Genomic DNA, 57,671 nt, shown 5'->3' on the forward strand with positions numbered 1-57,671 from the left:
ATCTAACTCATTGAAACTCAAGGAGTTTTCCGTTTCGACTGCGCCGGAAGTGGGGCGAATTATAGAGACTCAGAATCTGCCGTCAACACCTATTTGCAGTCTTATTCGGATTTCAGCGTGATACGCGCAAAAGCCTTCTTACCGGCTTGGCATACATGGGTAGAACCCAGCTCATATATATAGGTGCGATCCACAATCTCGCCATCTATACGAACCCCACCCGAACCCAGGAGATCTCGCGCCACTGCCGCGTTCTTGACCAACCCCGCCTTGTTAAGGACTGCGGCAATCGGCATAGACTCCGTAACGGACAGCTCGATCTCCGGCAAATCATCCGGAAGCTCGCCATCCTTCATCCGATTACCCGCCGCACGATGAGCATTGGCCGCAGCCTCTTCACCATGGAAGCGAGCAACAATTTCCTCAGCCAACTTGATTTTGATATCGCGTGGGTTAGCCCCCGCCTCGACATCTGCGCGGAACGCATTGATCTCGTCCATGGAGCGGAAGCTCAACAGCTCGAAATAACGCCACATCAACGCATCAGGAATGGAAACCAGCTTGCCGTACATGACGCCCGGCGCTTCCTGGATGCCAACGTAGTTGCCCAGCGACTTGGACATCTTCTTCACACCATCCAGACCTTCCAGCAACGGCATCGTCAGGATGCACTGAGCTTCCTGACCATAACCACGCTGCAGCTCACGCCCCATCAACAGGTTGAATTTCTGATCCGTACCGCCGAGCTCGACGTCCGCGCGCAACGCGACCGAGTCATAGCCCTGCACAAGCGGATAGAGAAATTCATGGATGGCGATCGGCTGATTGGTTGTATAGCGCTTATCGAAGTCATCGCGCTCGAGCATGCGAGCCACAGTGTACTGGGACGTCAGGCGGATGAAATCCGCCGGCCCCATCTGATCCATCCAGGTGGAGTTGAAAGCCACTTCGGTCTTGGCCGGATCGAGAATTTTGAATACCTGAGCCTTGTAGGTCTCGGCATTATCGAGCACCTGCTCGCGGGTCAGTGGCGGACGCGTTGCGCTCTTCCCGCTCGGATCACCGATCATCCCGGTGAAGTCACCTATGAGGAAGATGACCTGATGCCCCAGATCCTGGAACTGGCGCAACTTGTTAATAAGCACGGTATGGCCCAAGTGCAGATCGGGCGCCGTCGGATCGAAACCAGCCTTGATACGCAGCGGCTGCCCGCGCTTGAGCTTCTCGATCAGCTCGGACTCGACCAACAGTTCTTCCGCACCACGTTTGATCAGCGCTAGCTGCTCTTCAACCGACTTCATAACAGACCCGCAAGGCTCAGATTCAAAGGGCCCCAACCATACAAGATCGCACACCAAATACAAGGTTTGCCCGGCGCGCGGACACCAATCCGCGAGCAGAGCGCGTGCGGGCTTGCTTCGCAGGGGATTTGGTTATATTTTATACAGTTATTTCATCTTCATCATGTCATTCATCTTTTCCAATTCATATTTTCAAAAGCCAAATTACTTATGACCACAGAACCGTCTAAAGCGCCGCCGCTTTACCCGAAGACCCACCTGCTTGCCGCAAGCGGCATCGCAGCCCTCCTTAGCCTGGCGCTCCTGGTGTTTCCTTCCAGCGATGTTGAAGCCAAAAAGACGACTCTGAGTCTTGAACTGGAAAGCCCTGCTGAACAACTGACACAAGAACAAGACGCTGCCGAAGCCATTCAAGCCACAAACGAACCGACTGCCTCTCCTTTCGCGCAGATAGATGATAGCGCCGAAGACACCACCGAGGCCGCCCAGGCACAGGCTCCGGCCGTGGAAGAGAAGAAAGAGCCGGGACACCGCGAGGTGATCGTGGCCAAGGGCGACACCCTGTCCACCCTCTTCGAGAAGGTTGGCCTGCCCGCCGCCTCCGTCCATGAAGTGCTGGATAGCGACAAGCAAGCTAAACAGTTCACCCAGTTGAAACACGGCCAGAAGCTCGAATTCGAACTCAACCCGCAAGGGCAGCTGACCAACCTGCACACCAAGCTGAGCGACCTGGAAAGCATCACCCTGACCAAGAATGACAAGGGTTATGTATTCAACCGCGTAACTGCCAAGCCAACCGTACGCTCAGCGTACGTCCATGGCGTGATCAACAGTTCGCTGTCGCAATCGGCCGCACGTGCCGGCCTTTCCCATAGCCTGACAATGGACATGGCCAGTGTTTTTGGCTACGACATCGACTTCGCCCAGGATATTCGCCAGGGCGACGAGTTCGATGTCATCTACGAGCAGAAAGTGGTCAATGGAAAGAGCGTTGGCAACGGTCCGATCCTTTCCGCGCGCTTCACCAATCGTGGCAAGACCTACACGGCAGTGCGCTATACCAATAAACAAGGCAACAGCAGTTACTACACCGCCGACGGCAACAGCATGCGCAAGGCCTTCATCCGTACACCGGTTGACTTCGCCCGCATCAGCTCGAAGTTTTCCGCAGGCCGTAAGCACCCGATCCTGAACAAGATCCGCGCCCATAAAGGCGTCGACTATGCCGCCCCACGAGGCACGCCCATCAAGGCCGCCGGTGACGGCAAGGTATTGTTGGCCGGACGTCGTGGCGGTTATGGCAACACGGTGATCATCCAGCACGGCAATACCTATCGCACCTTGTACGGCCATATGCAGGGCTTCGCCAAAGGTGTGAAGACGGGCGGCACCGTCAAGCAAGGCCAGGTGATCGGCTATATCGGTACCACCGGCCTGTCCACCGGTCCGCACCTGCACTATGAATTCCAGGTCAACGGCGTTCATGTCGACCCACTCGGCCAGAAACTGCCAATGGCCGACCCAATCGCCAAATCCGAACGCGCGCGCTTCCTCGCTCAAAGCCAGCCCCTGATGGCTCGCATGGATCAAGAGAAAGCCACGCTGCTCGCCTCGAGCAAGCGCTAAGCCATGGCGCTCTACATTGGTGTGATGTCCGGAACCAGCCTGGATGGCCTGGACATCGCGCTGGTAGAACTGACCCCGGCGATCAGCCTGGTCGCCACGCACTACATTCCCATGCCAGACGCGCTGCGCACCGAGCTATTTGGCTTGTGCAGCAGCGGGCCCGACGAAATCGCCCGCTCCGCCATTGCCCAGCAGAACTGGGTATGCCTGGCGGCACAAGGCATTCATGCCCTGCTCGACAGCCAGAAGCTCAAGCCGGAGGACGTGAGGGCGATTGGCAGCCATGGCCAGACCATCCGTCACGAGCCAGCACGCGGTTTTACCGTGCAGATCGGCAATCCCGCACTGCTGAGTGAGCTGACCGGCATTACCGTCGTCAGCGACTTCCGCAGCCGCGATGTCGCCGCCGGCGGACAAGGTGCACCGTTGGTTCCCGCCTTTCACGAAGCCCTGTTTGAGGGGCGGACCGGCCACCGTGCCGTGTTGAATGTCGGCGGCTTCAGCAATCTCAGCCTGATAGAACCTGAAAAACCCGTGGCCGGTTTCGATTGCGGCCCAGGCAACGTATTGCTGGATGCCTGGATTCATCAACAGCGCCATGAGCATTTCGATCGCGACGGCCAGTGGGCAGCGAGCGGCAAGGTGGAACCAACGCTGCTCAGGGCCCTGCTCAGCGACCCTTTCTTCCTGACCAAGGGCCCCAAAAGCACCGGACGGGAAGTGTTCAACCTGCCCTGGTTGACCCGACATCTGTCGCATTTGCCCGTTTTTGCTGCCGAGGACGTGCAGGCTACGTTGCTCGAACTGACGGCGTTGACCATCGTCGAATCACTGCAAAGCGCCCAACCGGATACGGACGAATTGCTGGTCTGCGGCGGCGGCGTGCATAACCGCACACTGATGAAGCGCCTGGCCGATCTCCTGCCGGACACCAAAGTCAGCAGCACGGCTGTTTACGGCGTAGACCCGGATTGGGTCGAAGCCATGGCCTTCGCGTGGCTTGCGCATTGCTGCCTGGAAAACATTCCCGCAAATCGCCCAAGCGTTACGGGCGCGCGCGGCTTACGTGTACTCGGCGCCATTTACCCCGCTTGATCCCGCAGGTCGATCTCTGGACAGCAAAACGCCGCAGAGCCCCAAGGCACTGCGGCGTTTTGCTGAAGCTGTCAGCAGATCAGATCGAGAACGAAGAACCGCAACCACAAGTGGTAGTAGCGTTCGGATTCTTGATCACGAAACGCGAACCTTCCAGACCTTCCTGGTAGTCCACTTCGGCACCGGCCAGGTACTGGAAGCTCATTGGATCGACCACCAGGCTGACCCCTTCGCGCTCGACGATGGTGTCATCTTCGGCCACTTCTTCATCGAACGTGAAGCCGTACTGAAAACCCGAACAACCGCCGCCCGTCACGAAGACGCGCAGCTTCAAACGATCATTTCCCTCTTCATCGACGAGGCTCTTCACCTTGTGCGCGGCACCGTGGGTGAATTGCAAAGCTGTGGGAGTGAAGGTTTCGACGCTCATGCTGAATATCTCCCGGCGCTGACGCCGCCATAATGCCTAATGGCGGGCATTATCCGCTTCTCCTAGAAAATTGGTCAACTATTACAAGAGCAGCGGCAAGCTTGACGCTTGCCGCCCATGACCGTTGTCAAGGCAACATCCCCGCATGGGACAAGCCCAGCCGCTCATCCAGGCCGAACAGGATGTTCAGGTTCTGCACCGCCTGACCGGACGCGCCCTTGACCAGGTTATCAATCACCGACAGCACCACGACCAGATCGCCGTCCTGTGGACGATGTACCGCAATCCGGCAGACATTTGCTCCCCGCACACTGCGCGTTTCCGGGTGGCTGCCAGCGGGCATCACGTCGACGAACGGTTCGTCGGCATAACGCTTCTCGAACAGCGCCTGCAGGTCCACGGAGCGATCTGCAACGGTTGCGTACAGCGTGGAGTGGATGCCGCGGATCATGGGCGTCAGGTGCGGCACGAACGTCAGGCCGACGTCCTTGCCCGCTGCCCGGCGCAGGCCCTGGCGAATTTCTGGCAGATGACGGTGACCTTTGACGGCGTAGGCCTTCATGCTTTCCGATGTTTCGGAGTACAACGAACCGACGCTGGCACCGCGACCGGCACCACTGACACCGGATTTGCAATCGGCGATCAGCCGCGAGGCATCGGCAAGGCCGGCCTCGAGCAACGGCAGGAAGCCCAATTGCGTAGCGGTTGGATAACAACCCGGTACCGCGATCAGCCGTGCCTGTCTGATTTTCTCGCGATTGACTTCCGGCAGCCCATAGACCGCCTCGTCCAGCAGTTCTGGGGCACCGTGAGGTTGCCCATACCATTTGGCCCATTCATCCGCGTCCTGCAGACGGAAGTCCGCCGACAGGTCGATGACCTTGGTCCCGGCGGCCAGCAGTTCACCCGCCAGGGCGTGGGCGACACCATGCGGCGTAGCAAAGAACACCACATCGCAGGCGCCCAAGGTTTTGATGTCCGGAACGCTGAACGCCAGGCCATCGTAATGGCCTCGCAGGTTCGGATACATGTCGGCAACAGCCAGACCGGCCTCGGATCGGGAAGTAATGACCACCACCTCAGCTTGCGGATGCTGTGCCAACAGACGCAGCAGTTCGACACCGGTATAACCCGTGCCGCCGACGATACCGACCTTGACCATAGACCTGCCCTCAACGAACCCACTGGAAAACCGTCGATGATAGGGGCCGCGCGGCTTGCCGACAACCGCCAAGGTGACGTGTGGCCGCATGAATGACTACTATCGAACTACCGTAAATTGGGAATCACCAAAAATGCTCTATCTGTGGCTTAAAGCACTTCACATTGTCAGCATGGTCTGCTGGTTCGCCGGCCTGTTCTATCTGCCTCGCCTGTTCGTCTATCACGCTCAAAGCGAGGACAGCGTCAGCAAGGAACGCTTCAGCATCATGGAACGCAAGTTGTATCGCGGCATCATGGGGCCGGCGATGATTGCCACCCTGGTGTTTGGCATCTGGCTGCTCAGTCTCAATGCCGGGGCCTACTTCGGCCAAGGCGCCTGGATGCACGCAAAGCTGACCCTGGTGGTGCTGCTGATCGGTTATCACCACATGTGCGGAGCCCAGGTGAAACGCTTCGCTCGCGGTGAAAACACCCGCAGCCATGTCTTTTATCGCTGGTTCAACGAAGTACCGGTGTTGATATTGCTGGCTATCGTCATCCTGGTGGTCGTCCGGCCGTTCTAACCTCCAATCGGCACTCTTCATCCGGGGCAATTCCAATGTCGCTACCTGCATTGCTTGAACAACGCTTGCGCCTGCCCGTCGTGGCGGCACCGATGTTCCTGATCTCCAATCCACAGTTGGTGCTGGCTTGCTGTCGTAACGGCATCGTCGGCAGTTTCCCTGCTCTGAACCAGCGCGAAAGCAGCGGTTTCAAGGCTTGGCTGGAAGAAATCGAAGCGGGCCTGGCGAGCATGGAGAACCCGGCGCCCTATGCCGTCAACCTGATCGTTCATCAAAGCAATCCGAGGCTCCAGGCCGACCTGGCCATCTGCATCGAACACAAGGTGCCGATCGTCATCACCAGCCTCGGCGCCGTCAAGGAGCTGGTCGATGCCGTCCATGGCTACGGAGGCCTGGTCTTCCACGACGTGACCACACGTCGTCATGCCGAGAAAGCCGCCGAAGCCGGTGTCGACGGTCTGATCGCCGTGGCCGCCGGTGCAGGCGGGCATGCCGGGACCTGGAGCCCTTTTTCGCTGGTCGCCGAAATCCGCCAGTTCTTCGACAAGACAGTGCTGCTTGCGGGATGCCTGAACCACGGCCATCAGATTCTGGCTGCGCAGATGCTCGGCGCCGATTTGGCCTACCTGGGAACACGCTTTATCGGTACGACTGAAAGTCACGCGCCTGACGCCTATAAAGAGATGTTGCTCACATCCCGAGCCGCAGACATCGTGCATACTCCTGCCGTGTCCGGCGTGCCGGCCAGCTTCATGCGCCAGAGCCTGGAAAACGCAGGTTTTGACCTGGCCGCCCTGCAAGGCAAAAGTGACGCGGCTTCCGCTTCGAAACTCAAACCATTGAACGATGAAGCCAAAGCCTGGAAAACCGTCTGGTCCGCAGGTCAGGGTGTTGGGGAAATCAGTGATTTGCCAAGCGTCGATCAGTTGGTGGCGCGCCTGGATGAAGAATACCGCGGGGCCCAGGCCCGAGCGGTACAGCTTGCCGGCCGATGGCCCCACTGACACTGGCCCGATCAACAACAAATATCAAACTTTCAATGACAAGGATGCCCGTCATGAGCGAAACCCGTTTCAACATCGTATTCGACGGAACCCTGTTACCGGGCGTCGATGCGGCCACCGCCAAACTCAACCTCGCCAATCTGTTCCGGAGCGACATCAGCGCTATCGAACGACTGTTCGGCGGCCACAAGGTGGCCCTGAAAAGCAACCTGTCCCAGACCGAGGCGCAGAAGTATCTGGAAGCCCTCAACCAGAGCGGGATCGATGCACGCATCGAAGCCGAGCCAGCCCTCCAGCTGAATCTCGACGAAGTGCAGCAGTCGTCACCGTCAATGACCGCGCGTCATCCTGAATCGCTCATTGAGCCGGCCTCCCCGTATGCGCCACCCCGGGCCCATGTCGGCGACGCCGTTGCCGAATACGCCACGCTCAAGCCGTTCAGCTTCGATGGTCGCATCGGACGCCTGCGATACCTTGCATGGACCATGGCCCTGACCCTGGTCATGATGCTGGTGGTCGGCGCGGCTTTCGCACTCGGGGCGGCATGGATTTTCACCTCGGGCTCGATAGCGGCGATGATCGTCGGCGGTTTGCTGGCAGCGGTCGTATTCCTTGGTTTCGCCTATGTCAGCATTCAGTTCAACGTCCAGCGTCTGCATGACCTTGGCTGGTCCGGCTGGCTGTGGCTACTGAACCTCATCCCGTTCGTGGGCAGTGTCTTTCCGTTCGTGCTCATTTTCGCTCCCGGCAATGAAGGCGCCAATCGCTATGGCCCTCCTCCGCCGCGTAACAACACCGGGGTCAAGGTACTCGCGTCGCTCTGGCTCGTCATGATCGTATTGATCATCTTCGCTACAGTGGCTGGCGTCTTCAGTGCCATCGAAGAGGATTACGGCACCAGCTCGCTGAGCAGCTATGAAAGCAGCGAGTCCACGGATGAAGATGTCGCGGAACCTGCCGAAGAACCTGCCGAGGCAGAGGCACCTTCGGTAGACTCCGAGGAACAGTAAGCACCCTTCGTTCCGGTGACAGTAAAGTCTACGGGCGACGGGACCGTTGCGATGGAGAACTGCATGACCCGTTACGCCCTGATCACCGGTGCCTCCAGCGGCATCGGCCTGGCCATGGCCGAAGCCCTGGCCAGGCGCGGCCGCAATCTACTGCTGGTGGCCCGACAGCGCGATCGGTTGGAAAGTATTGCAATAGAACTGACCCAGCGGTTTGGCGTTGAAGTACTTTTCCGGGCCTGCGACCTGGGGGAGCCGCTACGGCTTTCAGGTTTCCTGCTGGAACTGGAGGAAAGCGAGCGCCAGATCGATCTGCTGGTCAACTGCGCCGGGATGGGTACCTGCGGCCCGTTCCTGGGCCAGGACTGGATGACCGAGCAGGATCTGATCGAAGTCAACATTCTCGCCCTGACACGTCTTTGTCACGCCGTAGGCAATAGCATGGCACTGTATGGCGGCGGGCAGATCCTGAACGTCGCCTCGATTGCCGCTTTCCAACCGGGCCCCTGGATGAGTACCTATTACGCCAGCAAGGCCTATGTGCTGCACTTCTCCGAAGCACTGCGAGTCGAGCTGAAGAAATGCGCGATCAAGGTGTCGGTCCTTTGCCCGGGTCCGACCCAGACCGGTTTTTTCGCCAAGGCCCATCTCGACGAACAGAAACTCAAGGACGATAACCTGCTGATGAGCCCGGAAGAAGTGGCTCTGTATACCGTGCGCGCGCTCGACAGAAACCGAGCGATCATCATCCCCGGACGCCGCAATCGCTGGCTCGCAGCCCTGCCGCGGCTAGGTTCGCGCTGGATGGTGCGAAGCATCGCCGGCCTGATCAACAAGGCGTATTGCCCACGCTGAATGAAATTTGTATGGAAACCCGGGCCCACCCATCGAACCTTCAGTACACTCGACTTCCACAAACCAAAGGGAGAAACAGCTGTGGATACTTTGTTTACCAAGATCATCAACCGGGAAATCCCGGCAAAGATCATCTACGAGGATGACCAGGTCCTGGCATTCCACGACATCGCCCCACAGGCGCCAGTGCATTTCCTGGTCATTCCGAAAAAACCGATTCGCACCCTCAATGACCTGACCGAAGAAGACAAGGGACTGGCCGGACATATTCTGTTCACAGCCCAGCGCCTCGCCAAGGAACAAGGCTGCGAGGACGGTTTCCGGGTGGTGATGAACTGCAATGAACTCGGTGGACAGACCGTCTATCACATTCATATGCACGTACTTGGGCAGCGCCAGATGAACTGGCCGCCGGGTTGATACCCTGACCCAACGCAAATCCTGAGCGGCCGATTGGGTTAAACTGGCCACCATGATTTTTTCCGGAGGTAAGCATGACTACCCAACGTCACTACTCGCCGATTGACCGCCTGCTGTTACAGGCCGATGCCGCGATGCGCACGCTGTTGCCCTTCAGTGGCCAACCGTATCGCCCATCACCGGCCATCGTGCAGCCGGACGCGCAACTGAGTGACGAGCAGACCCGCCATGTTGCCGGGCTGATGCGTATCAACCATACCGGCGAAGTCTGCGCCCAGGCGCTCTATCAAGGCCAGGCGCTGACAGCAAAGCTGCCGAAGGTACGCGAGGCGATGGAACATGCCGCCGAGGAAGAAGTCGACCATCTGGTCTGGTGCGAACAACGCATTCACCAACTGGGCAGCCATACCAGCGTGTTGAATCCGCTGTTTTACGGGATGTCATTCGGAATCGGCGCAGTGGCCGGATTGATCAGCGATAAAGTCAGCCTCGGCTTCGTTGCGGCGACCGAACACCAGGTGTGTAAACACCTGAATGAACACCTGGATCAATTGCCAGCAGAGGACGAAAAGTCGCGGGCGATCCTGGAGCAGATGCGCGAGGATGAAGAACACCATGCAGAAAGTGCGCTGGAGGCCGGTGGCTTCCGCTTTCCGGCACCGGTGAAATTCGGCATGAGCCTGCTGGCGAAAGTCATGACCAAGAGTACTTATCGGATCTGACAGAAACACCCTGTGCTTCAGGGAACGAAAAAAGGCGACTTACGTCGCCTTTTTTGTACCCGAAATTTCAGCGCGGCATGTTGCGCGCGTAAAAAATTTCCAGCATTTCATGCTTCACACGCTCTTCCACCTGGTCGCGCTGTTCAGCAGACAGATTGCTGGTGGCATCGCCGAACAGGTAGTTGTCCAGTTCGAAGTCCTTGAGCAGCATCTTGGTGTGGAACAGGTTTTCCTGATACACGTTCACATCGGTCATCTGATACGCGTCACGGGTGTCTTCGGACAGGTAGTTCTGAATCGAATTGATCTCGTGGTCGATGAAGTGCTTGTGACCTTCCACGTCGCGGGTGAAACCACGCACGCGGTAATCCACGGTCACGATGTCCGAGTCGAACTGATGGATCAGGAAGTTGAGTGCCTTGAGCGGTGAAATGACGCCACAGGTCGAAACATCGATGTCCACACGGAACGTCGCGATACCGTCCACCGGGTGTATTTCCGGGTAGGTATGTACCGTGATATGACTCTTGTCGAGGTGGGCCAGGATGATTTCGGGCAATGGGCCCGGGGACTCTTCGATCTGGCTGTCGGTCGGTGTCACCGGCTCCTCCGAGATCAGAATGGTCACGCTGGCGCCCTGGGGTTCATAGTCCTGACTGGCGATGTTCAGGATGTTGGCACCAATGATATCGACAACTTCCGTGAGGATCTGCGTGAGGCGCTTGGCGTTGTACTCTTTATTGATGTACTCGACGTAGGCCTGCTGGTCTTGCGGGGTTTCCGCATAGCAGATGTCATAGATGTTGAAGCTCAAGGTCTTTGTCAGGTTGTTGAAACCATGGAGCTTGAGTTTGCTTTTCACCGTTTGAAAACTCTCTGTGTATTGCGGCCCGGCCGCGTGATCAAGCATGCCCGTCAGATGCGAACGACGCATCTGCGTAGGACGGTTAACACCTCTTCGCGATGGCGATTTTGGTTGTCTGTCCAGACAAGCGACCGATCAGGAGACCGGCCACTGCCCTGAAAAAAGTGGCGCATTATGCAGACGTCGGCTTCTGACCGCCAGAGCTTGCACCGCTTTTATGATGGTTGAATGTCGATTCAACCTAATTCGATGATTTCATAATCGTGGGTGATTTCAACACCGGCTGCGCCGAGCATGATCGAAGCCGAGCAATATTTCTCGGCGGACAGCTCGATGGCACGCTTGACCTGGGCTTCCTTCAGGGCCCGGCCTTTTACCACGAAGTGCATATGGATCTTGGTGAACACTTTCGGGTCTTCGGTGGCGCGCTCCGCTTCCAGGAAGGCCTCGCAACTTTCGACCGCCTGGCGCGACTTCTTGAGAATGCTGACAACGTCGAAGTTACTGCAGCCTCCTACGCCCAGCAGGAGCATTTCCATCGGCCGAACACCCAGGTTTCGACCACCGGCTTCCGGTGGGCCGTCCATGACGACCACATGACCGCTGCCCGACTCACCGAGGAACATGGCTTCGCCAGCCCATTGGATGCGTGCCTTCATCGCCAAGACTCCACTGTCTAAAAAAAGGGTCGTCAGCTTAGCACAGGCCCCCGGCATGACAGCCCTTGCCGTAAGTCGCCTGGGCCATCTCCATCCAGGTAAATTCTCGAATCAATTGAGAATGCCTCTGTTAAGCTGGCGGCCAACCACTGGCTTATCGCCAGCTCGTAGCGATTTGCCACTCGCTCCCATAAAAAAACCAGACCAACACACCGCGCAGTATTTCGGGACACAACCATGGTTGCCATTACTCCCACATTCAAGATCAAGAATCTCGACAAGCTCTTGATGCATTGCCAGCGTCGTCGTTATCCAGCCAAACACAACATCATTTGCGCAGGCGACCGTTCCGAAACGCTGTTTTTCATCATCAAGGGATCGGTCACCATCCTGATCGAAGATGACGACGGTCGAGAAATGATCATCGCGTATCTCAACTCCGGAGATTTCTTTGGTGAGTTGGGGTTGTTCGAACAGGCGGGCAAAGAGCAGGAGCGCAGCGCCTGGGTACGGAGCAAGATCGAATGTGAAGTCGCGGAAATCAGCTACAGCAAGTTCAGAGAGCTCTCTCTGCAAGATCCCGACATTCTCTACGTCCTTAGCGGACAGATCGCACAGCGCCTGCGTAATACCACCCGCAAGGTGGGCGACCTCGCCTTCTTCGATGTGACCGGTCGCGTCGCCCGTTGTCTGCTGGAACTGTGCAAACAGCCCGATGCTATGACGCACCCCGACGGCATGCAGATCAAGGTCACCCGGCAGGAAATCGGTCGGATTGTCGGTTGCTCGAGAGAAATGGTGGGACGTGTACTCAAGGATCTGGAGGAACGCAACCTGGTCAATGTCAAAGGCAAGACCATGGTGGTGTTCGGAACGCGCTAGATCAGCGCGCCGAGTAGATCCTGATAAAGCCCCTCGAGCCGCTCCAGCGCGTGGGGGGCCGGGAACCTTTCATGCAGGGCGATGTGGCTCTCGGCACGCACGCGTTGTTCCAGGCCGCAGGCCTCATTGAAGCGGTTGACCGCGGCGACCATCGAGTCCCGTTCGTTTTCCAGCAACAACGCTCCATGTACCAGCCCCACCGGGCGTTGCCCGCCTTTGCTCTGGCGCCAACGCTGAGCAGTGCCGACCATTTTCCGGCCGTCCAGGTTGACATTGAATCGCCCGTCGCAGAACGCTCCGTCCACCTCTCCCAGCGAAGCCGCACCGCCCAATTCCTCCAGCAACTGGCAGATCGGGCCGCACAACCGGTGATACGCCGTTTCGATCCGGCCGTGATCGCCTTCGCTGCGGGGTGGCGCATAGACCAGCGCGATATTGACGGTCGCCGCCGATTGCGGCACCGGTTCGCCACCGGTTTCGCGCAGCAGCACAGGCCAGCCGTTGGCAGCCGAAACCTCGCAGGCGCGTTCGAACCGTGGCAGGCGACTCAAACGACGCGGCATCACCAGGGCACGGTCATCGGGCTGCCAGAACAGCAGACCAAACTCGGCATCGCCAGCGCAGACGCTGGCCAACAAATCCTGTTCGGCTTGCAGGCCAGCTTCGACGCGAAGAGAAATCACCGATGACATCCGATCAATCCAGCGCCGAACCTGTCACCGGAGTGCCACGTTCGGGGAAGAACAGGCGTTGCAGTTCAGTTCCCGGACTTTCAGCCCGCATGAACGCCTCGCCCACCAGGAACGAGTACACATCGCTGACTTCCATCAGTTCGACATCGGCCCGATTGAGGATGCCACTTTCGGTGATGACCAGGCGATCACGCGGGATACGCGGCAACAGATCCAGGGTGGTTTCCAGGCTGACCTCAAAGGTGTGCAGGTTGCGGTTGTTCACGCCGACCAGCTTGGTATCGAGGGTTTTCAGGGCTCGCTCCAGCTCGTCGCCATCATGCACTTCCACCAACACATCCAGTCCTACATCCTTGGCGACGGAGGCCAGTTCGGCCATTTTCACGTCATCCAGCGCGGAAACGATCAACAACACGCAGTCGGCGCCCAGGGCGCGAGCTTCCACGATCTGATACGGATCGACCATGAAATCCTTACGGATCACCGGCAGCTTGCAAGCCGCACGTGCCTGCTTCAGATAGTCGTCGTGGCCTTGGAAAAAATCGATGTCGGTAAGCACCGAAAGGCAAGTCGCACCGCCCTTCTCATAGCTGCGAGCGATATCGGCCGGTACGAAATGCTCACGGATCACACCCTTGCTGGGAGAAGCCTTCTTGATCTCGGCAATCACCGCCGGTTGCTTTTTCTTCGCCTGATTGATCAGTGCATTGGCGAAGCCACGGGGAGCGTCCGCCGCACGCGCCAGGTTTTCCAACTCGGCCAGACCGATCCGAGCCTTGCGTTCAGCCACTTCCTCGGCCTTGCGAGCCAGAATTTTTTCCAGAACCGTTGGCACGCTCATCCTTCGTTCTCCACTTTGAATACGGCAGTAAAGGCACCCAGCTCCTCAAGCTTCTCCCGAGCCAGGCCGGTATGCAATGCATCATGGGCCAGTTCCACACCTTGCTTGAGACTGCTGGCATGGTCGGCAGCGTATAAAGCAGCGCCGGCGTTGAGCACAATCATTTCCGCAGCCTTCTGGCCATTCTCGGTCTTGCGGCGCCCCAGGGCATCGCGGATCAACTCCAGCGACTGGGCCGGTCCATCCACGGCCAGGCCGTGCAGGCTCTGACTCTTCATGCCCAGGTCTTCAGGTTCGACCCAGTATTCGCTGATCTGGTCATTTTTAAGTTCAGCTACGAATGTCGGCGCCGCCAGGCTGAATTCGTCCAGGCCGTCTTTCGAATGAACCACCAGAACGTGCTTGCTGCCCAGGCGTTGCAAGACTTCCGCCAACGGCCGGCACAACGCCTGGCTGAACACACCCACCACCTGATGTTTCACACCGGCCGGATTCGTAAGCGGGCCGAGCATGTTGAACAGGGTACGCAGGCCCAAGTCACGACGCGGTGCGGCGGCATGCTTCATGGCACTGTGGTGGGTCTGGGCAAACATGAAGCCGATACCCACGTTATCGATGCAACGGGCTACCTGGACCGGCGTCAGGTTCAGGTAGATGCCGGCCGCTTCCAGCAAGTCGGCACTGCCGCTCTTGCCCGAAACCGCGCGGTTGCCATGCTTGGCGACCGTGCAACCGGCGGCCGCGACGACGAAAGCCGAGGCAGTGGAAACGTTGAAGATATTGGCGCCATCACCGCCGGTGCCCACCACATCCACCACGCCAGCCAGGGTCTTGAGTTCGACCTTGTCCGCCAGTTCACGCATCACCGAGACCGCACCAACAATTTCGTCGATGCTTTCGCTCTTCATGCGCATGGCCATCATGAAGGCGCCGATCTGCGCATCCGTGCACTGTCCGGTCATGATTTCGCGCATCACGTCGCGCATCTCGTCGGTGCTCAGGTCGAGATGACCAACGATACGCCCCAGGGCTGTCTTGATATCCATGGAAAGTCCTTAGCGCGTGCCGCCGGTTTGTTTGAGGAAGTTGGCGAACAGCTCGTGGCCCTGTTCGGTAAGAATGGATTCGGGGTGGAACTGCACACCCTCGATGTTCAGCGTCTTGTGGCGCAACCCCATGATTTCGTCCACCGAACCGTCTTCCAGTTGAGTCCAGGCGGTCAGTTCCAGGCAGTCAGGCAGGGTTTCGCGCTTGACGATCAGGGAGTGATAGCGGGTGACGGTGAGAGGACGGTTCAGGCCTTCGAACACACCCTTGTCTTCATGGAACACCGGACTGGTCTTGCCGTGCATGACCTGACGGGCCCGCACCACATCGCCACCGAAGGCCTGGCCGATCGATTGATGGCCCAGGCAGACGCCGAGGATAGGCAGTTTGCCGGCGAAGTACTTGATAGCTTCGATGGAGATCCCCGCTTCGGTCGGCGTGCAGGGACCAGGTGAAACCACGATGCGCTCAGGCTTGAGGGCTTCGATCTCGGCAATGGTCAATTCGTCGTTGCGCACCACCTTTACTTCCGAGCCCAGCTCGCCGAGGTACTGCACAACGTTGTAGGTAAAGGAGTCGTAGTTATCGATCATCAGCAACATGGCGTAAGCAACCTATTGAATTCACTGACTTTAAATACAGCCTTCGAAGAGAACCCGCACGGTACTGCGCTTGGCCGGGCAAATCGTGCGCCAGCGAAACGGCTTTAAAGCGGGTAAAGAAGGCAAATCGGTACAGGTCCGGCGAGGCCGGCAGAGAACGGTCAGGCGCGCCAACGCCAACGGGCGTGAGCCTTGATCAGTTGATCCAGAAGTTTGCTGACAATCGACACGGGGGAAGTCTCGTTCATACGTTCCGGCACAGTAGCTTAGCTGGACGGAGCGCGCAATATGAGCGACCCGAAGGGCCTGCAAACAATCGCAACGTTCCGGATGGATGGCCGAACGCAAATAGTCTGACGCCGTCGTTATTCCAGCAACGACAAGACAAAACGGACTTTGCCCATGATCAGACATACGTTGTTCATACCTGTCACCGCTTGCCTGCTGGCGATGGCCAGCGTCCATGCAAGCGCAACCCCCTACTCCAGCTTCATCGTCTTCGGTGACAGCCTCAACGACGCCGGCCAGCTCACAGACCCCGACGGCCCGCCCGGGGCGACCCGACGCTTTACCAACCGCACCGGCCCGGTCTACCTGAATGGCAGCGGTGAGGTCTATTCTGCCAACGCCACCCAACTGCTCGGTGGACAGCTGGGTTACTCCGCCGATGAAACCGCCGCCTCCACCTCGGCAGCCCGTGCCAACGCGGGGCTGGCGGACGGCAACAACTGGGCCGTGGGCGGCTACCGCACCGACCAGATTCTCGACTCGATCACCACCGTTTCCAATACCGGCGAACGCAGCCGTGCCGGTTACCTGGCCAACGGACTGCGCGCCGATCCGAACGCGTTGTATTACATTTCCGGTGGCGGCAACGATTTTCTCCAGGGCCTGGTCTTGACCCCTCGGCAGGCGCAGGATGCCGCGGACCGTCTGGCTAACAGCGTCCAGACCCTGCAAACAGCGGGCGCCCGATACCTGATGGTCTGGCTGCTGCCCGATCTGGGCCTGACACCTGCCTTGAATGGTACCCCGTTGCAGAATGCCGTTTCGCAGCTCAGTAGCCAGTTCAACCAGCAGTTGATCACCCGACTGCAAGGTATCGACGCCGAAGTCATTCCACTGAATGTTCCACTGTTGTTGCAGGAAAGCTTCGCCGACCCAGCACGATTCGGCTTTGCCAGCGGTACGAATCTCATCGCTACGTGCTTCAGCGGCAACGGCTGCACCGAAAACCCCACTTATGGCCTCCACAGCGCCACACCTGACCCGAGCAAACTGGTCTACAACGACTCGGTCCACCCTACCGAAGCCGGACAGAAGCTGATCGCCGACTATGCCTACTCCCTGCTCTCGGCACCCTGGGAGCTGACATTGCTGCCTGAAATGGCCCATTCGACGCTTCGAGCCCACCAGGATGAACTGCGTACCCAATGGCAATCGGATTGGGGCAATTGGCAGGCAGTCGGCCAGTGGCGCGCGATCGTCGCGGGGGGCGGTCAGCATCTGGACCTGGACAACCAGAGCAACAGCGCCAGCGCCGATGGCAGTGGCCAGAACCTCAGTATCGGAGGCAGTTATCGCCTCAACGAAGCCTGGCGCGTGGGCGTGGCCGCTGGCTTCTATCGCCAGGACATGGAAGCAGGCCATAACGATTCGGACTACAGGCTAAACAGCTACCTGGCGACCGCATTCGCCCAGTTCCAGCAGAATCGCTGGTGGGCTGACGCAGCGCTGACCGGCGGCAAACTCGACTACGACAACCTGGAACGCAAATTCGACCTGGGCGCCAGCGAGGCACAGGAGAAAGGCGATACCAACGGCCGTCTCTGGGCGTTCAGCAGTCGCCTGGGCTACGACATTGCCCGGCCCGGCAGCGAATGGCACCTGTCACCGTTCATCAGTGCCGATTATGCGAAAGTGGAAGTCGACGGCTACTCCGAGAAGAGCAACCGTTCCACAGCCCTGACGCTCGATGACCAGACCCGCAACTCGAAACGCCTGGGCATTGGTTTGCAGGGCAAATACAACCTGACCCGCCAGACCCAGGTGTTTGGCGAATATGCCCACGAACGTGAGTATGAAGATGACACGCAGAAGGTGAATATGGCCCTCAACAGTGTGCCGGCCAACGACTTCACGCTTGAAGGCTACACGCCACAGAGCCACCTGAATCGCCTGAGCCTGGGGATCAGCCATCAGTTGACGAGCGAGTTGGCATTGCGAGGAGGTTATACGTTGCGCAAGGACGATGACCTCACCCAGCAAGGGGTGAGCCTGGGAGTCAGCCTGGATTTCTGATGGTACCCCTTGTGGGAGCGAGCCTGCTCGCGATTGACGGCAGCACATTCAAAGTCGATGTGCCTGATACGCCGCTATCGCGAGCAGGCTTGCTCCCACGGGGATTGAGTTCTGCCTGGAGGGCTGCTGACGTCAATCGTTTGCAGTCTGCTCGGCCAGCGCCACGGCCCGGAACATCGCCCGACGCTTGTTCAGGGTTTCTTCCCATTCCAGCACCGGCACCGAATCGGCAACAATGCCACCACCGGCCTGCACATGGAGTTCGCCGTTCTTGATCACCGCGGTCCGGATGGCAATGGCGGTATCCATGTTGCCGTTCCAGGCGAAATAACCCACGGCGCCACCGTATACACCCCGTTTGACCGGCTCCAGCTCATCGATGATTTCCATCGCGCGGATTTTCGGCGCGCCCGACAACGTTCCCGCCGGCAGGATCGCCCGCAAGGCGTCCATGGCCGTCAGCCCGGCCTTCAACTGGCCGGTGACGTTCGACACGATATGCATCACGTTGGAATAGCGCTCGATGACCATCTTCTCGGTGAGTTTTACCGAACCGACCTCCGAAACCCGCCCGGTATCGTTGCGGCCCAGGTCGATCAGCATCAGGTGCTCGGCGATTTCCTTGGCATCCGACAACAGGTCCTCTTCCAGCGCCCGATCCGCCTCTTCCGTAGCGCCACGAGGGCGAGTACCGGCAATCGGCCGCACAGTGATCAGGTTGTCCTCGACCCGCACCAGCACTTCAGGCGAACTGCCCACGACGTGAAAATCGCCGAAATTGAAGAAGTACATGTAAGGCGTCGGGTTGAAGCAGCGCAATGCCCGGTACAAATCGATGGGTGCGGCCTTGAAGTCGATGGACATCCGTTGCGAGGGCACCACCTGCATGCAGTCGCCCGCCAGGATGTACTCCTTGATGGTATCGACGGCCCTTTCGTAATCGGCCTGGGTAAAACTGGAACGGAACACCGGGTCGGCGGCCGCCTGCTTGCTGAAATCAAGCCCTGGACGCGGGGTGATCGGCTGGCGAAGTTTTTCCAACAGCGCCTGCAGGCTTTTCTGACCGTGTTCGTAGGCATCTTCCTGGGAAGGATCCGCCAGGACAATCGCGTGCATCTTGCCGGCGAGGTTGTCGAAGACCACCACCGCATCGGAAACCATCAGCAGGATGTCCGGCACACCCAGCGGATCCGGGTTCGGGCAAGAGCCCAGGCGTTTTTCCACATAGCGCACGCAGTCGTAGCCGAAATACCCCACCAGGCCACCGTTGAAACGTGGCAGGCCGGGGATGGTCGGCACGTTATAGCGGGCCTTGAAGGTTTCGACGAAGGCCAACGGGTCTTCGACTTCGTGGCTTTCGATCTCGACGCCGTCGTGGGTCACGCTGATGCGATGGTCATGGACCCGCAGCACCGTGCGGCACGGCAGGCCGATGATGGAATATCGGCCCCATTTCTCGCCGCCCTGCACCGACTCGAGCAGGTAGGAGTTGGGCCGGTCGGCCAGCTTGAGGTAGATCGACAGCGGAGTGTCGAAGTCGGCCAGGGTTTCGCAGGCGAGCGGGATACGGTTGTAGCCGGCAGCGGCCAGGCGCAGGAATTCTTCGCGGATCATGAGGGTGCCTCGTGGCAAGAGGAGCTGACAGTCAGGTATGCAAACGCGCCGGGTAACCGGCCAGGATCAAGTCAGGCGCGCCAACGCCAGCGGGCCAGGGCCTTCATGACTTTCATCCAGAGTTTGCGAGTGACCACCACGATGGCGTTTCCAGAAGAGGATTGAACAGCGTCGGGCAACGTTATCTCAGCGGCCGGGTCCAGGCAACCGGGAATTAACAGGCGCAGGTCGTCGATCACCAGCGAGGGAAACTCTTCTGCGATCGGCCGGCCGTGGTTGTAGCCATAACTCAGCGCCACGCACTTGACCCCCGCCGCTTTCGCCGCCAGGACATCGCTGCGCGAGTCGCCAACAAATAACGATTGGGAGGCCGGGATGTTGGCCATTTTCATGACGAAGAAAAGCGCCGCCGGGTCGGGCTTTTTCTGCGGCAAGGTATCGCCGCCGATGATCCAGCGGAAGTAGCGGCCGATTTTCACCTGGTCCAGCAATGGCGCGACAAAGCGTTCCGGCTTGTTGGTGATCAACGCCATCTCCACGCCTTGTTTATGCAGCCACTTGAGGGTCGAGCGCACACCGGGGTAGACCACCGTCAGCGGGTGATTGCCCTCATAGGCTTCATTGAATAACTCCAACGCTCGCTCAGCCTCGGCATCATCGACCCCTTGGGCATCGATATGATTGGCCAGGGCCCGGCGCACCAGCATGGGCGCACCGTTGCCGACCCAGTGGCGCACCGCCTCGAGGCCGGCGGGCGGACGCCCGAGCTTGAGCAGCATATCGTCCACCGCTGCCGCGAGGTCCGGGACCGAATCGACCAGTGTGCCATCAAGGTCGAACATCACCAGACGCGGCAGGCAGCCGGGAAACAGCTGCTCGAAGCCGCTCATGGGCGCGCCAGGGCCAGTTCGGCGCGCATCTTTTCAATCACTTCTCTGTAGTCCGGTGCGTTGAAGATCGCCGAGCCAGCTACAAAGGTGTCCGCGCCCGCTGCGGCGATTTCGCGGATGTTGCCCACATTCACGCCGCCGTCGATTTCCAGGCGAATGTCACGCCCCGACGCATCGATCAGCGCACGGGCTTCGCGCAGCTTGTCGAGAGTCGCCGGGATGAACTTCTGGCCGCCGAAACCGGGGTTGACGCTCATCAGCAGGACCATGTCGACCTTGTCCATCACGTACTTGAGGACGTCCAGCGGTGTCGCCGGGTTAAACACCAGGCCAGCCTTGCAGCCGCCTTCACGGATCAACTGCAGGGAGCGATCGACGTGCAGCGTGGCTTCGGGGTGGAAGGTGATGTAGGTGGCACCCGCTTCGATGAAGTCGCCGACGATGCGGTCCACCGGGCTGACCATCAGGTGCGCATCGATCGGCGCGGTGATGCCGTACTTGCGCAGCGCCGCGCAAACCATCGGACCGATGGTCAGGTTGGGTACGTAGTGGTTGTCCATGACATCGAAGTGCACGATGTCGGCGCCGGCGGCCAGGACGTTGTCCACCTCTTCACCCAGGCGGGCGAAGTCGGCGGAGAGGATCGACGGAGCAATGGCGAAGGGCTGCATGACGCACCTGTTTTGAGCGAAATCGCGATGGCGCGCATTGTATACCTCAAGATTTGGCGCGCCCACCGTGGCCGACGATCAATACGCTGCGCGGTAGATCTTCTCGATATCAGCGACACTCAACTTGCGTGGATTGTTACGCATCAACCGCTCGATTCCCGCCGCCTCCACGGCCATGGACGGGATCACGCCCTCGGTGACACCCAGGCCGCTCAGGCCTTTGGGGATCTCTACGGCGCTACACAACGCGGCCATGGCCTCCACCGCTTCGTCGGCGGCTTCAAGATCACTTAAATGGCCGGTCTTTATGCCCATTGCTTCGGCAATGTCCCGCATGCGCTCCACGCAAGCCATCTTGTTCCATTGCATGACATAGGGCAGCAGCATGGCGTTGGCAACGCCATGGGACACGTGGAAGCGCCCACCCAGCGGATAAGCCAATGCATGCACCGCCCCGACCCCGGCATTGCCGAACGCCATGCCGGCCATCAGGCTGGCGGTGGCCATATCCTCGCGCGCCTGCAGGTGAGCAGGGTTGGCAAAGGCCTTGGGCAACGCGCGGCTGATCAGCTTGATCGCACCGATGGCCAGGGCATCGGTGATCGGTGACGCATTGAGCGACAGGTAGGACTCGACGGCATGAGCCAGCGCATCGACACCACTGGCCGCGGTCACGCCAGGAGGACAGGTCAGGGTCATCTGCGGACTGACCAGTGCCACGTCCGGCAACAGATAATCGCTGACGATGCCCTTTTTCAGCTGCGCAGCCTTGTCGGAGAGGATCGCCACGTTGGTGACCTCCGAGCCGGTACCCGCCGTGGTGGGAATGGCAATCATCGGCGGCCCCTTGCGGGGTACCTGATCGACACCGAACATGTCCTGCAGCTCGCCGTGATAACCGGCGTAGACGCCCACGCACTTGGCGATATCGATGGCGCTGCCACCGCCGAGGCCGATCAGGCCGTCGTGGCCACCGTCGCGGTAGGCCTGCATGCAGTCTTCGACGATGGCGATTTCCGGGTCCGGCATGACCCGGTCGAAAATCTCGTAGTCGCGCCCGCCCAGGTGTTGCAGGGCCAGTTCCACGGTGCCGGACTTGACCAGCGCGGCATCGGTGACGATCAGCGGATTATCCACATCCAGCCGGGTCAGCTCGCCCGCCAGTTGCTCGATGGCAGCGGCACCGGTGATCAGTTTGTGGGCGATCTTGAATGAGGAAAGACTCATGTGCGCGGCCTCTTGTTCGAGTATGGGCTGGCACAAGGATAGCTCGGTATTGCGCGTTGTTCTGCCATTCAGCGCCTGAATGCACCACAAACCCAATGTGGGAGCGGGCTCGCTCGCGAATAGGGGGGCACATTCAACATTTATGTCGACTGATACACCGCTTTCGCGAGCAAGCCCGCTCCCACACCAACTTATACCTGGGTGGTACGCAGCTTCTCGCTACGCCCACGTAACCACTCCAGGGTCAAAAGCAGGATCACCGAGAAGGCGATCAACAGCGTCGCCGCCGCGGCGATGGTAGGGCTGAGGTTTTCGCGGATGCCACTGAACATCTGCCGTGGCAGGGTGGCTTGCTCGGGACCGGCGAGAAACAGGGTCACCACCACTTCATCGAACGAAGTCGCGAAGGCGAATAGCGCTCCGGAGATCACACCCGGGGCGATCAACGGCAAGGTCACCCGACGAAACGTCGTCAGCGGCGAAGCCCCAAGACTGGCCGCCGCACGCACCAGGTTATGGTTGAACCCTTGCAAGGTCGCCGAGACGGTAATGATGACGAACGGCACGCCAAGCACCGCGTGGACCACGATCAGCGAGAGGAAACTGTTGCCCATGCCCAGCGGCGCGAAGAACAGGTAGCTGGCCACGCCGATGATCACCACCGGGACCACCATGGGTGAAATCACCAGGGCCATGACCAGCGCCTTGCCCGGGAAATCGCCACGGGTCAGGCCGATGGCCGCCAGCGTACCGAAGACCATCGCCAGCAACGTGGCAGCCGGGGCTACGATGATGCTGTTCTTCAGCGCCCGCATCCACTCGGCCGAGGCGAAGAAGTCCTGGTACCAGTGCAGCGAAAAGCCTTGCAGCGGATACACCAGGAAGCTGCCGGAGTTGAACGACAGCGGGACGATCACCAGTACCGGCAGGATCAGGAACAACAGGATCAACCCGCAGAGCGTGCGCAAGCAGTAGAACCACACCCGTTCGACGGGAGACATGTAAGGACTCAGCATTTCGATCTCCCCTTAGCTCAGGCGCAGGCGACTGGCGCCCACCAGCCAGCTGTAAATCAGATAAAGCACGATGGTCGCCAGCAACAGCAGCCCGCCGAGCGCCGTGGCCATGCCCCAGTTGATGCTGGTGTTGGTGTAGAACGCGACGAAGTAGCTGACCATCTGGTCGTTCGGGCTGCCCAGCAATGCCGGGGTGATGTAGTAGCCGATGGCGAGGATGAACACCAGCAGGCAACCGGCGCCGACACCGGCATAGGTCTGCGGGAAGTACACCCGCCAGAAACTGGCGAACGGATGACAGCCCAGGGAAATCGCCGCCCGCATGTAGGTGGGCGAGATGCCCTTCATCACGCTGTAGATCGGCAGGATCATGAACGGCAGCAGGATGTGTACCATCGAGATGTAGACGCCGGTACGGTTGAACACCAACTCCAGGGGCTTGTCGATGACGCCCATGGCCAGCAGCGCGCTGTTGATCAGCCCACCGGATTGCAATAGAACGATCCACGCGGCCACCCGCACCAGAATCGAAGTCCAGAACGGCAACAACACCAGGATCATCAGCAGGTTGCTCTGGCGCGACGGCAGGTTCGCCAACAGGTAGGCCAGCGGATAAGCCAGTACCAGGCAGATCGCGGTGATGATCAGGCCCATCCAGAACGTGCGGGCGAAGATATCGAGGTAGATCGCCTGGTCAGGCGTGGCCGGGGCCAGTTCGCCGAGGTCGTCGATGCGATGATCGACGGACGCCAGCAGGTAATAAGGGGTGACGTTGCTGGTATTACGGCGGATGACCTGCCAATACGCAGGATCGCCCCAGCGCTCATCGAGGCCTTCCAGTGCTTCTTTATAAGAAGCCGGCTCGCTGGCAAACGGCAGCGCGCGAGCGGTCTTGGTCAGCAGGCTGCGATAGCCGGCCGATTCCATGTTCAGGCGCTTGGACAAATCGCCCAGGGTCTGATTCTTGCGAGCGTCGGCCAGGTCTTCACTGGCGGCCTTGTACACCGGCTCCCCAGGTAAACCGCGTCCATCCCACGCGGCAATCGCAGCCACGGTGCGCGGCATGGTGCCGACCACTTCCGGGTTGCTGACGCTTTTGAACAGCAGCGCCACGATTGGCACCAGGAACACCAGCAACAGAAACAGCACCAGCGGCGCGATCAAGGCCTGGGCCTTCCAGCGGTTGACCCGCTCGGCGCGCTTGAGCCGCTGCTTCAAGGTGGGGCTGGTGCCCGCGTTCAGTGGAACGGCGATGGCCATGGCGAACTCCGCAAATCTTTTTTGTCGTTACAGGGACGGTGTGCCGCCCCTGTTCTTTTGAAACACCCAACCTGTGGGAGCGGGCTTGCTCGCGAAAGCGGTGTACCAGTCAACATAAATGTTGGAAGTGATGACGCCTTCGCGAGCAAGCCCGCTCCCACATGGATCCCATCCAGTCTCGGATGTCGGGTTACTTCGCAGCCCAGGAGTTGAAGCGCTGCTCCAGTTGCTCACCGTTATCAGCCCAGAAGCTGACGTCGATCTGCACCTGGTTGGCGATGTTTTCCGGGGTGGTCGGCATGTCTTTCAGGACATCCTTGGACAGCAACGGTACTGCCTGGGTATTGGCCGGGCCGTAGGCGATGTTTTCCGAATAGGTCTTCTGCTGCTGTGGCGCCACCGAGTAGGCGATGAATTTCTTCGCCGCTTCGGCGCGGGTCTTGTCCAGGCCACGCGGGATGGCCCAGGCGTCGAAGTCGTAGATGCCGCCGTTCCACACCACTTTCAGGTTGCTTTCTTTCTGTACGGCGGCGATCCGGCCGTTGTAGGCCGAGCTCATGACCACGTCACCGGACGCCAGGTACTGCGGCGGCTGTGCGCCGGCTTCCCACCACTGGATGTTCGGCTTGAGTTCGTCGAGTTTCTTGAACGCGCGGTCCTGACCATCCTTGCCGGCCAACACCTTGTAGACGTCTTTTGGCGCGACACCGTCGGCCATCAGGGCGAATTCCAGGGTGTACTTGGCGCCCTTGCGCAGGCCGCGTTTACCCGGGAATTGCTTGGTGTCCCAGAAATCCGCCCAGCTGGTGGGCGCGGTTTTCAGTTTGTCGGCGTTGTAGGCCAGTACGGTCGACCACACGAAGAAACCTACGCCGCAAGGCTGGATGGCGCCCTTGACGTAGTCTTCGGTCTTGCCAAACAGCGCCGGGTCGAGCTGTTCGAACATGTCTTCGTCACAACCACGGGACAATTCAGGGGACTCGACTTCAACCAGATCCCACGAAACGCTCTTGGTATCGACCATGGCCTTGACCTTGGCCATTTCGCCGTTGTACTCGCCAGCCACGATTTTGCCGTTGCCGGCCGCTTCCCACGGTGCGTAAAAGGCTTTGACCTGAGCCGCCTTGTTCGCCCCGCCAAAAGACACCACGGTCAGGTCCGGGCCCGCCGCCATCGCGCTTGCCGCACCCATCATGCCCAGGGTCAGGGCGGTGAACTTCAGGGATCTCAACATTTATTGTTCTCTCCACGTGCAGGGTTGGTGTGTTGATTACAGCAGGGGGGCGATCAATTCGCCTCTAGAAGTGGGTCGAGCGCACGCACATGCTCAACCTGCCAGCCAAGCGGAACCACGTCGCCGACGGCCAGCTCGGGGTCGAGCTCGGCAATCGGTTGTTTCACGAAGAAGTCGTTCTTGCCGCAGACTTCCAGGCGAACCCGGACGTGGTCGCCCAGATAGATGAATTCCGCCACCCTCCCTGAGAAGCGGTTGACACATTGTTCGCTTGCGCCGTTGAGGCTCACCCGCTCCGGACGGATCGACAGGGTCACCGGCTCGCCGGGCTTGCCGACGTTTACCGCCAGCGCCTCGACCTTCTCGCCACGGCCCAGCTCCACCAGGCAGCGATCGCCGGTTTGACTGTGCAGGCGACCACTGAGACGGTTGTTTTCGCCGATGAAGTTGGCGACGAAGGTATTTTTGGGTTCTTCGTAGAGTGTGCGCGGCGGAGCGATCTGCTGGATCTCGCCCTGGTGGAACACCGCCACGCGGTCGGACATGGTCAAGGCTTCGCCCTGGTCGTGGGTCACATAGACCACGGTCACGCCGAGGCGCTGGTGCAGATGCTTGATTTCCATCTGCATGTGTTCACGCAGTTGCTTGTCCAGCGCGCCGAGGGGTTCGTCCATCAGCACCAGTTGCGGCTCGAATACCAGCGCCCGCGCCAGGGCGACACGTTGTTGCTGGCCGCCGGACAATTGCGCCGGGTAGCGCTGGGCGAAGGTGTCCAGCTGGACCATGCTCAGTACCCGTTTTACCCGATCGCTGACATCGCTCTTGTTCAGGCCCCGAACGGTCAATGGAAACGCCAGGTTCTCGGCGACGGTCATGTGGGGGAACAGGGCATAGTTCTGGAACACCATGCCGATGTCGCGCTTATGCGGCGGCACATGGTTGATGGCACGGCCGGCCAACTGGATCTCACCGGCGGTCGGGGTTTCAAAACCCGCGAGCATCATCAGGCTGGTGGTCTTGCCGGAACCGGACGGCCCGAGCAAGGTCAGGAACTCGCCCTTGCGAATGTCCAGGTTGAGGTCCTTGACGATCAGGTTCTCGCCATCGTAGCTCTTTTGCACACCACGAAAGCTGACCAGCACATCGCTGGCCCCCGCGCTTGAATCAACCTGGCTCATACCCGCACCTTTTGTATTGATGACTACTTGTGAATCAAGCCTAGTGGAGCCTCGTGCCCGCGCAAATCGGGGCGCAGGAGAGAATCGCCTCAGCCGGATGGAAGAGTCGGGGTAGGGATTGCCCTACAAGGGCGGCGGGATTGGATAAGGGCAGTGGCGAGTTATGAGTTGCAAGCCGCAAGCTGGGGGTAAAAGCAATGCTGGGCGTGTCGCAAATAAGTATGTCAGCGCATATTTCCTGTGGAAGCGGGCTTGCTCGCGAATGCGGTGTATCAGTGATGCATATTTGACTGACACACCGCACTCGCGAGCAAGCCCGCTCCCACAAGGGATCTGTGGCGTGCCTAGAGCAGCTTGTGCTCCATCGCGTACTTCACCAGTTCCGCCAGGGAAGTGATGTTGAGTTTCTGCATCAACCGCGCCTTGTGGGTACTGATGGTTTTACTGCTCAAGGCCAGTTGCTGGGCGATATCGTTGACGTTGGCGCCTTGGGCAAGGCGCTCAAAGACCGAGAACTCGCGCTCGGACAGCAGCGAATGCAACGGGCGAGTGTCGGTCAGGCCGACTTCGAACACCATGCGGTCGGCCAGGTCCGGGTCGATGTAACGCCCGCCCGCCGCGACCTTGCGAATCGCCATGAGCAGCAACGCCGGGTCGCTGTCCTTGGTCGCGTAGCCAGCCGCGCCCACCTTCAACGCCCGGGCCGCCATCTGCGCCTCGTCATGCATCGACAACACCAGGATCGCCGGCGGATTGCTCAGCGCACGGATCCGCGGGATCGCCTCCAGGCCATTGACGCCCGGCATGGATATGTCCAGCAGCACCACTTCGCAGGGCACATGTCGCAGGGTCTCGAGCAACTGCTCGCCATTGCTCGCCTCTCCCGCCACCACCAGATCCTTTGCCAGGCCGATCAATTGCTTGATGCCTTCACGGACGATGGTGTGGTCTTCGGCTACCAGTACACGGATCACGTTCTTCTCCAGATTCAGAATCCAATCGCGAGCAGGCTCGCTCCCGCAGGGGCTATGTGTACATAAAACCCACCCCATCAGGCCTCAAGCAAGGGCACCCGCACTGCCAAGGTAGTCCCCTCCCCCGGCTCACTCTCCAGGGACAACCGCCCGCCCATGATCAGCACTCGCTCGCGCATTCCCACCAGCCCAAAGGATGTCGGCCGACTTGTATCGGCAATAAATCCTACACCGTCATCACTCACGATCAGACACAATTCATCGCCTTCGCGAACCAGCGTCAGTTCCACGGTGTGCGCCTGGGCGTGGCGCATCACGTTGGTCAGCGCCTCTTGAAGAATACGGAACAGGCCGATCGCCTTGGCATCGCTCAGGGCCGGCAGATTGTCGGGCACCTGCACGAGGCACGGGATCTGCGTACGCGCCTCGAAGCGTCGGGCCTGCCATTCGATGGCCGAGGCGATACCGGCATCGAGGATCGGCGGTCGCAACGCCGTCGCCACGTCTCGCACCAGCTGGAAAAGCTGGGCGATCAGGCGCTTCATGCTGTTGAGACGCTCCTGCAGGCCGGGGTCCAGTTGCGCATAGGCCAACTCACACATGGACGTTTCCAGCTTCAGCACCGTCAACATCTGACCCAGTTCGTCGTGGACTTCCCGGGCGATACGGGCCTTTTCCTCCTCCCGCACACTTTCCAGGTGCGCCGACAATTCGCGCAATTGCTCACGGGAGCTGGCCAGTTCCAGCTCGATACGCTTGCTTTCGGTGATGTCCCAGACAATGCCGTCCCAGACGTAGGCGCCATCCTCGAGACGACGGGTGATCGCCTTGATCTCGGCCCAGCGCTCCCGGCCTTCGCGGGTCAGGATGCGCCCCTGCCACGACCAGTCACTGTCGCTGTCCAGCGCCTGGTCCTGGGTGCGGTGATAATCGGCCTTATCCTCCGGATGCACCAGGCTGCGCAAGCCGGTGTCGCTGCGAGCCAGGGTCGCGGGGGAATAACCCACCAGGCTCTCGCTGCCTTCGCTGATGTAGGCAAAATCGATCTGGCCGGTCACCGGTGCCCGCTCCAGGCGGAAGACCAGGCCCGGCACGTTGGCAGCGATGCCTTGCAGGCGCGCTTCGCTTTCGCGCAACGCCGCCAACGCACGACGGCGCTCGGTCACATCGTTGAGGTAGACCACCAGGTATTCGGCATCACGGAAGCGCAGGAAGCTCAGGGAAACGTCGGCCGGCAGAATGCTGCCATCAGCCCGCACGCACTCGGTCTCGAAGCTCTGTGGTCCGTCCTCGCTGGCCCGGGCGCGCTTCCACAGGTTCAGCCAGCGATCCATGTGCAGGCCCGGCTCGAAGTCGATCAAGGGACGCTCGATGATCGCACCGGGTCCATAACCAAGCATGGTTTCGGCGGCGCGGTTGGCGTAACGCACATGGCTGTCCCAGTTGACCCAGAGAATGCCGACCGTGCTTTGATCGATGGAAAACTGGGTGAGCCGCAGCGCCTCCTCGCTGGCGGCACGCTGGGCGATATCTTCGCGCGCGGAGCGCAGGCGTCGCTCCAACCCACGTTGCTGACGACGCTGCCAGAATACGATGGCGATGGCGCTCAATAGCAAGGCCAGCATCAACAACGTCAGGTTCTGCCAGAACCCCGGGGTCTCGGTCAGGCGCGGATACTTGGGTTTGAGCCAGCGACTGTGCAGTTGCTCCAGTTCCCTGGCGGGAATCGCCTGCAGCCCCTTGTCGACTATTTCGGCCAACTCCGGCCAGTCCCGACGCGTAGCGACCCGCAGCAGTTGCGGCAGGCCGATGTCGCCGACCACCACCAGCTCGGCGAACTCCGGCTCGATCATGAGCCGGCCCAATTGCGCCTCGTCGACCACCGCGTAGCGAGCCTGCTGGCTGAGCAACAGCTGCAGGGCCTCGCGCTCCATCGGCACGCCCTGCAGATTCAATGTCGGATAGGTGTTGTGCAGGTAATCCGCCGTGGTGCTGGGCATGCGTACCGCGACCCGGACCTGGGCATCGAGTTTTTCCAGTTCCACACCCTCGGCGCCCTTCTGCTCACCGACAATCAACTGCGGCACGCGCATGTATGGATCGGAGAACAGCCAGAGCCTGAGTCCACCCGGCGTCTGGGTCAGACCCGGGGCGATATCCACTTCACCATCGCGCAGCGCGGCCTCCAGTTGCGCCAGGTCCTGGAAATTGCGCCAGGTCAGCTCGACGTTCAATACCTTGCCCAACCACTGCATCAACTCGACGTTGGTGCCGGACAGGCGCTGCAAGCGTCGATCGTACTGCGCATACGGCGCTTGCAGGACCAGGCCAACCCGCAATTGAGGATGTTGTGCCAACCATTGCCGTTGTCCGACATTCCATTGCACCCCATGGGCAGAAGGCGCGGGCGCAGCCCACGTCATCAAGGGAAGCCATAAACAGCCGATAACCCACAGGCAGCAAAAACGCATCATTGAAGTCTCACGCACTGACAAATACTGACCAACCCATTAGGCTGCCGGAAATACTTCTGGCCCTGGAATATCCGATGCCCTTTGTCCACCGCCTGGCATTGCCAGCATTGTGCCTGTCGCTGATCCTGCCGAGTGCGTTTTCTGTACAGGCTGACGAACCGACGCCCGCCGTGTCGGATCAACCCACCGAGACAAAACCGCTCGAGCGCCAACCCTTGCTCGAGCGTAGCCAGGAAGAGGCGGCCGCGCTGGAGCGAAAAGTCCCGACCCAGGAACAACAACAGCTCCAAACCGGCAGCGACACCTTCCTGGCCCTCTGGAAACCGGCCAACACCAGCGATCCCAAGGGCGCGGTCATCATAATCCCGGGTGCCGGTGAAACGGCTGATTGGCCTCAAGTCATCGGACCGTTGCGTAAAAAATTGCCCGACGTCGAATGGAATACCCTGAGTATCACGCTGCCGGACCCGCAAAGCGATGTCATCGCACCGCGTGCCGTGGAAACCCCGCCGGAAACCAAACCGGCCGACACGGCTGCCGCGGCCCCGGACGCCACCACTGCGCCGCCGATCGAACAAGTGGCGGGCGGTGAAGCAGACGCCGTCGACCCGGTCGTTGCCCAAGCCGATGAAGAACATGCCAAGGCCGACGCCGAACGCGTTTTCGCTCGCATCGATGCAGCCCTCGCCTACGCCGAGCAGCAGAGCTCGCGCCGCATTGTGCTGCTGGGCCACGGCACTGGCGCCTATTGGGCGGCGCGTTATCTCAGCGAAAAACAGCCCCCGCAGGTCGAACGCTTCGTGATGGTCGCCGCGCAGACCCCGGCCACCGCCAAACCCGGCCTGGCCGAACTGACGCCGACCTTGAAACTGGCAACCGCCGATGTCTTCTATATGGACAGGCCATTGGATCGCAACGCAGCGCTGGAACGCTTGCAGGCGAGCAAACGCTTGAAGGGTTCGAATTTCAGCCAGGTCTCTCTCAAGGCCTTGCCCAACGCGGCGGCGCAGCAGGAGCAGTTGTTCCGGCGGGTTCGAGGGTGGTTGAACCCGCAGAATCCCGCTGAATGACGCCTACGCGGTTCTTTCGCCAGGTACCGGCTCGTGGCGAGGGGATTTATCCCCGCGGGCGGCGAAGCCGCCCCAGGGTCTTGCCACTATTTATTCAACGACACTAGCGAAAATCCCGCCGCTCCCGAATCAACCGATAAGCGTTATGCAATTCCCGGGTCTTGTCCGTGGCCTCGCGCACCTGCAAAGGCGTTGCGCCACTGCCGGCAATTTTGTCTGGATGGTGACGACTGAGCAGTCGACGATAGGCCCGTTTGATCTGCGAAGGCTCAGTAGTGGCTGAAACCCCCAGCAAGCGCAACGCTTCCTGATAGGTCACGCCACTGTTGGGCAGCGACGGCTTCTGGGGTTCGTAATCAATCGCCAGCGCCTGGACCTGCTGGGGTGTCCAACCCAGCCACTTGCCCCACTGAATGAGCAACTCGCGCTCATTGGCGCCGGCACGGCCGTCAGCCCAGACCATCCGCCAACAGGCCCGCAGCACACCCTCGGCGGCATGGGGTTGAGTGGCGAGACGACGCAGATAACCACGCACGCGGTCATTTCCGGACTTGCCTCGGTTGAATGCCGCTATGGCCCGGCGTTGTGCCGGCTCGCTCAGGTCCAGCGCACGCATTTCCTGGCGGGCCTGCTGGATGTGACCGTCCACCACCCGACCGTCGACTTTCGCCAACCGTCCCAACAAGACAAACAGCAGCTCGTCGTTGCGCAACGCCGGACGACCGCCCAGGCGCTCACGTATCTGTGCCCAGCCTTGCAAGTTCAGGCGCCGGTCCAACGCCTGGCCCAACAACGCCCCAAGCATGGCCCCCGGAATGCTGGCTATGGCAAAGCCCGCTCCGGCTCCTATCAGAGTCCCTGGCCACCACATATCAACGGCTCGCTTCTATCAAGGTTTCGACTTGCATCAAACGTTCATGGGTCCCCACATCGACCCAATGCCCCTCCAGGCGCTCGCCACTGACCTGCCCCTTTGCCATGGCTCGGCGCAGCAGCGGTGCGAGCTTGAACGCGCCATCCGTGCAGCCCTCGAACAACCTTGGGTGCAGGACGGCAATGCCGCTATAGGTCAGTTTGTCGGCAGCCGGTTCTCCTTCGTGAACCTTTCCGTCGGCCAGGATGAAATCACCGCCCGGGTGATGGTCGGGATTATCCACCAACACCAGGTGCGCCAACCCTTCAAGTGGCCCGCGCAAGCCACTGAAATCGTAGTCGCTCCAGATATCACCATTGACCACCACGAACGCATCATCGCCCAGCAGCGGCAAGGCCCGGAAAATCCCACCACCCGTCTCCAGCGGCTCGCCTTCGGGTGAATAACAGATCCGCACGCCAAATCTCGCACCATCTCCCAAGTGATCCTCGATCTGCTGACCGAGCCAGGCGTGATTGATCACGACATCGCTGAAACCGGCGATGCCCAACGCCCGCAGATGGTATTCGATCAATGGGATGCCGCCGACGCGAATCAACGGCTTCGGGGTGGTCAGGGTCAAGGGACGCATGCGCTCGCCCTTACCCGCCGCAAGGATCATCGCCTTCATGCCGTCGCTCCGGCCGGGCGAGGCAGGCTGGACAACAATGCCTGCAGTTGCGCCAGTTCAGGACGACGAGCGAGGACAGCCTCTATATAGGCAAAGAAGCGCGGCACATCGCCCAGGTAACGCGGCTTGCCATCGCGGTGGCAGATGCGCGCGAAAATCCCGATGACCTTGAGATGGCGTTGCACGCCCATCAGGTCGCTGGCCCGCAGGAAGTCTTCAATATCCGGCTGAACCGGGATACCAAGCGCGCCAGCTTGCCGCCAGTAATCCTCCAGCCAGCCACGGACACGCGCCTCGGGCCAACTGAGGAAGGCGTCCTTGAACAGACAGGTCACGTCGTAGGTCACCGGGCCGTAGACCGCATCCTGGAAATCCAGCACCCCGGGATTGGGTTCGCTGAGCATCAGATTGCGCGGCATGTAGTCGCGATGCACCAGGACTTTGGGTTGGGCCAGGGCGCTGTCGATCAACAGGTCACTGGCCTCTTGCCAAAGTTGTTGCTGTATCGAATCGAACTCGATGCCCAGTTCGCGCTTGACGTACCACTCGGGGAACAGTTCCAGCTCCCGGCGCAGCAAGGCAACGTCATAGCTGGGCAACGGCGCGACCATCGGCAACTGCTGGAAAGCCAGCAGCGCCTGCAGGGCATCACGGAATAAATCGTCGGCATTTTCTCCATCGATCACGTCCAGATAGGTCCGGTTACCCAGATCATTGAGCAAAAGAAAGCCGCGCTCGAGATCTTCTGCATAAATTTTTGGCACATTTATTCCGGATCTCGCCAGCAAAAACGCAATGTCCACGAAGGGTTTGCAGTTTTCCTGGGGCGGCGGCGCATCCATCACGATCAGACTGCGCCCCTCGCCTTCCCAGCGGAAATAACGCCGGAAACTCGCGTCGCTGCTGGCCGCGGTCAATGTGGCCGGCGGTACGACACCCCAGCTCTGGGCGGCAAAAAGGATCGGAAGTTGCTCATCGAGCCAAACTTTCAGGTGTTGCAAGCGTACATCTTGGTCGGGCATTGCAAGGGTCTCCGACGGCCCTAGCCGTCAAGCGGGTCATGCTTTATTATCCAGCATCTTTTTCAGACCATCGAGAGGCGTGCGGCCCACACCGCGGGCAGATGGCACGCAGGAAGCCCGGACTAATAAGATGGCATTGAAATCCCCCGCGTTTCGTAGAAAATTTCCGTTGTTGGTCACCGGCAGTCTGCTGGCCCTGCAACCCCTGGCCTCTTCATTCGTTGTCGCGGCGCAGCAGTATGACTGCTCCGTCTCCGCTTCGGGTGCCTGGGACTGTTCCCCCAAGACCCCGGCCGCCGCATTGCCGCCACGTCCGGTGCATGAAGGCAGTGCCGTTGCCGACAGCGGCGACGCTGCGGCCGGCAACAGCTCGGTTGAAGCAGCCGGCGACAAGCCGGTGCTGGTCACCGAAGCCAAGGGTCGCGGCCTGAAGTCGCGCAGTGCAGACTACAGCCACCTGGATTGGGTTCCACGGGAGAACCTCACGCCTGCGCAACTGGCCGAAACCGGACCTTATTGCTCCGGCGCCTATATCGAGCCGCCCCGTCCTGGCATGAATGACAAGACGGCCAAGAGCGATGCACCGACCTTCCTCGGCGCGAAGGCTTCACGCTACGAGCAGGAACAGCAGGTGGCGACCCTGGCCGGTGACGTGGTCATGCGCCAGGGCAGCATGCAGGTCGAGGCGGACGAAGCCAACCTGTACCAGGCAGAGAACCGTGGCGAGCTGAGCGGCAATGTGCGAGTCCGCGACAACGGCGCGCTGATTGTCGGCGACCATGCCGATGTCCAGCTGGACACCGGCGAAGCCAAGGTCGACAACGCCGAATACGTGATGCACAAGTCGCGCATCCGCGGTAACGCGCTGTACGCCAAGCGTGCCGAGAACGCGATCATCCGCCTCAAGGACGGCACGTACACCACGTGCGAACCGAACAGCAACGCCTGGACGCTCAAGGGCAACAACATCACCCTGAACCCGGCCACCGGCTTCGGTACCGCGACCAACGTGACGCTGCGGGTCAAGGACATCCCGGTCCTTTACACGCCTTATATCTACTTCCCGATCGACGACCGCCGCCAGTCCGGCTTCCTGCCACCGACCATCGGCAGCGGCAGCGACACCGGCTTCCTGTTGGTCACCCCGTACTACTTCAACCTGGCGCCTAACTACGACGCCACGTTGTATCCGCGCTACATGAGCAAGCGCGGCCTGCTGATGGAAGGCGAATTCCGTTACCTGACCAAGTCCAGCGAAGGTCAGTTCGGCGCTGCGTACCTCAATGATGAAGAAGACGAGCGCGCCAAGCAGTCCGACTACAGCAAGACCCGCTATATGTACAACTGGCAGCACAAGGGCGGGCTGGACTCGCGTGTGCTGACGGAAGTCGACTACACCAAGATCAGCGACCCGTATTACTTCCAGGATTTGCAGACCGACCAGATCGGTGTCGAGTCCAGGGATTACGTGAACCAGCAGGGTGCGGTCAGCTATCGCGGGGATAACTACACGGCTCGGGTGAATGCCCAGGCGTATCAGATGGCGACGATTTCGAAGATCACGCCGTATAACCGCCTGCCGCAGATCACCTTCAATGGGTCATTGCCTGACCACCCGTATGGTCTGGATTTCGCGTATAAGACGGAGCTCGTGCGGTTTGATCGTGATTTGCGAACCGGCGACTATAGCGATGAGAATGGTGACACTTCACCATTTCTGGACAACAACATTCGTGGCCTCGCACGGGCTAACGGCGATCGCCTGAACCTGGCTCCGGTCATCAGTCTGCCGATGAATGCTAGCTACGGCTACATCAAGCCGTCGCTCAAGTATCAATACACTCAGTACGATCTGGACCTGGACGGTATCGGCAAAACGCAGGTTGCCGCGCAGAACGCAGAGGCTGATCGGCTGCGAGGCACCTACAGCAGCAGCCAGAACCGCGGCGTGCCAATTGCCAGCATCGACAGCGGGCTGTATTTCGACCGCGACACTCAGTGGTTCGGCAGCAACTACCGCCAGACATTGGAACCCCGCCTGTTCTATCTCTACGTACCGGAGAAGGATCAGAGCGACATTCCCGTGTTCGACACCAGTGAATCGACCTTCAGCTACTCCTCGCTGTTCCGGGATAACCGCTTCACCGGTTCCGACCGTGTCGGCGACGAGAACAAGCTGTCCCTGGGCGTGACCAGCCGCTGGATCGAAGAAAACGGTTTCGAGCGTCAGCGCGTCAGCGTCGGCCAGGCCCTGTACTTCAAGGATCGCGAAGTCCAACTGCCGGGCATCGATTTCAAGACCCGCGAAGACGCCAAGTCGGACGTGTCTCCATACGCGCTGGAATACGAATTCCGCTGGAATCGCGACTGGCGTACCACTGCCACCTACAACTGGGACCCGGATACCCACAGCCCTCGCTCGGGCAGTGCGATGTTCCATTACCAGCCGGAAGACAACCCGAACAAGGTCATCAACGCCGGTTATCGCTATCGTAACGACCAGATCCGTTATGACGAGGCCACCGGTCAATGGCAAGTGGGTGGCGGCGACTACGGCACACCGGGCACCCCTGGCTACGTGAAGGACTACTACAAGATCAAGCAGCACGATTTCTCGGTCATCTGGCCGATCGTTCCGCAGTGGAACGCTATCAGCCGCTGGCAGTATGACTACAACCGCAATCGTACCCTGGAAGCCTTTGGTGGTTTCGAATACGACAACTGCTGCTGGAAACTGCGCCTGATCAACCGTTACTGGGTCGACTACGAAGAGTTCAGTCAAGCCGCCCCGGAAAACGAAAAAGGCGACCACGGCGTCTTCCTCCAAATTGTCCTGAAGGGACTCGGCGGCCTCACCGGCGCCAAGGTAGAGAGCTTCCTCGACAAAGGCATCCAAGGTTATCGTGAACGTGAAGACCAAGCTTTCTGATTGTCTGCGCCCGCTGATGCTGGGCGCGCTGTTCCTGGGTACCGCGGCCAACGCCGCGGTTCAGTCCATCGATAGAGTGGTGGCCATTGTCGACAACGACGTGGTCATGCAGAGCCAACTGGACCAGCGCGTCCATGAAGTGCAGCAGACCATCGCCAAGCGCGGCGGAGGCCTGCCACCGCCGGGTGTGCTGGATCAGCAAGTGCTTGAGCGTCTGATCGTCGAAAACCTGCAATTGCAGATCGGTGAACGCTCCGGTATCCGTATCACCGACGAAGAGCTGAACCAGGCCGTCGGTACGATCGCTCAGCGTAACAACATGACCATCGACCAGTTCCGCGCTGCGTTGGCGCATGATGGCCTGTCCTACGATGACGCCCGCGACCAGATCCGCCGCGAGATGATCATCAGTCGCGTGCGCCAGCGTCGAGTGTCTGAACGCATCCAGGTTTCCGAGCAGGAAGTGAAGAATTTCCTCGCGTCCGACCTGGGCAAGATGCAGCTTTCCGAAGAACTGCACTTGGCGAACATCCTGATTCCTACGCCGGAAAGCGCGAACTCCGAAGCGATTCAGAGTGCTTATCGCCAGGCAATGGATGTCTACCAGCAGCTCAAGCAAGGTGCCGACTTCGGTCAGATGGCCGTCGCCCGCTCCGGCAGCGAAAACGCCCTGGAAGGCGGCGACATGGGCTGGCGCAAGCCTGCTCAACTGCCGCCTCCATTCGACCGCGAACTGAGCGCCATGGCGGTGGGTGACATCACCCAGCCTGCCCGCACTCCTGGCGGCTTCATTATCCTGAAAGTGCTGGAGAAACGTGGCGGCGGCGCGCAGGTGCGTGACGAAGTCCATGTTCGCCACATCCTGATCAAACCCAGCGAGATTCGCAGCGAAGCCGAAACCAAGCGCCTGGCGGAAAAGCTCTACGACCGCATCGAGGCGGGCGAAGACTTCGCCGAACTGGCGAAGAGCTTTTCGGAAGACCCGGGATCGGCCCTCAACGGTGGCGACCTGAACTGGGTTGATCCAAACGCGCTGGTACCCGAGTTCCGCAAGGTCATGGCCGAAACGCCACAAGGCCAACTGTCCAAGCCGTTCAAGAGCCCTTATGGCTGGCATGTCCTGGAAGTCCTTGGCCGTCGCGCCACCGACAGCACCACCCAGGCCCGCGAACAACAGGCAATGACGGTACTGCGTAATCGCAAGTACGACGAAGAGCTGCAAACCTGGCTGCGCCAGATCCGCGACGAAGCCTACGTTGAAATCAAACTCCCTGGTGCAGACCAGGCTGCGCAGTGAAACCCAAGCGTTTTGCGCTGACGCCCGGCGAGCCTGCCGGCATAGGTCCCGACCTGTGCCTGCTGCTCGCCGCGCAACCCCAGCCATATCCTCTGATTGCAATCACCAGCCGCAGCCTGCTCCTTGAGCGGGCTGCGCAGTTGGGCGTAGCCGTCAACCTGCTTGCAGTGACACCGGACGCCTGGCCGGATGCACCAGCGCCGGCCGACAGCCTGTATGTCTGGGATACCCCCCTTGGCGCCCCGGTCATCACCGGGCAACTGGACAAGGCCAACGCCGGTTTTGTCCTGGAGACCCTGACCCGTGCCGGCCAGGGCTGCCTGGATGGCGCTTTCGCCGGTATGGTCACCGCACCGGTACACAAGGGTGTGATCAACGAATCCGGCATCGCCTTTTCCGGACACACCGAATTCCTCGCGGACCTGACCCGCACCGCACAGGTCGTGATGATGCTCGCTACCCGTGGCCTGCGGGTCGCCCTGGTGACCACTCACCTGCCCTTGCGGGACATTGCCGACGCCATCACCCCGGAGCGCCTGGAGCGTGTCACGCGGATACTGCACGCCGACCTGCAGGAAAAGTTCGGCATCGCCCACCCACGCATCCTGGTCTGCGGGCTCAACCCCCATGCCGGTGAGAGCGGACACCTGGGTCGCGAAGAAATCGACATCATTGAACCTACATTGGAGCGCTTGCGCAGCGAAGGCATGAACCTGCATGGCCCGCTGCCTGCCGATACTCTGTTTACCCCCAAATATCTGGAGCACTGCGACGCGGTGCTGGCGATGTACCATGACCAGGGCCTGCCCGTGTTGAAGTTCAAAGGCTTCGGCGCGGCAGTCAACGTGACCCTCGGTCTGCCGATCATCCGCACGTCGGTGGACCATGGCACCGCCCTGGACCTGGCCGGCAGTGGCAAGATCGATACCGGCAGCCTGCAGGTCGCGCTGGAAACCGCCTACCAGATGGCCGAGACCCGTTTATGACCGAGCAATACCAACACCGCGCGCGCAAGCGTTTCGGCCAGAACTTCCTGCATGACGCCGGTGTGATCGATCGCATCCTGCGCTCCATTAACGCCAAGCCCGACGACCGCATGCTGGAAATCGGCCCGGGCCAGGGTGCCCTGACCGAAGGCCTGCTAGACAGCGGTGCACAACTGGACGTGGTGGAGCTGGACAAGGACCTGGTTCCGATCCTCAACCAGCAATTCGCCGGCAGGAGCAACTTCAACCTGCACCAGGGCGACGCGCTGAAGTTCGACTTCAACAGCCTGAACGCCGCGCCGAACAGCCTGCGGGTCGTGGGCAACCTGCCATACAACATATCCACGCCACTGATCTTCCACCTGCTGAGCAACGCCGGCCTGATCCGCGACATGCACTTCATGTTGCAGAAGGAAGTGGTCGAACGCCTCGCCGCAGGTCCTGGCGGCGGTGATTGGGGGCGCCTCTCGATCATGGTCCAGTATCATTGCCGGGTCGAACACCTGTTCAACGTCGGCCCGGGGGCATTCAATCCTCCGCCCAAAGTCGACTCGGCCATCGTCCGCCTCGTCCCCCATGCAGTGCTACCGCACCCGGCCAAGGACCATCGCCTGCTGGAGCGCGTGGTACGCGAAGCCTTCAACCAACGTCGCAAAACCTTGCGCAATACACTGAAGTTGCTGCTCAGCAGCGCCGAAATCGAGGCCGCAGGCGTCGATGGCAGCCTGCGCCCCGAGCAGCTGGATCTGGCGGCCTTCGTGCGCCTGGCCGACAAGCTCAGCGAACAGGCCGCACCGAAAGCCGAAGCCATCTGACGGACAATGACCGTCTCGGGTGGGACGCCCCTCTGGTTTACTACCCGATACTTGGCCTAGACTGATCCCTTCAGCCACGCCCGCGTCCCGCTTCTAAGGCCCTTTTGCATGTCCGATCCTCGTTATCAGGTCGACGTCAGCGTCACCACCCGCTTCCTGGCAGAACAGTCGCAACCCGAACATAACCGTTTCGCCTTCGCCTACACCATCACCGTGCGCAACAACGGCTCGCTACCGGCCAGGCTGCTGTCTCGGCACTGGATCATTACCGATGGCGACGGTCATGTCGAAGAGGTACGTGGCGAGGGCGTGGTAGGCCAGCAACCGCTGATCGACGCTGGCAACAGCCACAGCTACAGCAGCGGCACCGTGATGACGACCCGGGTCGGCACCATGCAGGGTACCTATCAGATGCTGGCCGAGGACGGCAAGCGCTTCGATGCCGTCATCAAGCCTTTTCGCCTGGCGGTGCCCGGAGCCTTGCACTGATGGCCACCTACGCGGTCGGTGACCTGCAGGGTTGCCTCAGCCCACTCCAGTGCCTGCTGGAGCGCGTCGCCTTCGACCCGCAGAAAGACACCTTGTGGCTGGTGGGTGACCTGGTCAACCGTGGCCCGCAATCGCTGGAGACGTTGCGTTTTCTCTTCAGCATCCGCCAGTCCCTGGTGTGCGTGCTCGGCAATCACGACCTGCACCTGTTGGCCGTCTGGCAAAACATCGAGCGCCTGAAGAAATCCGACACCTTGAAGGAAATCCTCGACGCCCCCGATTGCATCGAATTGTTGGAATGGCTGCGCCAGCAAAAGCTCATGCACTACGACGAGCAGCGCAATCTGGCGCTGGTGCATGCCGGCATCCCGCCCCAATGGTCTCTGCGCAGGGCGCTCAAGTGCGCCGGCGAAGTCGAACAGGCACTACGCGACGACAACCTGTTCGGTCCCTACCTGGACGGCATGTACGGCAACGATCCGGTCAAGTGGGACAACGACCTCACCGGGGTGACCCGTCTGCGGGTCATCACCAATTATTTCACCCGCATGCGCTTCTGCACCCGCGATGGCAAGCTCGACCTCAAGGGCAAGGAAGGCATCGAGACCGCACCGCCCGGCTATGCCCCATGGTTCAAGCACAAGGAGCGCAAGACCCGTGACCTGAAGATCATTTTCGGTCACTGGGCAGCGCTGCTGGGCCAATGCGACGAACCAGGACTCTTTGCCCTCGATACCGGTTGCGTGTGGGGCGAAGCGCTGACACTGATGAACGTCGATACCGGCGAACGACTGCGTTGCGACTGCGACGAACAGGGGCATGCCAAGTCCCCTCACCACCACCCGACCCCTGCATCGTCGCCGACCGGCACCGCCGTCTGATCGGCGCCTGGCCTGCGACAGGAGCTTTCCCATGACTGAGTTCAAACGCATTCCCCCGGAACAAGCCCAGGCCCTGCGAGAGCAGGGCGCGGTCTTCGTCGACATCCGCGACCCCGGCACTTTTTCCGCCCTTCATATCTGCGGGTCCAAGCACCTGGATAACCACTCCCTGCATGATTTCATTACCAAGGCCGATCTTGACGCTCCGGTCGTAGTGGTCTGTTATCACGGCAATTCCAGCCAGAGCGCAGCCGCCTATCTGGTCGGCCAGGGCTTCACCGACGTCTATAGCCTGGATGGCGGCTTTGAACTGTGGCGCACGACTTATCCGTCAGATACGGCGCAAGGCTCCCACGAATAATTTTTTATACCCGCCCAAACCCGCGTGGACCGCGGGCTTGAGCGATAGCTGACGAACGGTCTGCCATAACTTATTACGCATTCCACCTGTGCCTCTCCGATTCCGAACTATTCTTAGCCTCAGGCCATCCAAAACAGGGGAGAGCCGGTACACCGGCGCGCGGATCATCGGGAGTCAGCTTTCAGGAGCCTTCATCCTGGAAGCATTCTGGGGGGATAAACGGCAGCTGGATTCCCAGCGGCTGACCAGCAACGACTGATTGATCCGACACCGGCTCCACGTATCGAGCGAGGTGACGTCATGAGTATTTTTAGCCACTTCCAGCAACGTTTCGAGTCCACGCGGCAGGAGGAATACTCGCTGCAGGAATACCTCGAACTCTGCAAGCAGGACCGCAGTGCCTACGCATCGGCTGCAGAGCGTCTGTTGCTGGCGATCGGAGAACCCGAACTGCTGGATACCTCGACCAACTCGAGGCTCTCGCGGATTTTTTCCAACAAGGTGATACGCCGCTATCCGGCCTTTGAAGACTTCCACGGGATGGAAGAATGCATCGACCAGATCGTGTCCTATTTCCGCCACGCAGCCCAAGGCCTGGAGGAGAAAAAGCAAATCCTCTATCTGCTTGGTCCGGTGGGTGGCGGTAAATCGTCCCTGGCCGAAAAACTCAAGCAACTGATCGAAAAAGTACCCTTCTACGCGATCAAGGGCTCGCCGGTATTCGAATCGCCCCTGGGGCTGTTCAACGCCACCGAGGATGGCGCGATTCTCGAGGAAGACTTCGGCATTCCACGCCGCTACCTCAATACCATCATGTCGCCATGGGCCACCAAACGTCTGGCCGAGTTCGGCGGTGACATCAGTCAGTTCAAGGTGGTCAAGCTCTACCCATCGATCCTCAATCAAATAGGGGTGGCCAAGACCGAACCAGGCGACGAGAACAACCAGGACATTTCGGCCCTGGTGGGCAAGGTCGATATCCGCAAGCTGGAAGAGTTCCCACAGAACGATGCCGATGCCTATAGCTACTCGGGCGCGCTGTGCAGGGCCAACCAGGGCTTGATGGAATTCGTCGAGATGTTCAAGGCGCCCATCAAAGTGCTGCACCCCCTACTGACCGCAACCCAGGAAGGCAACTACAACAGTACCGAGGGCCTGGGGGCGATTCCATTCAGTGGCATCCTGCTGGCTCACTCCAACGAGTCGGAATGGCACACCTTCCGCAACAACAAGAACAACGAAGCGTTCATCGACCGGATCTACATCGTCAAGGTGCCGTACTGCCTGCGGGTCACCGATGAGGTGAAGATCTACGACAAGCTGCTGTTCAACAGCTCACTGGCCAAGGCCCATTGCGCTCCCGACACCCTGAAGATGCTGGCTCAGTTCACCGTGCTCTCGCGCCTCAAGGAGCCGGAGAACTCCAACATCTATTCGAAGATGCGGGTATACGACGGTGAAAACCTCAAGGACACCGACCCGAAGGCCAAGTCGATCCAGGAATACCGTGATAACGCAGGGGTCGATGAAGGCATGAACGGCCTGTCGACGCGTTTCGCTTTCAAGATCCTGTCCAAGGTCTTCAACTTCGACCCTCACGAGATCGCCGCCAACCCGGTTCACCTGCTGTACGTGCTGGAACAGCAGATCGAGCAGGAACAGTTCCAGGCGGAAACCCGCGAGCGGTACCTGCGTTTCCTCAAGGAATACCTGGCCCCGCGGTATATCGAGTTCATCGGCAAGGAGATCCAGACCGCGTACCTGGAGTCCTACAGCGAATATGGCCAGAACATCTTCGACCGCTACGTACTGTACGCGGATTTCTGGATCCAGGATCAGGAATACCGCGATCCGGAAACCGGGGAAATTCTCAATCGCGTAGCGCTCAACGAGGAGCTGGAAAAGATCGAGAAGCCGGCAGGCATCAGCAATCCGAAGGATTTCCGCAACGAGATCGTCAACTTCGTGTTGCGCGCGCGGGCCAACAACAACGGCAAGAATCCCACCTGGCTCAGCTATGAAAAGCTGCGGGTGGTTATCGAGAAGAAAATGTTCTCCAACACCGAGGACCTGTTGCCGGTCATCAGCTTCAACGCCAAGGCCAGCAAGGAGGACCAGCAAAAACACAACGACTTCGTCACACGCATGGTCGAACGTGGCTACACCGACAAACAGGTACGGCTGCTTTCCGAGTGGTATCTGCGGGTCCGGAAATCGCAATAGAACAGCTACAAGCCACAAGCTACAAGCTGCAAGGAAAAGCGCGTTAGCCCCGGCAACCGGGTAGCTGCTTCTACTTGAAGCTTGTAGCTCATCACTTGAAGCTGCCCGGAGGGCCCCATGAGCTATGTGATCGACCGACGCCTCAATGGCAAGAACAAAAGCACGGTAAACCGCCAGCGCTTCCTGCGGCGGTATCGTGACCACATCAAGAAGGCCGTGGAAGAAGCGGTCAGCCGTCGTTCCATCACCGACATGGAACACGGCGAACAGATCAGCATTCCCGGTCGCGACATCGACGAGCCGGTGCTTCACCATGGCCGCGGCGGCAAACAGACCGTCGTGCACCCCGGCAACAAGGAATTCACCAGCGGGGAGCATATTCCTCGTCCACCGGGTGGAGGCGGCGGCAAGGGCCCCGGCAAGGCCGGCAATTCCGGCGAAGGCATGGACGAGTTCGTGTTCCAGATTACCCAGGAGGAATTCCTGGAGTTCATGTTCGAGGACCTGGAGCTGCCGAACCTGGTCAAACGCAACCTGACCGGCACCGATACCTTCAAGACTGTGCGCGCCGGCATCAGTAATGAAGGCAATCCATCGCGGATCAACATCATCCGCACGCTTCGCTCAGCCCATGCCCGGCGCATCGCTTTGTCGGGCAGCAGCCGGGCAAAACTGCGCGAAGTAAAAGAAGAGCTGGCTCGACTGAAGTGTGAGGAACCCGACAATTTCGGCGACATTCAGGACCTGGAAGCGGAAATAGAGAAACTCAGCGCTCGTATCCACCGGGTTCCATTCCTCGACACCTTCGACCTCAAGTACAACCTGTTGGTCAAACAGCCCAACCCGAGCTCCAAGGCCGTGATGTTCTGCCTGATGGACGTATCCGGCTCCATGACCCAGGCCACCAAGGACATCGCCAAGCGATTTTTCATCCTGTTGTATCTATTCCTCAAGCGAAACTACGACAAGATCGACGTGGTGTTCATCCGCCACCACACCAGTGCCAGGGAAGTGGATGAAGAGGAATTCTTCTATTCCAGGGAAACCGGCGGCACCATCGTCTCCAGCGCCTTGAAGCTGATGCAGGAAATCATGGCCGAGCGTTATCCGGCCAACGAATGGAACATCTATGCAGCCCAGGCCTCTGACGGGGACAATTGGAACGACGATTCACCGATCTGCCGTGACATCCTGATCAACCAGATCATGCCGTTCGTCCAGTACTACACCTATGTGGAGATTACACCTCGGGAACATCAGGCCCTGTGGTATGAGTACGAACGCATTGCCGAAGCTTTTTCCGATACGTTCGCGCAACAGCAACTGGTCTCGGCCGGGGATATCTATCCGGTCTTCCGTGAACTCTTCCAGCGCAGGTTAGTGACATGACCGCCAAAAAAGAGCAGAAGCGCCAACCCATCTCCACCGGCTCCGAATGGACGTTCGAGCTGATCCAGGCCTACGACCGCGAAATCAGCCGTATCGCGGACCGTTATGCCCTCGATACCTACCCCAACCAGATCGAGGTGATCACCGCTGAACAGATGATGGATGCCTATGCGTCGGTCGGCATGCCTCTGGGTTATCACCACTGGTCCTATGGCAAGCACTTCCTCAGTACTGAAAAATCCTACACTCGTGGCCAGATGGGGCTGGCTTATGAAATTGTGATCAATTCCGACCCCTGCATCGCCTACCTGATGGAAGAAAACACCATCTGCATGCAGGCACTGGTGGTAGCGCATGCGTGCTACGGCCACAACAGTTTCTTCAAGGGCAACTATCTCTTCCGCACCTGGACAGATGCCAGTTCGATCATCGATTACCTGGTATTCGCCAAGCAGTACATCATGCAATGCGAGGAGCGCCACGGCATCGACGCCGTGGAAGACCTCCTGGACTCCTGCCATGCCCTGATGAACTACGGTGTGGATCGCTACAAAAGGCCCTATCCGATTTCCGCGGAAGAAGAGCGCCGGCGCCAGAAAGACCGCGAAGAGCACCTGCAAAAGCAGATCAATGACCTGTGGCGCACCATCCCCAAGGGTGCCGACAAGTACAGTGAGAAGGACAACGCGCGGTTCCCCGCCGAACCCCAGGAAAACATTCTCTATTTCATCGAAAAACACGCTCCGCTGCTGGAGCCGTGGCAACGGGAAATCGTGCGCATCGTGCGCAAGATTGCCCAGTATTTCTACCCGCAACGCCAGACCCAGGTCATGAATGAGGGATGGGCCACGTTCTGGCATTACACCTTGATGAACGACCTGTATGACGAAGGCCTGGTCACCGACGGCTTCATGATGGAGTTCCTGACGTCCCACACCAGCGTGGTGTTCCAACCCGGATTCGACAGTCCTTATTACAGCGGCATCAACCCTTATGCACTGGGTTTTGCCATGTACCGCGACATACGACGCATGTGCGAAAACCCCACCGAAGAGGACCGTCGCTGGTTTCCGGAAATTGCCGGCTCGGATTGGTTATCCACGATCAAGTTCGCCATGAGCAGCTTCAAGGACGAGAGTTTTATCCTGCAATACCTCTCGCCCAAGGTGATCCGCGATCTGAAATTGTTCAGCATCCTCGATGACGACCAGAAGGACGACCTGCTGGTGCCCGCCATCCACGATGAAAGCGGTTACCGCACCATCCGCGAAACCCTGGCCGCGCAGTACAACCTGGGCAATCGCGAGCCTAACGTACAGATCTACAGCATCGACCGCCGGGGAGATCGCTCGCTGACCTTGCGTCACCAGGCGCACAATCGTAAACCGCTGGGCGATTCCACGGATGAAGTGCTCAAGCACTTGCATCGCTTGTGGGGCTTCGACATTCATCTGGAAACCCTGCAGGGCGACCAGGTCATGAAGACCCACCATGTCCCACCCAGAAACGAACAGACCGAGGGTGATTATGGCCGCCTGGACCTGGCCGTCATCCACCTTTGATCCCACTTTCGCCTCCGTTGGCCCGATGCAAAGGTTATCCTGTCGGATCAACGGAGATTTTTTATGCAGATCTATAAAGTCGGCGGCGCCGTTCGCGATCGCCTGCTGGGCATCCCCGTCACCGACGTCGACCGGGTCGTGGTGGGCGCCACCGCCGAGGAAATGCTCGCCAAGGGGTTTCGCCCCGTGGGTGCTGACTTTCCTGTGTTCCTCGATCCCGCTACCGGCGAGGAGTACGCCCTCGCCCGCACGGAGCGCAAAAGCGGCCGGGGTTATGGCGGCTTCGTGTTTCATGCCAGCCCTGAAGTCACTCTCGAAGAAGACCTGGTTCGCAGGGACCTGACGATCAATGCCATGGCCGAAGATGATCATGGCAACCTCACCGATCCCTACCACGGCCAACGGGACCTCGAAGCCCGCCTGCTGCGCCACGTTTCTCCGGCGTTTGCCGAAGATCCACTCCGAGTCCTGCGGGTTGCCCGCTTTGCCGCCCGTTATGCCCCACTGGGGTTCAAGGTTGCAGACGAGACCCTGGAGCTGATGCGCCAGCTCAGCGATTCTGGCGAGCTGGAAGCATTGACCGCCGAACGCAGCTGGAAAGAAATTTCCCGCGCCCTCATGGAAAACCAGCCACAGGTATTCATCCAGGTCCTGCGCGACTGCGATGCCCTGAAGGTCCTGATGCCTGAGGTCGATGCGCTATTCGGCGTACCGCAACCCGAAGCCCATCATCCGGAAATCGATACCGGCGTACACACCCTGAGCGTGCTGGAACAGGCTGCCCTCCATCAACAACCGCTGACGGTCCGCTGGGCCTGCCTGCTGCATGACCTGGGCAAAGCCCTGACATCCGAGCACGATTGGCCGCGACACATCGCCCACGAGCACAAGGGACTGAAACCGATCAAGGCGGTTAACGAACGCTTCAAGGTGCCACGGGATTGCCAGGAATTGGCGCTATTGGTTGGCCAATATCACACCCATGGTCATCGGGCGCTTGAATTGAAGGCGTCTACCTTGCTCGAACTGCTACAGAGCTTTGATGTGTACCGCCGCCCCCAACGTTTCGAAGAGTTTATCGCAGCCTGCGAAATGGATGCCCGAGGCCGCAAGGGCTTGGAGAATCGAAGTTATCCACAGGCGGACTATTTGCGCGGTGCGGCAGTGGCGGCGCGCGCGGTGGCGGTGCAGCCCTTGCTGGAGAAAGGTTTCAAAGGGCCTGAGCTGGGGGAGGCGATCAAGCGCGAGCGGCTGAAAGCATTGAAGGCGTACAAGGAAGCGGCGAACTGACGAGGGTATTGTATCAGTCTGCTTTTTTGAGTGATGTCATACCGTAATCGCGAGCAGGCTCGCTTCCACGTGGGAGCCTGCTCGCGATGGCGTCAGGAAGAACGCAGCAATTGTAACGGCGTGAGCTGTTCACCTCGCCACTCAAAAGCCACCGGGGCCAGGATCTGATCGATTTGCGATTCATCCCACAAAGCAGCGAAGCTTTTGCCCACGCCCGGATGAACCCGATCCGGCGCGATCAACGATAGCGGCCACAGAACGAACGCGTTCTTGAGGATTTCCGCCCGCGGCAGAATCAACCCATCGAAGTTGCCAACCTGCTCGCCATACAGCAACACGTCGATGTCCAGCGGCAGGCCCTTGCGGTCTGGCGCATAACGACCATTATCCGCCTCGATGCACTTGAGACGACGGTCCAGCTCCATCAGCGGCAGGTCGGTGAAGGCCGATACGACAAAATTGAAGAAAGGCCCGCTCTTGATGCCCACCGGCTGGCTCTCGAACACCGCCGAACAGCGTATGTCCACCAGAAAGCCCGCAAGGGCCTCAAGCCCCGCGCGCAAATGGGTTTCGCGCTCGATATTGCTGCCGAGCCCGAGAAAAACCTGTGTCAGCGACATCCGCGCTCAATCTCCACACCCACTCCGCTGGCCGCTGGAACCGCGCCAGGCTTGGTCACTTTCAGACGCAGCCAGGTAATCTTGAACTCGTCCATCAGTTCCTGGGCAAGCCGCTCGGCGAAGGTCTCGACCAACTCGAACCGGGCCTGTGCGGCGAATGCCTGGATGCGCGATGTGACACTGGCGTAGTCGAGCGCCAGACTCAGGTCATCACCCGCGGCGGCCGGGCGGTTATCCCAAGCGAAACGCAGATCCAGTCGCAGGCACTGTCGGATGTCTCGTTCCCAGTCGTAGGCACCGATCACCGTGTCGACTTCCAGGCCCTCGATAAACACTCTGTCCAAGCACTCTTCTCCGCAGCACGACAAGGGCGCAATGCGCCGTTAGAATCAGGGCATCCTCGCCCGGAATAGTTAGCATGTTTTGGTTACTGGCGATCCTCGCCTACCTGCTCGGCTCGCTGTCCTTCGCCATTGTGCTCAGCCGCCTGACGGGTCACCCCGACCCGCGAATGAGCGGCTCAGGCAATGCCGGCGCCACCAACATGCTGCGCCTGGCCGGACGCAAACTCGCCGTCCTGACCTTGCTTGGCGACCTCTGCAAAGGCCTTGTACCAGTCCTGATCGCCAGCCTTGCAGGGTTTTCCTTGCAGCAACAGGCCTGGATCGGTGTCTGCGCGGTCATCGGTCATCTGTTCCCGCTGTACTTCCGCTTTCGGGGCGGCAAGGGTGTCGCCACCGCCGCCGGCATGCTGCTGGGCCTGTATCCGCCCGCCGCGCTGCTGGCCGTCTCGGCCTGGCTGCTGATGTTCTACCTCACCCGCACCAGCTCACTGGCCGCCCTGATCGCCACCCCGCTGACCCTGCCTTTGCTGGCTTGGCAGGAACCCGAGGCCTTGCTGCCGATGACCGCACTGGTCGCGCTGATCGTCTGGCGTCACCGGGGCAATCTACGCGACCTGTTCGCCGGGCGCGAACGACATTTCTAAATACTTCACAACGGCGACAACTGCTCCATCGGCCAGCGCGCCTGCACGCTGATCGCCAGGCTTTCCTGCTGGCCGGCCTGCAGGCGCTGACAGCCCGCATAGGCGATCATCGCGCCGTTATCGGTGCAGAATTGCGGCCGCGCGTAGTAAACGTCGCCTTTCATGTCGCCAAGCATTTTTTCCAGCGACACCCGCAAGGCCTTGTTCGCGCTCACGCCGCCGGCGATGACCAGGCGCTTGAGCCCGGCCTGTTTCAGGGCGCGCTTGCACTTGATGGTCAAAGTCTCCACCACGGCCTGCTGGAACGCCAGCGAGATGTCGCAACGGGCTTGCTCATGGTCGCCCCCGGCGCCAACGCACTGCTGCCAGGTGTTCAGGGCGAAGGTCTTCAAGCCGCTGAAACTGAAATCCAGGCCCGGTCGGTCGCACATCGGACGAGGAAACACGAAACGTCCCTCAACCCCTTGGGCCGCAAGCCGGGCGATTTCTGGTCCCCCCGGATAATTGAGGCCCATCATCTTGGCCGTTTTGTCGAAAGCTTCGCCGGCCGCATCGTCAAGGCTTTCACCCATCAACTCGTATCGACCGATACCGTCGACCCGGACCAGTTGCGTATGGCCGCCGGAAACCAACAAGGCGACGAACGGAAACTCCGGCGGCTGCGGCTCCAGCATGGGCGCCAGCAAATGCCCCTCCATGTGATGCACGCCCAGGGCTGGTATGCCCCAGGCAAAAGCCAGCGCCTGGGCACAGGCAGCGCCGACCAGCAATGCGCCCACCAGACCCGGCCCGGCGGTATAGGCGACGGCATCGATCTGGCTCGGCACACAGCCGGCCTCGGCCAGGACCTGACGGATCAGGGGCAGCATGCGCTTGACGTGATCGCGGGACGCAAGCTCGGGCACTACACCACCGTAGGCGCGGTGCAGGTCGATCTGACTGAACAGCGCATCGGCCAGCAAGCCGCGTTCACTGTCGTAGAGCGCGACGCCGGTTTCGTCGCAGGACGTTTCTAATCCCAGTACTAGCATGGGTTTGCGCCTTGTGGAGGCTGAATTCGAAGGCGCGCATAATAGTCGCCACGTTGTGCCCCGACCAGCGGTTTTCGATCAGAGGCTTTGCATTCCTGGCGTTGAGGGGTTAACATCCGCAACCCTTAAAAACCGACGTCTTCAAGCGCTCTTTTGCCGCGAGGATGTTGACCCCGGTAATGAATGAAGGTAGCTCTGGATGCCAGCCGTCAAAGTAAAAGAGAACGAACCCTTCGACGTAGCTCTGCGTCGTTTCAAGCGCTCCTGCGAAAAAGCCGGTGTTCTGGCTGAAGTTCGTAGCCGCGAATTCTACGAGAAGCCGACTTCCGAGCGTAAGCGCAAAGCAGCAGCCGCTGTTAAGCGTCACGCCAAGAAAGTTCAGCGCGAACAGCGCCGCGCCGTACGTCTGTACTAATACACAGACGTTCGTAGCAAGCTTCTGCCAAGCCCGGCCTTCAAGCCGGGCTTATGGCATTTGCGGAACAACGCTTGATGCTTCACTGTCAAAGCCGCCGATGCGACCGAGACAACCGCTTCACCACGTCAGACCTGGCTTTTTTGCCAGCGGTGCACGTCTCTTCTGACGAGCCTTCCAAGGCTACTGACGAGCACACCCTGATTCCTCTAACGACGATCAGCCCATGGCACCTGCTTGCGTGCCCGCTCGATGAGCTATCCGAGGCCTGACCGGCCGTTACCGGATTCAGCGCAACATATTCAAACAGTCGAATACCGATGGTAATTAACGTCAGCGGATTATCGGCAGATACACTTCCCGACAGCAATGATGCAGACAACCCGGTCGAGCCACCGTTTACAGTGTCTCAAGACCAGGCCCCGGTTACGCCTGCCGATTCCGGGCCCCTATTTCGCGCAGTGATGATGAGAACGCCATGGCCGGGCTGATTCCCCAGAGCTTTATTGACGACCTCTTGAACCGCACCGACATCGTCGATGTGGTCAGCTCTCGCCTGCAAATGAAAAAGGCCGGCAAGAACTACACCGCCTGCTGTCCGTTCCACAAGGAAAAAACCCCGTCCTTCAGCGTCAGCCCCGACAAGCAGTTCTATTACTGCTTTGGCTGTGGCGCGGGCGGTAATGCCCTCGGCTTCATCATGGACCACGACAACCTGGATTTCCCCCAGGCCGTCGAAGAACTGGCCAAAGCCGCCGGCATGGAAATTCCTCGCGAGGAAAGCGGTCGAGCGCACAAGCCGCGCCAACCCACCGACTCGCCGCTCTACCCACTGCTGACCGCGGCGGCGGAGTTCTACCGTCAAGCCCTGAAAAGCCATCCGGCCCGCAAGGCCGCGGTAGATTACCTCAAGGGTCGCGGCCTGACCGGCGAAATCGCCCGGGACTTTGGCCTCGGCTTCGCCCCGCCCGGCTGGGACAATCTGTACAAGCACTTGAGCAGCGACACGCTGCAGCAACGCGCCATGATCGACGCCGGCCTGCTGATAGAGAACGCCGAGACCGGCAAGCGCTACGACCGATTTCGCGACCGGGTGATGTTCCCGATCCGCGATACGCGTGGGCGAATCATTGCCTTCGGTGGCCGCGTTCTAGGCGATGACAAGCCCAAGTATCTGAACTCCCCGGAAACCCCGGTATTTCATAAGGGCCAAGAGCTGTACGGCTTGTATGAGGCCCGCAAGAATAACCGCAACCTCGACGAGATCATCGTCGTCGAAGGTTATATGGACGTCATCGCCCTCGCTCAGCAAGGTCTGCGCAATGCCGTTGCGACATTGGGCACGGCCACCAGCGAAGAGCACATGAAGCGACTTTTTCGCGTCGTGCCCAGCGTGCTGTTTTGCTTCGACGGCGATCAGGCCGGTCGCAATGCCGCCTGGCGCGCACTGGAAGCCACGCTACCGTGCTTGCAGGATGGTCGGCGGGCACGCTTTCTGTTTCTGCCGGAAGGTGAGGACCCCGATACCCTGGTGCGCTCCGAAGGCACCGATGCGTTCCGCGCGCGGATCAATCAGCACGCGCAACCATTGGCCGATTATTTCTTCCAGCAGTTGACCGAAGAGGCCGACCCGCGCTCCCTCGAGGGCAAAGCCCACATGGTCACCCTCGCGGCACCGCTGATCGACAAGGTACCCGGCGCCAACCTGCGCACGCTGATGCGCCAGCGCCTGACCGAAATCACCGGTCTCAACAGCGATGCGGTCAACCAACTGGCCCATAGCGCCCCGGCGGAGGCACCGCCGACATACGACCCGGGCATCGACTACGACGCGATGCCGGATTTCGCCGACTATCATCATCCTCAGCAGGACTATGCGCCGCAGCAGGAATGGACCCCGAAAAAAACCGGTAGCGGCGGCAAGAAATGGGACAAGAAACCCTGGGACAAGAACGGCAAGCGCGGTGATCGCGACCAACCACGTGCCCCGCGCGTGCCGATAGCCGTCGAAGCACCGACCCTAATCGCTCTTCGCACGCTAATTCATCACCCGCAGATGGCTGGCAAGGTCGAAACCGCTGATCATTTCGCAAACGAGAGCAATATCTATGCACAGCTGCTGGTGGCGCTGGTCGAGGCAGTGCAGAAAAATCCTAAGCTAAGCTCCATTCAGCTTATGGCTCGCTGGCATGGAACCGATCAGGGGCGCCTGCTTAAGGCGTTAGCAGAAAAAGAGTGGTTGATTGAAAACGACAATCTTGAACAACAATTTTTAGACACCATTACTAGGTTATCCGCGGGACAAGACGCACAGAACCTGGAAAACCTCATCAAGAAAGCAAGGCAACCGGGGCTGACTGCGGAGGATGCCAGCCAGATAGCGAATGAAATGCGTGAACTATTAAAACGCAGTGTCTCCACATCAAACCCGACCTCAACTGGCGCGTGAGGTCACAGCTCAGGTATAATCCTCGGCTTGTTTTTTGCCCGCCAAGACCTTCAGTGGATAGGGTGTTATGTCCGGAAAAGCGCAACAGCAGTCTCGTATCAAAGAGTTGATCCTATTGGGTCGTGAGCAGGGCTACCTGACTTACGCGGAGGTCAACGACCACCTGCCGGAGGATATTTCAGATCCGGAACAGGTGGAAGACATCATCCGCATGATCAACGACATGGGGATCAACGTATTCGAGGTTGCGCCAGATAAGGATGCCCTTATGCTGGCCGACGCCGATACCGACGAGGCGGCCGCTGAAGAAGCGGCCGCAGCGCTGGCGGCTGTCGAGACCGACATTGGTCGCACTACCGACCCCGTGCGCATGTACATGCGTGAAATGGGTACGGTAGAGCTTCTCACGCGTGAAGGCGAAATCGAAATCGCCAAGCGTATTGAAGAAGGCATCCGTGAGGTAATGGGCGCAATTGCGCACTTCCCTGGCACGGTCGACCATATTCTCTCCGAATACACCCGCGTCACCACCGAAGGTGGCCGCCTGTCCGACGTACTGAGTGGCTACATCGACCCGGACGACGGCACCACGCCGCCTGCCGCCGAAGTACCGCCGCCGATCGACGCCAAGGCCGAGAAGGCCGACGACGACAGCGATGACGACGACGCCGAAGCCAGCGAGGACGAGGAAGAAGCCGAAAGCGGTCCTGATCCTATCGTTGCCGCACAGCGTTTCGGCGCCGTGGCCGAGCAGATGGAAATCACCCGCAAGGCGCTGAAAAAGCACGGTCGCGACAACAAGCAGGCGATTGCCGAGCTGTTGGCCCTGGCCGAGCTGTTCATGCCGATCAAGCTGGTGCCCAAGCAGTTCGAAGGCCTGGTCGAGCGTGTTCGCAGCGCCCTGGATCGCCTGCGTCAGCAAGAGCGCGCGATCATGCAACTGTGCGTTCGCGATGCCCGCATGCCACGTGCCGACTTCCTGCGCCAGTTCCCGGGTAACGAAGTCGACGAAAGCTGGACCGATGCGCTGGCCAAAGGCAAGACCAAATACGCCGAGGCCATTGCCCGCCTGCAACCGGACATCGTTCGTTGCCAGCAGAAGCTGAGCGCGCTGGAGACCGAAACCGGCCTGAGCATCGCCGAGATCAAGGACATCAACCGTCGCATGTCGATCGGTGAGGCCAAGGCCCGCCGCGCGAAGAAAGAGATGGTCGAAGCGAACCTGCGTCTGGTGATCTCCATCGCCAAGAAGTACACCAACCGCGGCCTGCAATTCCTCGATCTGATCCAGGAAGGCAACATCGGCCTGATGAAAGCGGTGGACAAGTTCGAATACCGTCGCGGCTACAAGTTCTCGACCTATGCCACCTGGTGGATCCGCCAGGCGATCACTCGTTCGATCGCCGACCAGGCCCGCACCATCCGTATTCCGGTGCACATGATCGAGACCATCAACAAGCTCAACCGTATTTCCCGGCAGATGTTGCAGGAAATGGGTCGCGAACCGACCCCGGAAGAGCTGGGCGAACGCATGGAGATGCCTGAGGACAAGATCCGCAAGGTATTGAAGATCGCCAAGGAGCCGATCTCCATGGAAACGCCGATCGGTGATGATGAAGACTCCCATCTGGGTGACTTCATCGAAGACTCCACCATGCAGTCGCCGATCGATGTCGCCACCGTCGAGAGCCTCAAGGAAGCGACTCGTGAAGTACTTTCCGGCCTCACTGCCCGTGAAGCCAAGGTACTGCGCATGCGTTTCGGCATCGATATGAATACCGACCACACCCTCGAGGAAGTCGGTAAGCAGTTTGACGTGACGCGCGAGCGGATTCGTCAGATCGAAGCCAAGGCGTTGCGCAAACTGCGCCACCCGACACGAAGCGAGCATCTGCGCTCCTTCCTCGACGAGTGACCTTCAGAACCCCCGGCCCTGCCGGGGGTTTTGTCATGTGCAGATAAAATCCCCTTCGCTACACCCCCCGCCCCATTGCCCGTCTACACTCGAAACATCCTCCCTATGCCATGACGAGACCGTGATGCCCAGACTGACGGCCCTGCTCTTGCTGTCATTGATGACCTGGACCGCAACGGCTGGCGCGTTGATGCTCACTGACGAAGAGCGCCGCTGGCTCAAGGACCACCCTGACCTGCGCCTGGGCGTCGATGCCTCATGGCCACCGTTCGAATTTCGCGACGATCAAGGCCGTTATCAAGGCCTGGCCGCCGATTACGTCGAAATCATCCGTGAACGGCTGGCCGTCACATTCACACCTGTCGAGCCTGCCAGCTGGACCGCTGTGCTGGAGTCCGTCGCACAAGGCAAGATCGATCTGCTGCCGGGCATTATGTCCACCCCCGAACGGCAGAATTTCCTGGCATTTACCCGCCCTTACCTGGACTTTCCCATCGTCATCCTGGCTCATCAAGGCGCAGCCCAGCCTCACAATCTCAAAGACCTGTACGGGTTGAAGATTGCCGTGGTGGAAAACTATGCCCCCCATGAGCTACTGCGCAATCATCATCCCGACCTGAACCTGGTGGCGCTGCCCAACGTCAGTTCAGCCCTGCAAGCCCTGGTCACCGATAAAGTGGATGCTGTGGTAGGCGACCTTGCCTCCAGCGTCTGGAGCCTGCGCCAGCTCAAGCTCGAAGGCCTTTATGTCAGCGGCGAGACGCCCTATCGCTATCAATTGGCTATGGCCGTTCCCCGCGACAACAAAATCCTGGTCGGCATCCTGGACAAAGTCATCGCCGACATGAACCCGGCCGAGATCGCTGAAATCCAGGAGAAATGGGTCGGCAATGTACGCGACTACCGAGAGTTCTGGTCCGACCTGCTGATTTATGGGCTGCCTGGAATGCTGCTTTTGATGGGTATTCTGGTGGCAGTGATTCGTGTCAACCGCCGCCTAAGCTCGGAGATCGCCCGTCGAGTCGACCTGGAACAGGAACTGCGCAGCAGCGAATACCACTATCGCGGACTGGTGGAAAGCCTCTCGGCGATTGCCTGGGAAGCCAAGGTCAGCGACTTCACCTACACCTATGTGTCGCCCCATGCCGAAGATTTGCTCGGCTATCCCCTTGCCCATTGGTTGATACCGGGCTTCTGGCGCAACATCATTCATCCGGCCGACCTGATCCGCGCCCAGACCTATTGCGATCATGAAGTGCTCGCCGGACGCGACCATTCTATCGATTACCGGGTCATCACCGCCGATGGCCGCTGCTTGTGGGTCCGCGACATTGTCAGCCTGATTGAACACGGTCACGAACCGGTGATGCGCGGGCTGATGATCGACATCAGTGAAGCCAAACGCACCGAGGAAGCGCTGCGTCTCTCGGAACAGAAATTCGCCTCGGTATTCCGCCAGTGCCCGGACATCCTGGTGATCGCGCGCCTGCTGGATGGATGCCTGCTGGAAGTCAACAAAGCCTTCGAAGAACAGATCGGCCTGAGCGCCGACGCGGTGGTGGGCCAGACCGCGACCGAGCTGAACATCTGGGGTATCCAGGGCGTTGGCCCGAGCCTGCTGCAGCGCTTGCAGGCCGGGAGTATCCGCAACCTGGAAATGCCCTTTCGCCGCAGCAACGGCCAGGTATTCACCGGGCTGATCTCCGCCGAACCCTTCGACCTCGACACGACCCCCGCGCTGGTCGTGGTGGTGCGGGACATTAGTCAACTCAAGGAAACCC

General features: G+C 59.8%; 52 protein-coding genes (1 of these 52 running past the window's edge). 27 read left to right on the forward strand and 25 right to left on the reverse strand.

Annotated features, from left to right (window positions below):
• Positions 1-101: 101 nt before the first annotated feature.
• Positions 102-1,301, reverse strand: coding sequence for a tyrosine--tRNA ligase (gene tyrS / locus FBX99_RS21930; protein ID WP_145132880.1), 1,200 nt, complete (start codon positions 1,299-1,301; stop codon positions 102-104).
• Between the two features lie 210 nt (positions 1,302-1,511).
• Between tyrS and FBX99_RS21940 the strand changes: the two genes are divergently transcribed.
• Positions 1,512-2,927, forward strand: a complete 1,416-nt coding sequence (locus tag FBX99_RS21940) for a peptidoglycan DD-metalloendopeptidase family protein (protein ID WP_144930569.1) — start codon at positions 1,512-1,514, stop codon at positions 2,925-2,927.
• 3 nt (positions 2,928-2,930) lie between these two features.
• The gene (locus FBX99_RS21945; RefSeq protein ID WP_144930570.1) at positions 2,931-4,022 is read left to right on the forward strand and encodes an anhydro-N-acetylmuramic acid kinase; all 1,092 of its coding nucleotides are present in this window, start codon (positions 2,931-2,933) and stop codon (positions 4,020-4,022) included.
• A gap of 79 nt (positions 4,023-4,101) precedes the next feature.
• Here the strand turns inward: FBX99_RS21945 and erpA are convergent, their stop codons facing one another.
• On the reverse strand, positions 4,102-4,452 hold the full coding sequence (gene erpA / locus FBX99_RS21950; protein WP_003177727.1) for an iron-sulfur cluster insertion protein ErpA: 351 nt from the start codon (positions 4,450-4,452) through the stop codon (positions 4,102-4,104).
• Between the two features lie 127 nt (positions 4,453-4,579).
• Positions 4,580-5,614, reverse strand: coding sequence for an N-acetyl-gamma-glutamyl-phosphate reductase (gene argC / locus FBX99_RS21955; RefSeq protein WP_047702261.1), 1,035 nt, complete (start codon positions 5,612-5,614; stop codon positions 4,580-4,582).
• A 133-nt stretch (positions 5,615-5,747) separates the two neighbouring features.
• Between argC and hemJ the strand changes: the two genes are divergently transcribed.
• The 6 genes from hemJ to coq7 all read left to right on the forward strand — a co-directional run bounded on the left by hemJ (position 5,748) and on the right by coq7 (position 10,187).
• Positions 5,748-6,179, forward strand: a complete 432-nt coding sequence (gene hemJ / locus FBX99_RS21960) for a protoporphyrinogen oxidase HemJ (RefSeq protein WP_055127424.1) — start codon at positions 5,748-5,750, stop codon at positions 6,177-6,179.
• 35 nt (positions 6,180-6,214) lie between these two features.
• Entirely contained in the window at positions 6,215-7,183 is a 969-nt protein-coding gene (locus FBX99_RS21965; protein ID WP_145132883.1) for a nitronate monooxygenase family protein, read from the forward strand.
• Between the two features lie 53 nt (positions 7,184-7,236).
• On the forward strand, positions 7,237-8,193 hold the full coding sequence (locus FBX99_RS21970; protein WP_144930572.1) for a DUF805 domain-containing protein: 957 nt from the start codon (positions 7,237-7,239) through the stop codon (positions 8,191-8,193).
• Between the two features lie 63 nt (positions 8,194-8,256).
• Positions 8,257-9,045, forward strand: coding sequence for an SDR family oxidoreductase (locus FBX99_RS21975; RefSeq protein ID WP_145132885.1), 789 nt, complete (start codon positions 8,257-8,259; stop codon positions 9,043-9,045).
• Positions 9,046-9,126: 81 nt separating this feature from the next.
• Positions 9,127-9,465 carry a histidine triad nucleotide-binding protein gene (locus tag FBX99_RS21980; RefSeq protein ID WP_041023616.1) on the forward strand — a complete coding sequence of 113 codons (339 nt, stop codon included), beginning with the start codon at positions 9,127-9,129 and terminating at the stop codon, positions 9,463-9,465.
• A gap of 74 nt (positions 9,466-9,539) precedes the next feature.
• Positions 9,540-10,187, forward strand: a complete 648-nt coding sequence (gene coq7, locus FBX99_RS21985; RefSeq protein WP_144930574.1) for a 2-polyprenyl-3-methyl-6-methoxy-1,4-benzoquinone monooxygenase — start codon at positions 9,540-9,542, stop codon at positions 10,185-10,187.
• A 67-nt stretch (positions 10,188-10,254) separates the two neighbouring features.
• On the opposite strand, the gene speD is transcribed toward coq7, so the two are convergent.
• Complete coding sequence (gene speD / locus FBX99_RS21990) at positions 10,255-11,049, reverse strand: adenosylmethionine decarboxylase (protein WP_024777437.1); 795 nt, start codon at positions 11,047-11,049, stop codon at positions 10,255-10,257.
• Positions 11,050-11,288: 239 nt separating this feature from the next.
• On the reverse strand, positions 11,289-11,711 hold the full coding sequence (locus FBX99_RS21995) for an OsmC family protein (protein WP_003206127.1): 423 nt from the start codon (positions 11,709-11,711) through the stop codon (positions 11,289-11,291).
• A 237-nt stretch (positions 11,712-11,948) separates the two neighbouring features.
• Between FBX99_RS21995 and crp the strand changes: the two genes are divergently transcribed.
• Complete coding sequence (crp, locus tag FBX99_RS22000) at positions 11,949-12,593, forward strand: cAMP-activated global transcriptional regulator CRP (RefSeq protein WP_024777435.1); 645 nt, start codon at positions 11,949-11,951, stop codon at positions 12,591-12,593.
• On the opposite strand, the gene FBX99_RS22005 is transcribed toward crp, so the two are convergent.
• The 4 genes from FBX99_RS22005 to FBX99_RS22020 are packed head-to-tail and all read right to left on the reverse strand — an operon-like array spanning position 12,590 to position 15,775.
• Positions 12,590-13,285 carry a lipoate--protein ligase family protein gene (locus FBX99_RS22005; RefSeq protein ID WP_144930575.1) on the reverse strand — a complete coding sequence of 232 codons (696 nt, stop codon included), beginning with the start codon at positions 13,283-13,285 and terminating at the stop codon, positions 12,590-12,592. The genes crp and FBX99_RS22005 overlap by 4 nt on opposite strands.
• A 4-nt stretch (positions 13,286-13,289) precedes the next feature.
• Positions 13,290-14,126 (reverse strand): indole-3-glycerol phosphate synthase TrpC, encoded by an 837-nt coding sequence (gene trpC / locus FBX99_RS22010; protein ID WP_144930576.1) that lies wholly within the window; start codon positions 14,124-14,126, stop codon positions 13,290-13,292.
• On the reverse strand, positions 14,123-15,172 hold the full coding sequence (gene trpD, locus FBX99_RS22015) for an anthranilate phosphoribosyltransferase (protein WP_144930577.1): 1,050 nt from the start codon (positions 15,170-15,172) through the stop codon (positions 14,123-14,125). The genes trpC and trpD overlap by 4 nt, the downstream gene beginning before the upstream one ends.
• Before the next feature lie 9 nt (positions 15,173-15,181).
• Positions 15,182-15,775 carry an aminodeoxychorismate/anthranilate synthase component II gene (locus FBX99_RS22020; RefSeq protein ID WP_018928869.1) on the reverse strand — a complete coding sequence of 198 codons (594 nt, stop codon included), beginning with the start codon at positions 15,773-15,775 and terminating at the stop codon, positions 15,182-15,184.
• 402 nt (positions 15,776-16,177) lie between these two features.
• Between FBX99_RS22020 and estP the strand changes: the two genes are divergently transcribed.
• A complete protein-coding gene (gene estP / locus FBX99_RS22025) occupies positions 16,178-18,076 on the forward strand; it encodes an esterase EstP (RefSeq protein ID WP_145132887.1) in 1,899 nt (632 codons plus the stop codon).
• Positions 18,077-18,208: 132 nt separating this feature from the next.
• Here the strand turns inward: estP and trpE are convergent, their stop codons facing one another.
• The 10 genes from trpE to FBX99_RS22080 all read right to left on the reverse strand — a co-directional run bounded on the left by trpE (position 18,209) and on the right by FBX99_RS22080 (position 30,614).
• Entirely contained in the window at positions 18,209-19,690 is a 1,482-nt protein-coding gene (trpE, locus tag FBX99_RS22030) for an anthranilate synthase component I (protein ID WP_145132889.1), read from the reverse strand.
• A 71-nt stretch (positions 19,691-19,761) separates the two neighbouring features.
• Positions 19,762-20,580: a phosphoglycolate phosphatase gene (locus FBX99_RS22035; RefSeq protein WP_144930580.1), complete on the reverse strand. Its 819-nt coding sequence runs from the start codon at positions 20,578-20,580 to the stop codon at positions 19,762-19,764.
• Positions 20,577-21,251 carry a ribulose-phosphate 3-epimerase gene (gene rpe, locus FBX99_RS22040; protein ID WP_144930581.1) on the reverse strand — a complete coding sequence of 225 codons (675 nt, stop codon included), beginning with the start codon at positions 21,249-21,251 and terminating at the stop codon, positions 20,577-20,579. Before rpe ends, FBX99_RS22035 begins: the two co-directional genes overlap by 4 nt.
• A 78-nt stretch (positions 21,252-21,329) precedes the next feature.
• On the reverse strand, positions 21,330-22,478 hold the full coding sequence (locus FBX99_RS22045; RefSeq protein WP_144930582.1) for an iron-containing alcohol dehydrogenase: 1,149 nt from the start codon (positions 22,476-22,478) through the stop codon (positions 21,330-21,332).
• A gap of 191 nt (positions 22,479-22,669) precedes the next feature.
• Positions 22,670-23,494 carry an ABC transporter permease gene (locus FBX99_RS22050; protein ID WP_144930583.1) on the reverse strand — a complete coding sequence of 275 codons (825 nt, stop codon included), beginning with the start codon at positions 23,492-23,494 and terminating at the stop codon, positions 22,670-22,672.
• A gap of 12 nt (positions 23,495-23,506) precedes the next feature.
• On the reverse strand, positions 23,507-24,754 hold the full coding sequence (locus tag FBX99_RS22055) for an ABC transporter permease (protein WP_144930584.1): 1,248 nt from the start codon (positions 24,752-24,754) through the stop codon (positions 23,507-23,509).
• A 190-nt stretch (positions 24,755-24,944) separates the two neighbouring features.
• Complete coding sequence (locus tag FBX99_RS22065) at positions 24,945-25,988, reverse strand: ABC transporter substrate-binding protein (RefSeq protein WP_047702277.1); 1,044 nt, start codon at positions 25,986-25,988, stop codon at positions 24,945-24,947.
• A gap of 53 nt (positions 25,989-26,041) precedes the next feature.
• Complete coding sequence (locus FBX99_RS22070) at positions 26,042-27,166, reverse strand: ABC transporter ATP-binding protein (protein WP_047702278.1); 1,125 nt, start codon at positions 27,164-27,166, stop codon at positions 26,042-26,044.
• A 344-nt stretch (positions 27,167-27,510) separates the two neighbouring features.
• Entirely contained in the window at positions 27,511-28,140 is a 630-nt protein-coding gene (locus tag FBX99_RS22075) for a response regulator transcription factor (protein ID WP_145132891.1), read from the reverse strand.
• A 77-nt stretch (positions 28,141-28,217) separates the two neighbouring features.
• Positions 28,218-30,614 (reverse strand): PAS domain S-box protein, encoded by a 2,397-nt coding sequence (locus FBX99_RS22080; RefSeq protein ID WP_145132893.1) that lies wholly within the window; start codon positions 30,612-30,614, stop codon positions 28,218-28,220.
• A 74-nt stretch (positions 30,615-30,688) separates the two neighbouring features.
• On the opposite strand from FBX99_RS22080, the gene FBX99_RS22085 reads away from it, so the two are divergent.
• Complete coding sequence (locus tag FBX99_RS22085) at positions 30,689-31,684, forward strand: alpha/beta hydrolase family protein (RefSeq protein WP_144930587.1); 996 nt, start codon at positions 30,689-30,691, stop codon at positions 31,682-31,684.
• A gap of 103 nt (positions 31,685-31,787) precedes the next feature.
• Here FBX99_RS22085 and FBX99_RS22090 read toward each other — a convergent pair whose 3' ends face one another.
• From FBX99_RS22090 to FBX99_RS22100, 3 genes are read right to left on the reverse strand one after another with little or no spacing between them, the layout of a single operon-like run.
• The gene (locus tag FBX99_RS22090) at positions 31,788-32,555 is read right to left on the reverse strand and encodes a TerB family tellurite resistance protein (RefSeq protein WP_144930588.1); all 768 of its coding nucleotides are present in this window, start codon (positions 32,553-32,555) and stop codon (positions 31,788-31,790) included.
• A 1-nt stretch (position 32,556) separates the two neighbouring features.
• Positions 32,557-33,228 carry an N-acetylmuramate alpha-1-phosphate uridylyltransferase MurU gene (gene murU, locus FBX99_RS22095; RefSeq protein WP_144930589.1) on the reverse strand — a complete coding sequence of 224 codons (672 nt, stop codon included), beginning with the start codon at positions 33,226-33,228 and terminating at the stop codon, positions 32,557-32,559.
• A complete protein-coding gene (locus tag FBX99_RS22100) occupies positions 33,225-34,250 on the reverse strand; it encodes an aminoglycoside phosphotransferase family protein (RefSeq protein ID WP_144930590.1) in 1,026 nt (341 codons plus the stop codon). Before FBX99_RS22100 ends, murU begins: the two co-directional genes overlap by 4 nt.
• A gap of 130 nt (positions 34,251-34,380) precedes the next feature.
• Here FBX99_RS22100 and FBX99_RS22105 point away from each other — a divergent pair, with 130 nt between their 5' ends.
• The 11 genes from FBX99_RS22105 to FBX99_RS22155 all read left to right on the forward strand — a co-directional run bounded on the left by FBX99_RS22105 (position 34,381) and on the right by FBX99_RS22155 (position 48,472).
• On the forward strand, positions 34,381-37,179 hold the full coding sequence (locus FBX99_RS22105) for an LPS-assembly protein LptD (protein WP_144930591.1): 2,799 nt from the start codon (positions 34,381-34,383) through the stop codon (positions 37,177-37,179).
• The gene (gene surA / locus FBX99_RS22110; protein ID WP_178112036.1) at positions 37,154-38,476 is read left to right on the forward strand and encodes a peptidylprolyl isomerase SurA; all 1,323 of its coding nucleotides are present in this window, start codon (positions 37,154-37,156) and stop codon (positions 38,474-38,476) included. Before FBX99_RS22105 ends, surA begins: the two co-directional genes overlap by 26 nt.
• Positions 38,473-39,462 (forward strand): 4-hydroxythreonine-4-phosphate dehydrogenase PdxA, encoded by a 990-nt coding sequence (gene pdxA, locus FBX99_RS22115; protein ID WP_144930593.1) that lies wholly within the window; start codon positions 38,473-38,475, stop codon positions 39,460-39,462. Before surA ends, pdxA begins: the two co-directional genes overlap by 4 nt.
• Positions 39,459-40,277, forward strand: a complete 819-nt coding sequence (gene rsmA, locus FBX99_RS22120) for a 16S rRNA (adenine(1518)-N(6)/adenine(1519)-N(6))-dimethyltransferase RsmA (RefSeq protein WP_144930594.1) — start codon at positions 39,459-39,461, stop codon at positions 40,275-40,277. The genes pdxA and rsmA overlap by 4 nt, the downstream gene beginning before the upstream one ends.
• Before the next feature lie 108 nt (positions 40,278-40,385).
• Positions 40,386-40,766, forward strand: a complete 381-nt coding sequence (gene apaG, locus FBX99_RS22125) for a Co2+/Mg2+ efflux protein ApaG (protein ID WP_047702288.1) — start codon at positions 40,386-40,388, stop codon at positions 40,764-40,766.
• A complete protein-coding gene (locus tag FBX99_RS22130) occupies positions 40,766-41,647 on the forward strand; it encodes a symmetrical bis(5'-nucleosyl)-tetraphosphatase (RefSeq protein WP_144930595.1) in 882 nt (293 codons plus the stop codon). The genes apaG and FBX99_RS22130 overlap by 1 nt, the downstream gene beginning before the upstream one ends.
• 31 nt (positions 41,648-41,678) lie before the next feature.
• Positions 41,679-42,008, forward strand: coding sequence for a thiosulfate sulfurtransferase GlpE (gene glpE, locus FBX99_RS22135; RefSeq protein WP_145132895.1), 330 nt, complete (start codon positions 41,679-41,681; stop codon positions 42,006-42,008).
• A gap of 300 nt (positions 42,009-42,308) precedes the next feature.
• On the forward strand, positions 42,309-44,231 hold the full coding sequence (locus tag FBX99_RS22140) for a PrkA family serine protein kinase (RefSeq protein ID WP_041023943.1): 1,923 nt from the start codon (positions 42,309-42,311) through the stop codon (positions 44,229-44,231).
• A gap of 117 nt (positions 44,232-44,348) precedes the next feature.
• Complete coding sequence (locus FBX99_RS22145; protein WP_144930597.1) at positions 44,349-45,620, forward strand: YeaH/YhbH family protein; 1,272 nt, start codon at positions 44,349-44,351, stop codon at positions 45,618-45,620.
• Positions 45,617-47,182 (forward strand): SpoVR family protein, encoded by a 1,566-nt coding sequence (locus FBX99_RS22150; RefSeq protein ID WP_047702293.1) that lies wholly within the window; start codon positions 45,617-45,619, stop codon positions 47,180-47,182. The genes FBX99_RS22145 and FBX99_RS22150 overlap by 4 nt, the downstream gene beginning before the upstream one ends.
• 63 nt (positions 47,183-47,245) lie before the next feature.
• The gene (locus FBX99_RS22155) at positions 47,246-48,472 is read left to right on the forward strand and encodes a multifunctional CCA addition/repair protein (protein WP_144930598.1); all 1,227 of its coding nucleotides are present in this window, start codon (positions 47,246-47,248) and stop codon (positions 48,470-48,472) included.
• 92 nt (positions 48,473-48,564) lie between these two features.
• Here the strand turns inward: FBX99_RS22155 and folK are convergent, their stop codons facing one another.
• Complete coding sequence (folK, locus tag FBX99_RS22160) at positions 48,565-49,092, reverse strand: 2-amino-4-hydroxy-6-hydroxymethyldihydropteridine diphosphokinase (protein ID WP_145132897.1); 528 nt, start codon at positions 49,090-49,092, stop codon at positions 48,565-48,567.
• A complete protein-coding gene (gene folB, locus FBX99_RS22165; protein ID WP_144930601.1) occupies positions 49,083-49,436 on the reverse strand; it encodes a dihydroneopterin aldolase in 354 nt (117 codons plus the stop codon). Before folB ends, folK begins: the two co-directional genes overlap by 10 nt.
• Positions 49,437-49,510: 74 nt before the next feature.
• On the opposite strand from folB, the gene plsY reads away from it, so the two are divergent.
• Positions 49,511-50,080: a glycerol-3-phosphate 1-O-acyltransferase PlsY gene (gene plsY, locus FBX99_RS22170; RefSeq protein ID WP_144930603.1), complete on the forward strand. Its 570-nt coding sequence runs from the start codon at positions 49,511-49,513 to the stop codon at positions 50,078-50,080.
• Between the two features lie 5 nt (positions 50,081-50,085).
• Here the strand turns inward: plsY and tsaD are convergent, their stop codons facing one another.
• Positions 50,086-51,111: a tRNA (adenosine(37)-N6)-threonylcarbamoyltransferase complex transferase subunit TsaD gene (tsaD, locus tag FBX99_RS22175; RefSeq protein WP_144930605.1), complete on the reverse strand. Its 1,026-nt coding sequence runs from the start codon at positions 51,109-51,111 to the stop codon at positions 50,086-50,088.
• A gap of 199 nt (positions 51,112-51,310) precedes the next feature.
• On the opposite strand from tsaD, the gene rpsU reads away from it, so the two are divergent.
• The 4 genes from rpsU to FBX99_RS22195 all read left to right on the forward strand — a co-directional run.
• Positions 51,311-51,526 carry a 30S ribosomal protein S21 gene (gene rpsU / locus FBX99_RS22180; RefSeq protein ID WP_002551877.1) on the forward strand — a complete coding sequence of 72 codons (216 nt, stop codon included), beginning with the start codon at positions 51,311-51,313 and terminating at the stop codon, positions 51,524-51,526.
• A 478-nt stretch (positions 51,527-52,004) separates the two neighbouring features.
• Entirely contained in the window at positions 52,005-53,975 is a 1,971-nt protein-coding gene (gene dnaG, locus FBX99_RS22185; RefSeq protein ID WP_144930607.1) for a DNA primase, read from the forward strand.
• 67 nt (positions 53,976-54,042) lie between these two features.
• Entirely contained in the window at positions 54,043-55,890 is a 1,848-nt protein-coding gene (rpoD, locus tag FBX99_RS22190) for an RNA polymerase sigma factor RpoD (RefSeq protein ID WP_047702299.1), read from the forward strand.
• 124 nt (positions 55,891-56,014) lie between these two features.
• Positions 56,015-57,671, forward strand: partial view of a bifunctional diguanylate cyclase/phosphodiesterase gene (locus FBX99_RS22195; RefSeq protein ID WP_144931545.1) — the start only. It continues 2,087 nt past the right edge of the window; 1,657 of the gene's 3,744 nt are visible here — the first part of the coding sequence; it begins with the start codon at positions 56,015-56,017; the stop codon falls past the right edge of the window.

Source organism: Pseudomonas sp. SJZ074, assembly GCF_007828215.1.
Taxonomy (GTDB): Bacteria; Pseudomonadota; Gammaproteobacteria; order Pseudomonadales; family Pseudomonadaceae; genus Aquipseudomonas.

Bases quoted from the DNA above. Each gene is read 5' to 3' on its own strand.
- FBX99_RS22145 (WP_144930597.1), top strand. From the start codon at position 44,349: ATGAGCTATGTGATCGACCGACGCCTCAATGGCAAGAACAAAAGCACG.
- FBX99_RS22055 (WP_144930584.1), bottom strand. From the start codon at position 24,754: ATGGCCATCGCCGTTCCACTGAACGCGGGCACCAGCCCCACCTTGAAG.
- FBX99_RS21965 (WP_145132883.1), top strand. From the start codon at position 6,215: ATGTCGCTACCTGCATTGCTTGAACAACGCTTGCGCCTGCCCGTCGTG.
- FBX99_RS21970 (WP_144930572.1), top strand. From the start codon at position 7,237: ATGAGCGAAACCCGTTTCAACATCGTATTCGACGGAACCCTGTTACCG.
- glpE (WP_145132895.1), top strand. From the start codon at position 41,679: ATGACTGAGTTCAAACGCATTCCCCCGGAACAAGCCCAGGCCCTGCGA.
- FBX99_RS22090 (WP_144930588.1), bottom strand. From the start codon at position 32,555: ATGTGGTGGCCAGGGACTCTGATAGGAGCCGGAGCGGGCTTTGCCATA.
- tsaD (WP_144930605.1), bottom strand. From the start codon at position 51,111: ATGCTAGTACTGGGATTAGAAACGTCCTGCGACGAAACCGGCGTCGCG.
- plsY (WP_144930603.1), top strand. From the start codon at position 49,511: ATGTTTTGGTTACTGGCGATCCTCGCCTACCTGCTCGGCTCGCTGTCC.
- FBX99_RS22100 (WP_144930590.1), bottom strand. From the start codon at position 34,250: ATGCCCGACCAAGATGTACGCTTGCAACACCTGAAAGTTTGGCTCGAT.
- FBX99_RS22105 (WP_144930591.1), top strand. From the start codon at position 34,381: ATGGCATTGAAATCCCCCGCGTTTCGTAGAAAATTTCCGTTGTTGGTC.
- trpC (WP_144930576.1), bottom strand. From the start codon at position 14,126: ATGAGCGTGCCAACGGTTCTGGAAAAAATTCTGGCTCGCAAGGCCGAG.
- rpsU (WP_002551877.1), top strand. From the start codon at position 51,311: ATGCCAGCCGTCAAAGTAAAAGAGAACGAACCCTTCGACGTAGCTCTG.
- FBX99_RS21995 (WP_003206127.1), bottom strand. From the start codon at position 11,711: ATGAAGGCACGCATCCAATGGGCTGGCGAAGCCATGTTCCTCGGTGAG.
- apaG (WP_047702288.1), top strand. From the start codon at position 40,386: ATGTCCGATCCTCGTTATCAGGTCGACGTCAGCGTCACCACCCGCTTC.
- rpoD (WP_047702299.1), top strand. From the start codon at position 54,043: ATGTCCGGAAAAGCGCAACAGCAGTCTCGTATCAAAGAGTTGATCCTA.
- FBX99_RS22050 (WP_144930583.1), bottom strand. From the start codon at position 23,494: ATGCTGAGTCCTTACATGTCTCCCGTCGAACGGGTGTGGTTCTACTGC.
- FBX99_RS22035 (WP_144930580.1), bottom strand. From the start codon at position 20,580: ATGAGCGGCTTCGAGCAGCTGTTTCCCGGCTGCCTGCCGCGTCTGGTG.
- estP (WP_145132887.1), top strand. From the start codon at position 16,178: ATGATCAGACATACGTTGTTCATACCTGTCACCGCTTGCCTGCTGGCG.
- FBX99_RS22020 (WP_018928869.1), bottom strand. From the start codon at position 15,775: ATGTTGCTGATGATCGATAACTACGACTCCTTTACCTACAACGTTGTG.
- FBX99_RS21940 (WP_144930569.1), top strand. From the start codon at position 1,512: ATGACCACAGAACCGTCTAAAGCGCCGCCGCTTTACCCGAAGACCCAC.
- FBX99_RS22085 (WP_144930587.1), top strand. From the start codon at position 30,689: ATGCCCTTTGTCCACCGCCTGGCATTGCCAGCATTGTGCCTGTCGCTG.
- rpe (WP_144930581.1), bottom strand. From the start codon at position 21,251: ATGCAGCCCTTCGCCATTGCTCCGTCGATCCTCTCCGCCGACTTCGCC.
- hemJ (WP_055127424.1), top strand. From the start codon at position 5,748: ATGCTCTATCTGTGGCTTAAAGCACTTCACATTGTCAGCATGGTCTGC.
- folK (WP_145132897.1), bottom strand. From the start codon at position 49,092: ATGTCGCTGACACAGGTTTTTCTCGGGCTCGGCAGCAATATCGAGCGC.
- FBX99_RS22080 (WP_145132893.1), bottom strand. From the start codon at position 30,614: ATGATGCGTTTTTGCTGCCTGTGGGTTATCGGCTGTTTATGGCTTCCC.
- FBX99_RS21975 (WP_145132885.1), top strand. From the start codon at position 8,257: ATGACCCGTTACGCCCTGATCACCGGTGCCTCCAGCGGCATCGGCCTG.
- argC (WP_047702261.1), bottom strand. From the start codon at position 5,614: ATGGTCAAGGTCGGTATCGTCGGCGGCACGGGTTATACCGGTGTCGAA.
- rsmA (WP_144930594.1), top strand. From the start codon at position 39,459: ATGACCGAGCAATACCAACACCGCGCGCGCAAGCGTTTCGGCCAGAAC.
- erpA (WP_003177727.1), bottom strand. From the start codon at position 4,452: ATGAGCGTCGAAACCTTCACTCCCACAGCTTTGCAATTCACCCACGGT.
- trpE (WP_145132889.1), bottom strand. From the start codon at position 19,690: ATGATCCGCGAAGAATTCCTGCGCCTGGCCGCTGCCGGCTACAACCGT.
- tyrS (WP_145132880.1), bottom strand. From the start codon at position 1,301: ATGAAGTCGGTTGAAGAGCAGCTAGCGCTGATCAAACGTGGTGCGGAA.
- FBX99_RS22150 (WP_047702293.1), top strand. From the start codon at position 45,617: ATGACCGCCAAAAAAGAGCAGAAGCGCCAACCCATCTCCACCGGCTCC.
- FBX99_RS22155 (WP_144930598.1), top strand. From the start codon at position 47,246: ATGCAGATCTATAAAGTCGGCGGCGCCGTTCGCGATCGCCTGCTGGGC.
- FBX99_RS22065 (WP_047702277.1), bottom strand. From the start codon at position 25,988: ATGTTGAGATCCCTGAAGTTCACCGCCCTGACCCTGGGCATGATGGGT.
- crp (WP_024777435.1), top strand. From the start codon at position 11,949: ATGGTTGCCATTACTCCCACATTCAAGATCAAGAATCTCGACAAGCTC.
- dnaG (WP_144930607.1), top strand. From the start codon at position 52,005: ATGGCCGGGCTGATTCCCCAGAGCTTTATTGACGACCTCTTGAACCGC.
- trpD (WP_144930577.1), bottom strand. From the start codon at position 15,172: ATGGATATCAAGACAGCCCTGGGGCGTATCGTTGGTCATCTCGACCTG.
- FBX99_RS21945 (WP_144930570.1), top strand. From the start codon at position 2,931: ATGGCGCTCTACATTGGTGTGATGTCCGGAACCAGCCTGGATGGCCTG.
- FBX99_RS22005 (WP_144930575.1), bottom strand. From the start codon at position 13,285: ATGTCATCGGTGATTTCTCTTCGCGTCGAAGCTGGCCTGCAAGCCGAA.
- murU (WP_144930589.1), bottom strand. From the start codon at position 33,228: ATGAAGGCGATGATCCTTGCGGCGGGTAAGGGCGAGCGCATGCGTCCC.
- FBX99_RS22045 (WP_144930582.1), bottom strand. From the start codon at position 22,478: ATGAGTCTTTCCTCATTCAAGATCGCCCACAAACTGATCACCGGTGCC.
- FBX99_RS22140 (WP_041023943.1), top strand. From the start codon at position 42,309: ATGAGTATTTTTAGCCACTTCCAGCAACGTTTCGAGTCCACGCGGCAG.
- FBX99_RS22070 (WP_047702278.1), bottom strand. From the start codon at position 27,166: ATGAGCCAGGTTGATTCAAGCGCGGGGGCCAGCGATGTGCTGGTCAGC.
- coq7 (WP_144930574.1), top strand. From the start codon at position 9,540: ATGACTACCCAACGTCACTACTCGCCGATTGACCGCCTGCTGTTACAG.
- FBX99_RS22130 (WP_144930595.1), top strand. From the start codon at position 40,766: ATGGCCACCTACGCGGTCGGTGACCTGCAGGGTTGCCTCAGCCCACTC.